The sequence below is a fragment of the Priestia sp. FSL P4-0332 genome, from assembly GCF_038005845.1.
Classification (GTDB): domain Bacteria; phylum Bacillota; class Bacilli; order Bacillales; family Bacillaceae_H; genus Priestia.
In genome coordinates this window covers 1-47,500 of the sequence record NZ_JBBOUA010000005.1, presented here as the reverse complement: position 1 = coordinate 47,500, position 47,500 = coordinate 1, and the positions used below count along the sequence as shown (strand labels likewise).

Genomic DNA, 47,500 nt, shown 5'->3' with positions numbered 1-47,500 from the left:
TGTCCCCCGAAGGGGAACGCTCTATCTCTAGAGTTGTCAGAGGATGTCAAGACCTGGTAAGGTTCTTCGCGTTGCTTCGAATTAAACCACATGCTCCACCGCTTGTGCGGGCCCCCGTCAATTCCTTTGAGTTTCAGTCTTGCGACCGTACTCCCCAGGCGGAGTGCTTAATGCGTTAGCTGCAGCACTAAAGGGCGGAAACCCTCTAACACTTAGCACTCATCGTTTACGGCGTGGACTACCAGGGTATCTAATCCTGTTTGCTCCCCACGCTTTCGCGCCTCAGCGTCAGTTACAGACCAAAAAGCCGCCTTCGCCACTGGTGTTCCTCCACATCTCTACGCATTTCACCGCTACACGTGGAATTCCGCTTTTCTCTTCTGCACTCAAGTTCCCCAGTTTCCAATGACCCTCCACGGTTGAGCCGTGGGCTTTCACATCAGACTTAAGAAACCGCCTGCGCGCGCTTTACGCCCAATAATTCCGGATAACGCTTGCCACCTACGTATTACCGCGGCTGCTGGCACGTAGTTAGCCGTGGCTTTCTGGTTAGGTACCGTCAAGGTACGAGCAGTTACTCTCGTACTTGTTCTTCCCTAACAACAGAGTTTTACGACCCGAAAGCCTTCATCACTCACGCGGCGTTGCTCCGTCAGACTTTCGTCCATTGCGGAAGATTCCCTACTGCTGCCTCCCGTAGGAGTCTGGGCCGTGTCTCAGTCCCAGTGTGGCCGATCACCCTCTCAGGTCGGCTATGCATCGTTGCCTTGGTGAGCCGTTACCTCACCAACTAGCTAATGCACCGCGGGCCCATCTGTAAGTGATAGCCGAAACCATCTTTCAATCATCTCCCATGAAGGAGAAGATCCTATCCGGTATTAGCTTCGGTTTCCCGAAGTTATCCCAGTCTTACAGGCAGGTTGCCCACGTGTTACTCACCCGTCCGCCGCTAACGTCATAGAAGCAAGCTTCTAATCAGTTCGCTCGACTTGCATGTATTAGGCACGCCGCCAGCGTTCATCCTGAGCCAGGATCAAACTCTCCGAAGAAATGTTTGACTTGCTCATTTAAAAAATAAAAATTAACGTTGACGTTTGTCGCTTTGTTCAGTTTTCAAAGTTCAATATTCCGTAAAACAAGTTGTCGTTTCAACGACGCTTTATAATAATAAAACATATCAAATGAAACGTCAATAGTTTTTCTAAAAAACATTATTTTTTATTCTCATTGTATTTTACACATCACCGTAACAAGTATTCTCCAAACATGAATTGCTATACTTTACTATTCATGTTCCACACTATTCATGTTCCACCTGTTTACTCTTATTTTCAACTATGAGATTGATTCTAGTAAAATATGAACGACATAAAAGATATAAAGTATTTATGCTCTCTTTATAAGGCATACTTATAAAGAGAGGAGTAGTGATGAGTATGTATTATAACAAAAGAAATCAAGAACCTCCGGTTCAAGAAGAAACAGAAATTTGGGAATGTACAGTAGAAGAGTGTAAAGGGTGGATGAGGAAAGACTTTTCTTACGATAGTCACCAGAAATGTCCTTTGTGTAAAAGTCAGATGGAGGCTAAAAAACGCCTTATTGATAAAATCCCCCGTAACCCCCATAGAAGATAATATAAACCTATGCTTTTAGAAAGATTAAACACTACCTATACATAAAAAAGTCTTTGTTCATATTTGCTTTCTAATTCTATTGTATGTTATAACTAGTTAACCTTGTATCGATCGTCTTGACTAAACCCCAGGCTTTTTTAAAGCCTGGGGTTTCTATTTAACTGATAGTAGATAAATCACGGTATTCTAACTATAAAACCATAAAAAAAGACTCCTTTACAGGAGTCTTTTTTGTGATTACTTTTAATTATGCTTTGTGAACGTTAGCAGCTTGTGCTCCGCGTTGACCTTGCTCGATATCAAAAGTAACTTTTTGACCTTCTTCTAATGATTTGAAACCTTCACCTTGAATAGCACTGAAATGAACGAATACATCGTCTCCGCCTTCGATTTCAATGAAACCGAAACCTTTGTCTGCATTAAACCATTTTACTGTACCTTGTGTCATAATGTTGCCTCCTGCTGTGGAATACTCCACAAATGTATTACCAATCTTGCCCAAACATACTATTTCAAGATAAAAACTTCTAATTAGGGTTTTTTCTTTTCTCAATATACCGAACAAAAATAAGTTAATTGGAGTATAACACATAGGTATACCGATAGCAAATAACGGAAATAGAACCCTAATACAAAAGGTATGGACTGTTGCAACCACCTTACTCTTCTTAATTTGACTATTATAAGAATAAGAATTCTACTCTTCATTTTATGATAGTAAATAATTGCTTTATCCCATTTAATCGTTATAATCATACTTGTCTACGGACTAAACTAAACAGTAAGAAAGAAGTGCCATTATGAGAAAGTTAAAACCCTCTTTTCAAAAACTAGTCAATGAAAACAGACATGAAATACTAGAAGATAAAAAGGTTATGGAAAAGATTGAAGAAAAAATTGAAGCTCGCCAGGAGCAGGCTATAAAGACGAAAACGAAATAAGAGTAGAATAAAAACATCCTATCTAAACGGATGTTTTTTTGTATTGTACTGCTGTCGCATCTCTAAGTAAATGTCTTTTTACAGGATATTTCATCTGCCATGTCGAATCTAGCAAGTCACAAGGAAGGGGCTGTTAATATGAATTCAAAAGAACAAAAGAAGTTGGCAACTACTAGAGAACTAATGAGGAATGCTAAAGAACAAACTGATTTACCTTCTGAGTTAGAACAAGACTTAGAGAATTTAGAATTACAACGACGAATGAAACAATTAGAGTTAGAAAGTAAGTTCCTAAAAAACCAGAACGATGAACTAGTTTAATTTACAGCACCCGTTCAGAGGTGCTTTTTCAACATTTTAACACTTTTACGTCAGAATCCCCTATCTATGATCAATGCGTATTTGTCTACGTTTCGCACTTTGTTTATGACAAAATCCCCCTACCTTTTTGGAGCAAAACATGTTATAATACGTTTAACCAATACTTTAATTTCGAAAAAGGGTGCGTTTCTTAAAGGAAACGCACCCTTTTTTATTATAATTTACGCAGGCTGAATGTTATTTTCCAAGTCATTATCGTTTTTCTATTAAATAGCTGAGATATGATATAATGAGAATATCTTTCGATTTCAATGCACATGTAATCTTAAGAGGCCAGACTAGTGGTAACTAGCCTGGCTTTTTTATTCACCTATGGTTTTATACTTCTTCATATATGTATAATTCGTATTATGCTTATTTGAAAAAGCATCCTTTTTCATTATGTTCCCTCCCTTTAAAAAAGGCAAATAAAAAAACTGTGGGAGTTTATTTTGTACAAGTGTTATTTTTTTCTTCTATATTTAAATAAACAAGCCCCTCTCTCTTAATTCCACTCACTCTTCATATAGGTTTCCCAGGGCAAAAGCTATAGGGATCCACCTTTCCGTTTCATACGTATGGTATAGATTTTCAGCTACTGGATAGTCTGGCACTTTACCATCAAATATATATAGTGTACTCGGAACATTTTGAGGTATGATTGCTCGATCATCAAACATTAATTCTAAGATAGCCTTACAGAAGTCTTCAGACATCCCTACCCACAGCTTTACATTTTGATTGCTGGGCATATGAATACTGTAATCACCTTTATAACTTATACCTTTTCGTTCCAATGTGCGTTCAATCTCGGCGAATGAGACATTATCCTCTCTCTTCTTAATTAATTCTAAAACAATTTGTTTTATCCTTTCTCTCATTTATAATCCTCCTCATTCTTGACACTGCCATTATAGCAGGTTCTTCACGCAACAAATATCCAAATATAGGTAAATGATATTTTACTTTTAGATTTGAAAAATAAGATAAAGTTATTGACAATGGTAATTATATCCTTTAAACTAAATACAAGTCACTCATTTGAGTGACTTGTATTTGAAGAGTGTGAGGGATTATATGACTAAAACACCGTCTGGATTTAAGCGTTTAAATGCTGATATTCCCGAAGAGTTGTTTAAAGAATTTGCAAAGAGATGTATTGAAGAAGGTGTGAGCAAAAAAGAATTTCTTGTTCAACTTTTGGAAAAAGAACTCTTTAAAGATTCAAAGAAGTAAGGGAAAAAATAAAATAAAAGGGCACTTTCCCTGCCAGGAAAGCACCCCATGTAGAACTCGTAAGGACTTTTATTATAACATGGGTTGCCCTCAAAAAACAGGAGGGTCTTATCATGGATCAAAGTGAAAAACTTTTAATGGAAATTGAACATATTTTGAGTGTGGCATCTGATTTAGTTGATGAAGTTGCTCGACTAAAACGTGTAGAGGAAGAATGCAAAATCCTGAAAGAAAAAGTATTTCTCAATCAATTTACCGTTGCTGAACAACAAGTTTTTGAGCTTGCTTTAGATGGATATTCTGGACGGGAAATGCAGTTAATTCTGTCTAAAGAAGAAGCCACAATCAAATCACAAAGACAAACTATTATACGCAAATTAGGTGTATCCTCTATGAAAGAAGCCGTTAAAAAATTTCAACATTTAGAGTACGAATCACCAAGAAAACTTCTTCAATCTCGATAAACTGACGTGACCTTCAGAGGGACTTCACATCATCAGAATATACACGATAAGTCACCTGTAAAGGGGACTTTATATCCACACTATATACTCAGAAAGGAACCTTAAGACGTCCACCTAAGCAAATTTCGTGGTATCACGGTGAAGCTAGGCTCTGCCTAGCCCCACACACCCTGTGGGGGCAAAAACCCCTTATGCTCTTCAAGATGTTTTTTACGCTTTTTATGTTGATGCAATAAAAACACAGAAAAGGAGAACAAACATGGAGATTAAAGTGAGAAATGTATGTCCGGTTGCTGTGAGTAAAGTAGATCGTTTAGCTAAAGAGAAAGGTCTTTCTAGACAAGCTTTTTTAAAAGAACAAATCGAAACATTATCCATTATGAAAGAAGTAGAAAAACAAGAACAAGCTATTGATGATCTGTATGATCGAACGATAGATATAATGCAAAGATGCTCAGATGCGATGACAAATATGGATCGTACATTCAATAAACTCTTTGGGGAGGATGAAGAAAAATGACAGCAAGTAAACACAGAAGAATGATTTCTTTAAGTGAAGAGGCTGATGAATATCTTCATAAACATATGAAAGAAAGAGGCTATCGTTTTCCAGGGGATGCCATTGCAGATATCATTCGAAAGTATGAACGATTAAAAAATAATGAGCCTGATGAAACATTTTTAGATACTGCTACAATTGACGCAATAGGTCAGGCTTATCTGAAAAGAGCAAATGGATTTTACCAGTACTTAGACGATGAGTTAAGTGAGATAAAAGAAACGACAAAGAATACACAAATAGATACTCGAATATTACTAGAGCTAGTTAATAACTTATACGACCAATTAAATATTCAAAAGTTTAAGTCCACAGAGTTCAATGAAACAGAAGCTACTAAGAAGGCCAAAAGAGTTGCGCTACACAAGATTCAAGAAGAAAAAATGCAGTTCAGGGAAAAAAGAAAACGGGAAGCAGCAGAAGAAATGGACCATTTATTTGAAGATTAACGTTAGAGGTTATAAAAGCAGGCCTTAGCCTGCTTTTTCTGCTTTTATACTATAGTGAGATGAAGAGTTGTAGTAGCTAAGTTCAAAAAGCCATCGTGAGCTTCTGAGAATAAAGAAAGTGTAAAACTATTAAAAAGACATTAAAGAAGCTTATACAAAGCGTAAGAACCTCCTAGAGCCGTCATAAAGAAAAAGATAAAATATACGCTTCCCTCCTCCCTCTCGCAAACAATACAGTAAAAATTAAATGAACTATATAGCGCCGCATTACTTATTACTAACTCCAAGTCGTTTACTTCTCCATTGTTAAATCTAACCATAAGAGTTTAACTTAAGATCAATTTATAACTTATATATAGCTAATAAAGGAGACTCCTGTACGATCTTTTAGTCCAAAACTATCCTTCTTCCTCTATAGTTAAAAGCCACCTATATCATATTATGAGCATATTGAATAGGGTGATTTTTCCTCACCCCATTTACCAAAAAAGGACTAGAAAAAATCACCCTACCAAGAATAGCTATTTACTCTTATCATTAAAAGTGTACAAATTACCAGATCTTTAACGTTATAAAAATGCAGCATTATAACATACTTTTCAATATCTGGGGAGGGGTAAAAAAATACCCCTCCCTAAATTCCACAAATTTAGCTATGATAAAGTCAACTCCTAAAGAAATAACAAACGGATCGTAGCTAAAAATACTTGTTTTGATATATTTTGCTAATTTTTTATTGAATTATGAGACGACTTAACGCTATAATTAAATTAACAAAAATGACCGGAATAGAAAAAAGACTTCAACTGTTTAAGTAGTGTACCACCACTCTTAAACCGTTCCCCCTAGTTACGGTAGGGAAAACACTTGTCGAAGTCTCTTGTTAATAGAGTTAGTTTTTCTATAAAATAAAACTTATGGTTTTATTTTATATGAAATTGACATCTATTTCAAGGGCTTAGTTCATCAAAATCACGGCATTGTTTTCCTTTCTTCAGGGAAACAGTGTCTTTTTTGTGTTCCTTAAAGGAGAAGATGAACAAATGACAAAGATATTGACTTGCTATTTACCAGATGTAAATACCTTCAACGGACGATTCAAATGGTTATGGAAAGAAAAGCCTACCCTTCGTAAAAAGAAAGAGGCGTTTTTAGAAACCCTTCGTACATACTTTAAACAACAACAAGAAGCCCTACATAAAGTATTCCCTAAAAAACGTATGGAAATGTTAGATTACGTGATTTATAACCTTGTTGCCACAGGTATTCAAGCGATTCACTCCAAAACACTTATGGAAAAGTTTGATGTATCCCAAAGTACCGTTTCTCGTTTTGTGAAATCGTTAAAAGCAACACCGTTTATGATCGTGGCCCGTTATATCAAAGAAGATACAACAGGCGCTCATCCTGACAGCTATGTGTTTATCCTTAAAAGCCATAAGAATTTTAATCAGATTTGCAATGAGATCTTTTTTGCACATGATACAACAGGTGTCCAAACGCTTGAAAAAGAAGAAATGACAACTCCTGTGACAAGTCCTGTGACAAGTCCAGAAAGTGCTGAAAACGTTGATGCACCAAGCTTTGAGGGCGAAAAAGCATCGTCCCCCTTTATTAACCTTGATTTACCTGAAAATCATTTAAATAATCATTTAATATCTGCTTCACAGTCATTTGCGTATATCAAAGGTGTTCCTAAAAAAGTAAATCATGTGTACGCAGGGAAATATGGTCATCAACTTAAAGACTTTTATGCTCGTATTCAAAATGCTGCAAAAGCAGTAAAACGAGATACAGAGATTGAGATTGTGAAAGAGCAAGTACATGAAGTCGCTTATACAGCCATTGTAGGCTTAGATAAATATGTCCATGAAGCGAATCATAAGGGTACTCCCCTATCACTGGATGACATGTGTCGTCTTGTTTATCAAATTGCTTATAATCAATTTACAAATCTACTTAAAGGGAATATAGAAGAACCAACATCTGAGTCAGACATACATACTGAAGCTGAAACAGCTCTATTTACGCCTAAACATATCATCCGTAAGGAATTGGTTCCTGCTTGGTTACAAGCTGAACAGGAGCAAAAGAAGTCTACACAAGATACAACTCTTTCTCTAGATGAGCAGCTTGAAATGATCCAATTAAAGCAAGATTTAGGGCAAGAACTAACGCCTGAAGAAGAAAACGTGCTCCAAGAGCACAGTACTACATACAGTTCCTTAGAAATGGCGCAATTGAAACAGGATCTAGGACAAGCTTTAACACCAGAAGAACAAGCTTTATTACAAAAACATGCCCAATTACAGGACACCGTTTCGTAATCAAAAAGTGAAGAAATCCCTTAGAAGCTGATGTTTAGTAAGAGTATTATTATTTAGAACATACTTCTAAATAATCAATATATAATTCTATGTAGGAGGAGATCACGATGCCACATAAAATAACCCTAACAGGATCTGCGACAGGACCATTACGAGAATACGACCGTTACGTTGCCTTTGATATGCGAGAAAAAGGTTCACCTTCTGCGCCTAAAGGGTTAAAGAAGAGTACGTTTATTTCGTATACCGTGTTTGTTGCCAAGAAAGCCTTCAATAAAACCGGACTGACAAAAAAGAGTATTATGCATGAAAAGATCTTAGTTCAAGGGGAACCAACGTTAGATATTCCCATTGACGAGTGCCCTGGGGAAATTGGCATCATCTGCTTCCAGATTACCGTTCTCCCGAGTAAAAACGATAAAGAAGCTAATGAGCCGAAAGATAAAAAAGAAGTAAAACAAGAGGTTTCTGCGCCTTCTGAGGTACAGAAGAACAGTGAATATACCAAGCAGGAAGAAAAACAAGATCCTGTTTCTCAGCCTGTAGCAAAAGAAGAGAAAAAGGAAGCTGAAACAGTACAATCAGAATCGAAAGAAACGCCTATTCAGGAGAAAAAGGCTGCGCCAAAACAGAAGCAGCTACCAACTCAGCCAAAAGGGATACAGGATGTCGTGAGCTTTGATGAGATTATCGTTCCTGAAGCCTTCTTAAAGACACGACCAAATCCTGAAAAAACGCAAAAGGTCATTGATTTTGTGAAGCGCACAGGATACTTAGATGAGCCGTTAACGATTGAGAAAGGCTCTAAGATCCTAAAAGATGGCTATCGTCGTTATATTGTGGCCAAAACCGTTAAAATGGAGAAAGTTCCTGTTATCTATGAATATCAAAAATAAAGCATTTTTAGCTAAGAATTGCTAGTTATTCGTAATGGACAGCAGACAACTATAAGGTGTCCCCTTTCATAGTTGTTTGCTGTCTATTTATCTTGAAAGCCACTTTCTACATATAGCTCATCTACTATATGATTTCATTTTCATTTTTGATTGTATTATTATACGTCCTTAAATTAAAAGAATGCTTTAACTTTCCTTTTGGCTCTGCTAAACTTAATCATTTTATCTTTGATATATCATTAGTTAAATGAAGCTATTTTAGAGCTATTACCCCATCTGCATGTTCTGATATCCGAATCCAAGTTGAACTTAAGGTGAACTTTAAAAAAGAATTCGTGTTTGTGAATAAAAAAGGAATTTATTTTTTAGTTAAAATGCATTTTTTGTTGAACTTAAGATTAACTTAAATGTATTTAAACAATAATTAAATCAATAATGAGTTTTTTCCGTTTCCTTTTAATCAATAATGATAGTTATTGATTAAAAGATAAAACAATAATCTTATTCAGGAATTAGTTATTACATTATTATCGCTTTAAGATTTACATAGAAGAAGTTAGCAGTTAATATAGAATCAATAATGAGATAAGAACAATGTTATTAGAATCTACGTTAATAATCCCATGGTACGTTTCACTTCAAAATCAATTGCATGATTCTTGTATTATATTAATTATTAATTGACATATGGAGGTGTAGTTATGTCTGAAAAATTGTACTTACCAAAAGAAGTGGTAAATATACTGAGTATCTCTGGAGATTTGCTTCGTAAATGGTGCGAAGAATTCAATATTATTACAGAGTGGACAGGCACTGATTATGGAAAAGGTCATAGAAGGTTTACAAAAGAGAATCTAGAGACACTTAACAGTATAAAGAAGAAAATTCATGAGCAAGGTTGGTCCTGGGATCAAGTGAAACAATGGCGTAATGGTGAAGAAATGACTATTAATGACCACGTAGAACGGTCTATATTAGAAAAGAAGATAGATCACCTAATTGAAGGTCAGAACCAACAAATAGAATTTAACAGGATTCTTTCAGAAAAATTGGAGCTTCTAACAAAGGAACTTATTTCTACTCAAAAAGAATTAGCTATTGCAAATAAAGAAATTGCAGCAACAAAGCAGCAAATGATTGAAGTGAAAACAGAAAATAAAGACTTAGAAGCATACATAGAAAACAGCCTAAAAAAACGTGATAAAGTTCTTCTTGAAAACATTAGAAAAACTCAAGAAACGCTAAAAGATAATTCAGCTGAACAGGAGTTAAATCAAAACAAACAGAATTTTGAAGAACTGATAAATACTAATCTAAAAGAGTTATTAAAACAAAGAGATGAAGACCTTTTAAATGCATTTACTCATACTCAAAAAGAGTTGATTAAAGAACAAAATCAAAAGAAGACATTATGGCAAAAGCTATTCTCAAACTAGGAAAAATCATTCCTAGTTTTTTATTTTGTTAACTAATAAATAATAGAAAACAATAATATCTTTATTTAATTATTTATCAATTTCATAAAAATATCTAAATCGGAATTTACTTATGATTGCTTTAATTATCATTTTAAGATTAATTTTATGTTTAACTGAATTTTATTGCTTGATTATAACAAATATTCTGTAAAATTATTGAAAACATCAATGTGCAAAAAATCAATAATTTAAAAGATAATTCATTTATTCTTTTACAAACACAACTCTAAAGTGTTTTAAATTTAATAAAACCGGAAATGAATCATTATTGTTTTATTTCCGAGTTTATAGATTTGTAATTCCCTAAATAAAACAGGAATTCGAAAGTAGATTTTTATTTCACAAAAGATTTAATCCTCTAAAAATAAAACTCTAACATTTATCAATGCCACATTTAGCTCATCTGGCACCATGACAACTTTGTTATATCTAAATTATTGACTCAAATCCAGTAGATATTACACTTTAAAATTAAGATAGCACTATTTAATGATTTATTAGATTAATCTCTTTAGATAGTTTATGTTTATATAGCTAAATGCATCGCTGAATCAGAAAAAACCATCACGATGAGGGGAGAGGGCAAATATTTAATCTATGACGTTAGTAAATAGCTAAACATGATAATATACCCTCAATTGAGAATACCGATTACTATAGTAACAATAGCATTACAAGGTATAATATCTCGTTCTCTTATTAATTGAAGGTTTTAACGTATATACCTAGAATAGTTCTCTTGATAAGAGGAGGTGATCATATGTTGAGAGTCATAACCGCAGAAGCAGCATATACCACCGAAGAATTAGCTGATATACTTGGTTTGCCCATATCGACTATACGAAAATACAACTTCCATTTTTCTAAAATTGGTCTGCAGTTTACAAAAAAACAAGGTAGATTAGCTTATACAAATGACGATGTTACCATCTTTCATGAACTAAAAAAAATGTATGCCAATTCCGAAATGACCCTAGAAAAAGCCGTTATAACCGTTGCAAAAAAATTCAACTTAGTACAAATACTAGACACTCCACCTAACATTTCAACTGAAAAACAAACCCTTATCTTAGAACCACTTGAAGCACAAATAAAAGAGATACAAAGCTATATCGATGCAAAATTCGAGGAACGCGAACGTCAATTAATCTCAATGGCTCGTGAAATTCGAGCGTTAAAAAAAGCACAACAACAAAAGAAGAGTTTTTATAAGTGGTTAAAAACCTTTTTTGAAAAATGATTTGCTAGAATGGTGGTATCTCGTTATCTAATATTCACAAAAAAAAACCTTTTCCCTCTAGGTAAAGGTTTTTTTTGTGAAGTCCAATTTCAAAGAATATCGATAACAAAGACCGCCCATTACTTATCAGTGTATAAGGCGGTCTTAACTGTATTCATGCTATATGATTATGACAAAAATATCGACATTATTCTAACTCTGCATAAGTAATATTTATATATTGTTTATTTTATAGTTTATTATATGTGATAAATAAATTTTATTGCGGAATTTTTTCCCTAAAATGAATATTTTTTTTGAAAGTGTCAATCCTTTATAAAAAGGAGTGTGCTCTTATGCCTAAGATAACCCAAAAGAGTAAATTAGGAAAATACTTAATGAACAAAGGCTATAATCAAACGGAAATAGTTAAAGTAACTAAGATGGATAGAAAAACAGTTAGCAAGATTTACAATGATTCAAATTACATCCCATCAGGTACCACGATTAAGAAAATTATGAATGTCTTAAAAAAAATTGACCCAAAACTGAAAGTAGAGGACTTTTTTAATTTATAAGCCCTATTGTGGGTAAGTAGGGCTTATTTATTGTACTAAAGACAAAGAACTTTATAAAAAGGAGCTTTTATAAAAGTTTACTAGCAAGCTATATACAGAAGAAAATGAGCATACTACTCCAAATTTTGATAAAAACGGTAAATTGGAAATTCCATGATTTCTTCTTTTTCCTTCCCAGTAAGAGTAGCAAATATTCTCTTCGCTTTTACTTTATTTTTCAACAAAACTTCACATGCAAAACATATTGTTTGCTCGTTATTCATTTCTGCTCTTTCTGTTATGTTGTAAAGATCATTTTTTTCCTCTTCTGATAATGCATGGCCTTGCTTGAGTTTAATGATATAAATATTAACCTTTGCAATATCATCTTCTGGATACTTAGCTAAGTATCGTTGGTTTAGATCAAGAGCAAATTCTAAATAGCTTTCATCATGGGATTTATCGTAAAAGTCTATATACTCTAAAGAACTAGTAATTGTTAAGTCAGCTTGTATATCATGATGTTCATCGGCAAAAGATAATTTTACTATGTCAAAATCAAAGTTTGTATCTTTCACCATTTCTTCAATTTTTCGAGAAGCGAAAATGCTTACTTTTTGGTCATGATTTTCCCGATTATCAGATAACATAACAGGTTCAACAGTATCCTGCCCGTGATTACTAGCTACATCTGTTATAGACGAATATCTACTCGTTATTTTTAACGCTTCTTCACTATAAAGGTTAAGGAAACATCCATCTGCATACACTAATGCTAGTTTCACATATTTGGAAAGTTCAATATTGATTATCTCCGTTTTTTCTAGTTTTTCTTGATGAATATTTAGTAAGCTATATTGTTTATTTTTAAAGATATTGATTATAGCATTGAATAGGGAAGGGAAATCTTCCTTATCATCAAATATATAATTTTCACTTATTCCAATTTGAGTACAAATATCTCTCAGTTCTTTGTAGGATTCAATCTCTTCCTCAATTTGTTGGAGATGCCCCTTTAAATTTAATGTTCCACCAGATAACTGTAAAGATTGAAAGGGAAACTTATTGCGCTGTATGTAATAGTTTAGTAATCGTAAACATTTCATATAGGAACCGAGACTTTTTACTCTTTCTAGATGGAATAGACCAGATTTCTTTCTCCTATCAAAATCCAACGTTAAAGTATCTTCTATAACGACCTTGAATCCCTTCTCTGTTTCAATGATTTGGTAAGTAACAAGGGTGGATTCACTGTTCATATAAACGACTTCGTTTTTTCCAATTTTCAACTCATCTATTTTAACTTCCTCCACTGGTAACTTAATCCCGTCGTCTGGGATACCATATACGTGAATCATCCCTTCATATAAATTAAAAGCTTTCTTTTGCATGTTAACAAGATCTACTTTGTAATGCGTAGATTCTTTGTTTTCGGATGTTTCAGTAGAGCGTGTTTGCTGTTTGTCTACCTCTTCTATAAATGTGTGACGTAAAGGATCTAAATCTTCATTTTTTATTTTTTTGAAATCAAAGGAAATAGATTTCTTTTCACTTGAATTAAGATGAGATAAGAGTGATCTAACTTTTAGTGGGGCTAATATCCGATAATACGCTAGCTGTTCAAGAGTTGTTGTATCAGTTTCTAGATCTTTTGCTGCAACCTTTTTTGGGGTTTTTGTTGTAACCATTCAATTCTCTCCTTCTTCATGATGAACATTTAAGTCGTTAAAAACTCATCGAATCCTAGTATAGCAACAACGAAACAGCATTCGTTAGATAAATTAAATCCAACGATTGTATTTCTCAGCTATTTCTTAGTCAATGAAATGGGTTTACTATCAAAATTATAGACAATCCAAGTCCAAACAAAATAACATGAAAAAGGGCACTTTCCCGGCTAGGAAAGCACCCCCATGTCAAAACTTAGTACGTAACGGACTTTTATTATAACATAGGTTGCCCTCAAAAAGTAGGAGGGCCTTATCATGGATAAAAGCGAAAAACTATTGAAAAACTCTTAATGGGTATTGAAAATATCTTGAGTGTGGCGTCTGATTTAGTTGATGAAGTTGCTGGGCTAAAGAGTGCAGAAAAAGAATGTAAAACCCTGGAATAGAAAGTATTTATGAATCAAATAACTCAAGCAGAACAAGAAGTCTTTGCTCTTTCTATTGATGGTCATTCTATCTCAGAAATACAAGATATTCTCCATAAAGAAGAGTGCACAATTAAGAATCAAAGAAGGAGGATCTTGAAAAAGTTGAACACGCAGTCTATGACAGAAGCTGTTAAATAGTTTCAAAATCTACATCAAGAACCCTCACAAAAACTAATATGTCTTTCTTAACTATATATTAGCCTTTAAGGCTATAGGAGCAGACTTAAGCCTGCTTTTGATACATCTCGTATCAAAAATAATACAAGATGTATCATTTTCTATACATAAATGTTTCATAGCTGGTGAAATATTTATGTGAATGATTTATATCCTAATTGAGCAGACTATTGAAAAGATGGAGAGATGTTCATTTTCAATCCTTCATTGTGTGCTATGAATAAGCTAAGAGAAAAACCTACTGAACATGGGATTGACCCCATAGACAGTAGGTTTTTCTCTTCTCTATACATAAGTTCTTACTAACTTGAACAAACTAATCCAGAGGTCAATATATGATTTCAAAAACAACTTCTAATTACTCACTATTCATAGAGAAAACTACTGGAGCATGGTCAGTAGTTTTTCTGTTTTTACGCTGTATATGGTAGACATGTTTAGTTAACATAAGATCAATAAAGTATAGAATCTTCTCAACAGGGCAGACTGCTAAAGTTCGTTGGATCATATACAATACCTGTTGTATATAAAATAGCTTTATTTCTTGTTGCAGTTGCAGACTTCCTAACAAGTCTGTTTCTTTTTATTTAATAATTATAAAAATGAATAATAAATAACATCTTGAGCAAACTACTCAAGATGGATGAATCATCACTTAGCTAACTCCTAAAAACAGAAAAACTCCCTTAACGCATTGGGGGAGTTTTTCTGTTTTTAGGCTGTATAAAGTATACAACTTTAGTTAACATAATCACTCTTCAAGGAAGCAAGAAAGCAAAAGAACCCTTACAGGAAAAGGGTTCTTTTGTGGGCGCCTTTAATCGGATATGCAGCTTTTTATACACCTTTGATATGACGGTGATCTCTCCAGGTGTGTGTGAAGAAAAGGCGTATAAAAAGACTACCCTTTATACATATGTCGATTCATCCAAAAATAGCCATTATGGCAAAAATGTGCTATTGTTTACTTGCGGTTATATTTTGGTACTTTATAATTAGCAATCCTAGTAAAAAGCTATCCCGGCATTATCTGCCGAGATAGCTTTTTGTATTCTTTATCATTAAGTGAGGTTAATTTTAATCCCACCGGAAGAAGCTGATTCCCTTGGCTTTCCATCTCTTTGCTGTTTCGCAGAACCCTTGTATTTCTCCATGAGTTCATGAATACTTGCTACTTGTATAATGCGAATATGTTCAGAATGAACAGCATACCGAACAGGTGTAATCAAAATGACAGAAGGGAAAATCGCTGATCGGTCCTCAGGCTGCCAATGCAATGCCTTCCATTCATCCGAAAAGAAAAACTCCTCATAGAGATTGATCTTCGCTTGCATTTTCTGTTCGGAATACTGATTTCTCTGAATTTCAATCCAAAACGGAGATCCTTTAAAAATACAAAAGAGATCCGGTTCAATACCTCCTTTTCGTCCAGTAGGCTTATCTTCGACAATGAGCTGTTTTGGTGGGGTATACGTACACATTTGTTTATAGACATCCAAGATAGAAAGGAAATGTAATATTTTTTGAGAGTTCTTTTTAATCTTTGCATCCACGGGCAAATAGACGGTCGGAGAATACTGCTGTGTGCGTTCAATTACCCCTAATCGATATAAACGTACCATCACACTATTACATGCATTTACGGGCGATTTCAGTTGTTTAAAGAAGAGGTCAACTAATGAGTCTCGATCCACGGCTCTAAATTGATTAATAAACGCTATGATGTCTTTATCACGTTGAGATAAACGGAAACTCATCGCTGCTCCTCCTTCTCTAACAACCCAAAAATAGACTGTGACACGACTTCGAGTTGCGGCTCAGGGTCTTTCACACGTGTTTTATAAGGCGAAAGTATTTCCTTACAAGCTCCTTCATCTAAGAAAAAGGCTTGAAACTCTTTCACCTCGTCAATTTTAATTTTCATGCGCCCCCTGGCTGCGGCATCGATTTCTTCCGCACCGATTACCCCGGCTACTTTCGCATTTATGGCATCGGCCTGCCTTCCAGAGATCCGAACCCGTAAGTTTGCTTTGAGTGCGGAATTCAACAAATCGGCATCAGGACGCTGCATGGCAATAATCGTATGAACACCTAGTGCTCGACCTTGGCTGGCAAACTGTTGGATCATCTCTACAAGATCCGTTTCTCTCTTGATGATGCTCATCTCATCTACAACCACGACAATCCGAGGCAGCTTAAAAGGAAGCCTGCTTATGTGTGTGAACCCATGCTCTAACAGTAAATCGCCTCTTCGATACATTTCAGCTCGTAATAAAGAAAAAGGTTTTCTCATATCCTTTGCCTCGAAGCAAAGCGCATCTACATGCTCAATCCCATGAAACAGCCCCAAATCAGCTCGTTTGAGATCGACTAATACTAAGCGCAAGTCTTCAGGGGAGGCATATTTCACCCATGTTGTGAGGATCACACGCATGAGACTGCTTTTTCCGGCTCCAATTTCGCCAGAAATGAGTAACGTTTCTAAATCCGCAAAATCCCATAAAACGGGGTTTCCATAGATTTCTTGACCAATGCATACAGGAAGCTCCATTTTCTCAATATGAGGATGAATGACTTCATAATCATAATTGAGCATCTTAGGTAGGCTTTTGTGATGAACAGTAATACTAAAGTTCTTTAAGCTGCCATTCACTTCAATATTGCTGCCTAATACTTGTCGTAATGCCCATCTTTTTTTCGTTAAAAGTTCAGGATCAATGCCATTCAGTAAGGAAAAAGCATACCGAGTGTAGGTGTTCTGATGATCGATCTGATGGATCTTCGGAAATTGATAGGAGGTACGATCCCCACGCTTTATGACTCGATAAATCTCTGCTGTACGAAACGCTTGAATAAGCTTTCCACGCAATTTTAGTTTCTCAAACATCTAAAACCCTCCTCAAAACATAAATGTCGCAAAGAAGTAAAATAAGGCCCCATAAAAAGTGACAGGCAAGATAAACCGCATCACTTTTTCAAACTGATCAACAAGATCAATGACACCCCATCGCTCTAATATTCGTTCGATGATAGCAATCCCTAAGACAATGCCTCCTAGGGTCAAAATAGTGGGATCAAGCATAGCAACTGGACTAAAAGGAACAAACGAATAAGTCTTAAAAGGACGAGGTTTTATGGAGGAAGTTAAAGAAGATTTATGACAGAAGTTTCGAAAGTCAAACCATTGTGTTTTTCTCATGTTGGTACCTACTTTCATTCTTTTTATTTTTTCGCCTTTCATGTCTCAGTTATTTCAGCTCAACACATCCGGTCGCCCCCTTCGCCTCTTCGGCTCAGCTCCCTTACAGGTTCTACGAAAGGCTTCACAAGGCGTATACAGCTTGTATTAACGCGGTAGCGATACTGAACTAACTACTGGTTAAGTAAGGAAGTAACAATTCTTTAGATACTATGTAGCTACTTCAGTAAGCTTGCCTGTCCAATCAAAAAATAATAAAGAACCCTTACCGCAGTAGGTAAGGGGTAGATGGTGATGTAAGAAGTGCTGGGTTTTTATATGCTGGGGGTTGTCCTATTTGCTTATCTTTTTCATGAAATGGACGAGAAATCGAAGGTGTCCAAACGACTAAAGAAGACTGCAAAAAGAAGCAAGGGGAGTCTGATGAACCTACGAGTGAATAAAAAAGAGAAGGGAAGTCCTTCTCTTTTCATTATCTAAACTCAAATAAGTGTCGTTTAGCAATCATTTTTAATTGCTGCAGAAGAACTTGTACGAATAGAAAAGTATTACTTCTTTCCAGCACACTTAAATTAATAAGCTAAGCTAAATAACCCTTTAATATGTGATAAATACCGAACATCACTTGCTTGTTTCATAAGTGCTGCGGGTACCCCTTTTAGTTCTGTTTTATTTTCACCAACTGTGCCAACTGCATCTTTACGTCCAAGGCTGGCTAGCGTACCGGAGAAAATAGGCACAAACGGCTTCAGTACACCTCCACGTATGGAGATAGCCAAGTTTACACCTATATTTTCTCCCATCTGCCAAGCTAATTGAGCAGTAGGAGGATAGGTAGTCCCATCGGGTCCCATGACCACTGCGCTGTCACCAGCAACGAATATATCATCTTGAGATGGAGGTTGGAGAAATTCATTTACTAGTACACGACCGCGACTTACTTCCATATTGGAGTTAGCAACTACGGAATTTCCTTGAACTCCTCCAGCCCAAACTAGTGTTTCTGTTTCAATTTTACGACCGTCTTTAAGTTCGACAATTTTCCCGTCCACTCTTGTTACTGGAGTACCAGTAATAAATGTAACTCCTCGTTTAGTTAAACTTGTATAAGCTCGCTCAACAAGCTTCGGAGGAAATCCTGCAAGAACAGTAGGAGAGGCTTCCACACAGTACAGTGAAATTCCCTTTGGATCAACACCATATTTTAGGCTTAGACTTGGCATTAGATCAGCGTATTCACCAACGAGTTCAGTACCCGTTAAGCCTGCGCCTCCTACCACAATTGTACCCGCAGCTTTATTATTGGTTTTACTGTATTCAGCAATACGCTCTTCTACATGAGTACGCAGACGATTTGCATCCTCTACAGACTTAAGAACAAAGCTATTTTCTTTTAAACCAGGAATATCAAAGTAGGCTGTTTCACTGCCAAGAGCTACCACTAAATAATCATAAGTTAACGTTGTGCCATCTTCCAGAGATACTTCATGCTTGTTTGGCGAAATACCATTAACCGTTGAGATTTTCAAATCTACATGATAGTTTTTTAGAAGCTTATCAAGAGGTAAAGATACTGCCTTTTCAGAAATACTTCCTGCAGCTAAACGATGTAATTCCGTAATAATTTGGTGCGTAGAGAAGCGATTCACCATCGTAATTTTTGCATCATTTTCATTTAGATGTTCACGTGCTTTCATGGCAGCTAATAAACCGCCATAACCGCCTCCCAAAATTAAAATATGTTTCGACATCGTTCATCCTCCATTATAAGTTATTTCTGTTTCTCGTTTGTAATATCTAAGTATGCTTGTATAAATCTAAATAACTTTTGAGCTTGCGGGTCTTTGAGCATATGCAGTAACCCAAATAAACCTATAGTAGAAGAATTAGCTTCAGCTCGGTCTTTCGCCTCGATTGCATTTGCTGCAAGGTTTTTTACATTTTCTTCTAATGGTTCAATGAATTGTTGCATTGCCCCCACGGTGTCTTTTTTTAATACATCATCTGTTACTAATGAATGTGCCGTATCGTAAGTTCTTATCAACACAATTAACATTTCAGATAACTTTGGCAAGTTATCTATAAGTACATTAAGAGATTGTTGTATTTCAGGCTTTAATAATCGATTTAATACATCTATTTGTTCTTCTGTTGTGACTGCAGCATGACTGTCGAGGTTACTCTCTGATTTTGAAGCCTGATCAACAACTGATTTGGACATAATTATAAGCCTCCTTTGTATTATTTTTTCCTAGTGATTATAATCCCCGACTTGTTTGTCAACGATACAGAAATCTCTTGTTGTCATGTATAAATAAATGTAAAGAACAAAAAAAGCTCTAGCTAAATCGTCAAAGCAATTTAGCTAGAGCTTTTTTTTGAGAAGTATTGTCGAGTATCTGTTCTTTGTTTCTCAGGTAAAACATGGTTAAGTTCCTTATCTAACCATGCAAGAGTTTTATAACGAAGAAATTCACGCATCTGTTCTTCTGCCTCAAGCATGACCAAATTAATTGTACAAGTAGAATTGCTGGATTCACAGGAACTACAGTTCTTGTCTCGATATAATATACCGTTTTGTACAATATTTTTACATTGGAAAATAGGTTTGGGTCCTTCGACAGCTTGTATTACATCCCAAAAGGAAATCTCTTCTGGAGACTTAGCTAATCTATATCCTCCCTTTACACCAGGAACGGAACTGACAATACCAGCTTTAGATAATTTACCGAAAACTTTCGAAAGAAATGTCTCCGAAAGTCCTTGAAATTCTGCTAAATCTTTTATTCCAACACTTTCTTTTGAAGGCGTATCAATTAAATAAACAAGACAATGTAATGCATATTCAACCCCGACGCTATACTGCATATAAACTCACCTGCTTTTGGTTTTAAGGGTTATCAAATTGTATCTTAGGAGTATTTTGGGTGTTTGTCAAATAGAAGAAATCTGGTTCAGTATATTATTTTTTTCATTTGACAAAAATAATCATAAGGTTTATATTAAAGACCGTATTAATCGACGATTAAATCAGTCTTTAATTAAAATGCAGATTAAAGGAGAAATACAAATGAATAAAACACTTATTATTAACGCACATCCAAAAGTAGACGATACTTCTTCATATAGCTTGAAGGTTTTTCATCACTTTTTGAAAAGGTATAAAGAATTGATTCCTAGTAGCGAGACAATTGAACAAATTAATCTATACAGTGATGTAGTACCCATGGTAGATAACACGGTTTTAAGTGCATGGGAAAAACAACGAAATGGACAAGAACTAACGAGCCAAGAAAAAGAAGTAACGGATCGTATGTCTGAGGTTTTACACCAATTTAAAAGTGCAGATACGTATGTCATTGTTTTACCTTTGCATAATTTTAATATTCCATCGAAGTTAAAAGATTATATGGATAATATTATGATCGCACGTGAGACGTTTAAATATACAGAAACTGGATCAGTGGGTTTACTTAAGGACGGACGAAGAATGCTTGTTATCCAAGCAAGTGGCGGAATCTATACAAATAATGATTGGTATACAGATGTTGAATACTCTCACAAATACCTGAAATCAATGTTTAATTTCCTTGGGATTGAAGATTATCAAATCGTTCGTGCACAAGGAACGAATGTATTAGATCCAAATGAGGTAATAGAAAAAGCGTATGAAGAAGTGGAAGAAGCTGCTAAGAGATTAGCAACCAAGTAGAATTTATTTAATAAAGGAGACGAAAGTTTATGAGAATTATTGTCGCAGGTGGAACAGGTGTCATTGGGCGTTTTATGTTACCTAAATTAGTAAAAGATGGACATGAAGTATTCGCTATGACAAAGGATAGTAAAGCTAACAAGTTTCTTAAAGAAGTAGGTGTAACTCCTGTACAAGCAGATGCATTAAATAGTGAGGCTGTGCTTGCTGCCTTTCAAAAGGTTCAGCCTGAGGTTGTAATCCACCAGCTTACTTCACTAGGAAGTGTCAACCTGGAAGATAACGCTAAAATTAGAGTTGTTGGAACCAGAAACTTAGTAGATGCTAGTAAAGCTGTAGGTGTAAAAAAAATAATTGCCCAAAGTCTTGCTTTTACGTATGAACCAGGAGAAACTCCTGCAACGGAAGATGTACCTTTAGATTTTGAAGCACCAACTCCTAGAAAAATAAATGTCGATGGGGTAGCATCTCTCGAGTCAGCTGCTGCTGAATTACCGGAATACGTTATTCTTCGGTATGGACTGCTTTATGGGCCAGGTACATGGTATGACAAAGACGGAATGATTGGTCAACAGGTATTAAAAGGTCAAGTGAAAGCAACAGATAGTGTAATCTCATTCTTACATGTAGAAGATGCAGCGCAAGCTGCAGTTGAGGCTTTAAAATGGCCAAGTGGTCCAATTAATGTTGTAGATAACGAACCGGCTTCAGGAAAAGAATGGCTTCCTGTCTTCGCTTCTGCGATTGGCGCACCAGAACCTCAAAAAGAAGATGGAAGTGAACGAGGAGAGCGTGGAGCTTCAAACAAAAAAGCTAAAACAGAATATGGTTGGAAACCTCTCTATCGAACTTGGCGCACTGGTTTCGAACAATCATTAAAAAACTGATAATATCTGTGTGAGTAAAAACTCTTTATTTTAAATTAATTATTTTTATACCTGTGGTTATTATTCTTAAGATAAAAAGCAACCCTTTGGAGTTGCTTTTTTTATTGACTTATATGCTGCAAAATTTTATGAAGGACTTCTTGTATTATATACAAGCTATTTGGAATTGCATGATAATCTGCAATTGAAAAGGTCATATAGGTTCTACATCTCGATCAAATAGTTTTGTACCAGAGCCGAAGACTTAACGATAGTAACGGAATTTTTGAAATCAGGAATATCAAGATCTATTTCTTGCTCCTTTATTTCTTCCAGGTTAATCACTCTTTTCTATTTGACTTTTCTTAGACTAACACAATTACAGCCATATAAAATGGGCATGTTAAAATCACTCTGGTTTTTCCACTAGTTGCATCTGGAAAATTTGAGTTTCCTGAATACCTGCTCTTTGGAGTTCCTCTTTAAATGCTTCTCCTTCTTTTAGTTTAATGATTCTCTTTGAACCGTCCTGTAACGTGTATACTCTAAAATTGTATATGAATGTACCTCCACCAAAATAAATGCTTCTTGTAGACGATTTCTTCAGGAACTAAGCCAAACGAACATCGATGAGCTCGCTTAACCTCATTTTATTCTTTAACTCAAATACGTCATCGATGAAAATAAATAAATCCCCGAGAGAATCAACAAACTGAATGAATCCTGTCTCTGTTATGCATTGGCCTCTCTTATAATATGTAAGATACACTTGTTTATTTGTATGTAAGGCTTCAATCAAGATGAAATTAATCTGTTCCATTTGCTCGTCTGTTAAAACAGGTTGAGCTACTTCTGCTTGCTTATTTATCATTTCTTTTAACCCTATGTATTGCTCTGGCATAGTGGCGAATGGACGCCATTTTTTCATTCCTCTAGATTCCATATCTTTTTCCTCCTTAAGCTTTATGACCACCCATAAGGCTATTTCGATAACGAGCTGTTGAATGAGGAAGGTGACTAGACGCACGTAGTACACTATTCTTGCCATAACGCAGTCGAATATCATCAATCGTTTTGGCAAGAGCATAGGCTCTTTCACGCTGATCGATGTCCTCAAATAAGCTCATTTGCTCCTCTTCTTGAATGCTCGTATTCGATAATGAAATGCCAATGGAGCGAATTGGCATCCCACTATCAAATGTATGTAGAATGGTTAAACAATACGGAAAGATATCTTGGCTTAAATTCGAAGCTCGCCCCATTTTCTTTTGTCTGGAGAATCCTCTACCTGTTTGTTTGCTGTAGCCAATTGATAAATGGATCGTTTGAGCCACCACTTGATGCATGCGTAAACGGAAACACACATCATCCAAGAGCTCCAATAGCAATAACTCCACTTCTTTTCGGTTTGTATAATCACGGAATAGAATTTGACTCTTTCCAAAGGAACGAGAGCTAGGAATATATACATCAGAAATGCGACTGTAATCAATCCCGTTCGAATGTTGGTGTAACTCTTCGCCTAGTATGCCAAATTCTTTTTGTAACATCTCTTTTGAAGAAAGAGCGAGTTCTTTGATAGAGTGAATGCCCAAACGATTTAAGCGTCTTTCCGTAGCAGACGAGATCCCCCAGAAATCCTTCATCGGATGAATGGACCATAACTTAAAGGGAATATCCTCATATCGCCAATATGCAACCCCTGTGGGGCTATTCTTGGCCTCATGATCCAAGCTCACCTTAGCCAGTAAGAGATTTGGACCAATTCCTGCGGTAGCTGTCAGCCGTGTCTTGCGATAAATCTCATGGATGATTTTATGAGCTAATTCTTCTGGTGTTTTAGCGAATAAATGCAAAGAAGCTGTCGCATCAATAAACAACTCATCAATGCTATACGCGTGAAAGTCCTCAGGAGCCACATACTGTAACACCAAACTAGAAATATAGTTCGAAGCCTTGATATATCTCTCCATGGAGGGATTCACCACATGGATATCTTTCCTTTTAGGAATATCGAAAAGACGACTTCCTGTTTTGATCCCTTCTTTCTTTAATAGGGGTGTGGCAGCTAACACAACCGATCCTGATCGTTTGATATCTCCTACCACCGCAAGCCTTGTTTTCAAAGGATCTAAGTCCTGTATGACAGAAGAAACCGAAGCAAAGAACGCCTTCATGTCGATACATATAATGACTCTGTTTGGTAGCTGCCCATAATCCATTAAAAGAACTCCTTAAATAAAAGAACGTACGTTCTCTATATTATATACGAACAAACGTTCTTTATTCAATAAAAACTCTAAAGTTTTCCCGATTATTGTTACAATCAGAAGAACAAATACTCTATATGAATAAGGATGAAGGGGAATCTATGATTAAAGCTTTCAGCGCATTTTTACTGACTACTATTATTTCTTTTGTTGTAATGGTTGGTGCGTTACTAATTTGGGTTGCTATACAAGCAAATCACATAACTGATGATCCATCACTTGCAGACGGATTAGGGTTTGCAGTTGCTTATGGGGAAATAGCTGCTGTTCCCATTTCGCTTGCAATAGAAATCTTTGGTGGTATTATTGGTTACTTGAGAAATTGAATCTAAAAATCCTATTTATTATTTAGGGAGAAGTTACAAAATGTATCAAATGAGGATCTTTACATTAAGAGATGGTACCAAAAGGAAAATAAAGATCGAAGAGGGAATGACCCTACAAGATGAATTGAAAGAAGCAGGAATTACAGAATCAGATATATTTCAAATGCAATTAGTAATCCAAGATGATAAAACGTAATTCTAGTTGTTCAAATTGCTAAAAAGGCAACCACTTAATATTTAGTGGTTGCCTTTTCTTATTAAAATGGTAATGAAGTTGAACCCTTTTCAACTTTTAAATGTACAATTTCACTTATCTTAATTGAGTCACCATTCTTAAATAGAACAAAATTATCCATATTTTCCTGACCTTCAAAGTATGCTGTTAGTTGAGTTTGAATTTGGCTTTCATACCCATAACCAGACATTTCAATCGAACCATACACATCAAAATTCTGTTTTGTTTTGACACTGATTAAATACTGAATTTCAGGTTTGTCTGACGGTTGTTCAATGTTTATAATTTCTTGTAATGTAATCATTGTATCCCTCATCTCAAGGTATGTTTTAGCTTCAACCTACAATTCTATTTGTCTACTTATATTCTTTTTCTAGTTCATCTCTGCAATTATATATTTTACCAGAAAATTGAGCATACTAATATAACTAAGAACGTGTAGGAAGTGAGATGAACTAAAGAATGGGCATTTCTAAATTTGATAAGTGTGTTGTAATCGAGGAAAAAGCTATCATTAGTAGAAGAGAACAATTTTATAAAATCATTAATGAAACAATAGATGAACCACAAGAGGAAAGATTAATTTTTACAACGCTTCATCACATTGCTTTTTGTGACTACTTGCTAGGAACAGAAGTAAAAGAAAATCATCGACTGAAATCCATACTAACTATTGTTAATAGAAAGAAGAGTACGGATTACACGTTATCTGATTTTCATATTAGTTTTTAGCTCTCTTATGTAAAAAAAGTGTCCATAAAAGCATATAAAAAACAACGAACGTTCATAAAGTCTTCTTCAAATTTTAAGAACGCGAAAGAAAGTAAAATATAATACTTTTTTATGTTCATAAACGTATACGTTTACGGAAGTCGTATTTGATTCTATTTTAAAATGTACATTTAAACAACAATTTAAAATACATTTCCTTTATATATATACATATTTTTAATGCTTTGAGCACAATACCCAAGGTAGATAAATCATCACTTTACGACTAACTTTCAATAAACAGAAAATCCACTGATTAGGCCCAGTGGATTTTCTGTTTTTAAGCTATATAGGTATCCCCTATTGATAGTTAAAATCACAGCTATCTAAGTATGAGCCTTTTCTAGAGCGAGTTTTATACCAAATCCTATCAATATAGTACCTGTTATTCCCTCGATAACCTTTTGTGTCTTAGGCTTCTTCATAAAAGCACTAATCTGGTTAAGCAAATAAATATAAAATAAATACCACACGACAGTTAATACAATATAAGTTATCCCAAGTATAAGAAACGACATAAACGTACGGCTTCCAGGATTCACAAACTGAGGTAGGAAGGTTAAGAAAAAAACAGCTATTTTTGGGTTTAGTAAATTGGTAAGGAAACCTTGTTTAAAAGAAGACTTATTCTTATGTTTATTTTTAGCAACCGTTTCAGTTATTTCTGCTTTTTCTTTATTTCTCAATGTCCATAATGACTTAACACCTAAATAAATTAAGTACACCGCACCAACATATTTAAAGATAGAAAATAACAAAGCTGATTTTGCAATAATCGCCGAAAGCCCTACAATAGCAGTTAATGTATGAATAGATAACGCACAACAAATTCCGAGCATCGTTTTAAAACCTCCCTGTTTCCCCACAGTAAGAGTGTTTTTGGTCATGATAGCAGTATCTGGACCAGGTAAAATAACTAAAAAGACGCATGTAATTACAAACAAATAAAAGTTTTCCATTTTGTTATCACCTTCTGTTCTGATTAAGGATATCCTCTTACAAATTTCTATGTAGATCAAATAAGTGGGCAGCCATAATTATCATTTTTACTATTTGTTTTACTTAGTTAAGCTTTTAATTTATCTGGAATTTAGATATTAAATAACTTTTCTGGGACTGCTATTTCTTCCATGCTAGTTGATTCTCTAAATAAACATTCTGTGGAAGTAGTTTGGGATAAATCCTTCCACAGAAGTTCGCCTCCCTTTTAAATATTCCTTCTTAAAATAACAGATATCTCCGAATATATTTTAGATTTGTAGAATAAAAACATAAATTAAAGCGCTATCATTTGTGGCGCACATATTTAACAAGAGTTCAATTTGAATTGATCAACTTGTTTTACTAATCCCGTTTTCACTCTGCCTGTTAGTATTGATTTTTCTGTTGACTTTTGCGTAATAGAAAACATAACAACCAATAATTAATGGTACCCCGCAGTAGATCCCTAATCTCTGTTCTGGAATAAAGAAGAGACTTATGATAATGATGCCGTATATAACAAATCCAGCAATTGGAACGAATGGATAAAGAGGAGTTCTAAACTTTAAGTCCTCCAACTTTCCGCCGTTATTAAGATACTCTTTACGGAAAAAAAACTGAGAAGCACAAATTGACATCCACACAATAATTGTAATAAACCCGGAAATTGAAATTAACCAAAGGTAAACAGTTTCAGCTGCAAAAACACTTGTTAAAAGCGAAAGAGCAGAAACAGATATTGTCATAATTAATGCATATAGAGGAATTCCACGTGATGATAATTTTTTTAGAAAAGCTGGAGCCATGTCATTTTTAGACAAAGACCAAAGCATTCTAGTTCCAGCGTATAACCCTGAGTTAGCTACGGAAAGAAGAGCTGTAAGAATAACAAAATTCATAATGTCGGCTGCATAAGGAATACCTATGTTATCTAGCACTACAACGAATGGACTCTTACCTAATCCTGCCTGTTCCCAAGGGATTAAGGCTGAAAGAACAAATATGGCTAAAACAAAGAAAACCATCGTTCTCCAAATAATATTTCTAATTGAACCTGGTAAAGTTTTGGCTGGATCTTCACTTTCTCCAGAAGCAATCCCAACCAGCTCTGTGCCTTGAAATGAATAATTAACTGTGACTAGAGTTAACAGTACTGCACCAAGACCGTTGGGAAATAGCCCCCCGTTATTTGTAAAGTTAGATAAAAGTGGAGCAGATTCTTCTCCTTTTAGGTCAATTAATCCAAACATAGCTGCGCCTCCAAGAATGATAAAAGCAACAATAGCTGATACCTTTATACTTGAAAACCAAAATTCTGTTTCTGCATAACTTCTTGCGGATAGTGCATTAATGACAAAGATGGTAACTCCAAAAGTTAAACACCAAACCCAGACAGGGACTCCAGGAAGCCAACGTTGCATGGTCATACCTGCAGTGGTAAATTCAAGTCCTACACTGTTAGCCCAACTAAACCAATACAACCATCCAATCGTAAAGCCAGTAGCAGGATTAATAAACTTTGTAGCATAATCCTGAAATGATCCTGAACTAGGCATTGCTACAGCAAGCTCACCAAGACATAACATAACAAAGTACATTAATAACCCGCCTATCATAAAAGCAAGTACAGATCCACTTGGTCCAGCTTGGCCAATAATGAATCCGGAGCCATTAAATAGTCCTGTTCCTATTACACCGCCAAGTGCAATCATAAACAAATGTCTACTTTTCATAGTCCGCCTTAACTCAGTATTTTTATCATCAAAATTTGTCATCGTGCTCCTCACTTTCGTACATAATGTTTTCCGCATAGTGGAATTAGTTCCACAATACGGAATTATATATAATTTTCAGATAACTAAACAAAAAAGTCAATATCTTGTTTTATTTATTTTTTTATTCTGAAAATTTAGTTGATTTGAATGAAAAACTTTGTTAAATTCATATTTAATCAAATATTTAAAAACTAAAATTAAAGTTGAGGTAAGTTATGGTACAATCCATCGATCGAGCTGTAGATATCATTCAAATACTAGACTCTTGTGATAAAAAAGATTATTGGTCCATCTCCGAGATAACAGAACGAACTTCTCTCCCTATTAGTACAGTTCATCGGCTACTTAATTCTTTAATGAAGAATGGGCTTGTCTCGCAAATTCCAGAAACAAAACACTATACATTAGGTCCAATATGGATGGAAATAGGCTTGAGACAATTAGAAAGAGTAGACTTTAGAATCGTTGCAAAAGAAAGCATGGAACGATTAGCTTATGAAGTTGAAGAGAGCGTTTACTTAAGTGTGTTAAATGGTACGTATTCTACCATTATCGAAAGAATTGATAGTCCATTAAAAGTCCGGGTCATTGATAATCTAGGCGAACGAATTCCTCTTCATATAGGAGCTCCTAATAAAATTATGTTAGCTCAGATGAAAGCAGATGAAAGCCATCAACTTATTAACGGATATCCTTTTTTAACGCCAGAGCAAAAGCAAACTTTTTCAGAACAACTAGTAACCATTAGAAATCAAGGATATGCGGTGAGTTATGGAGAGAAAACAGAGGGAACTGCATCCATTGCTGCACCTATTATAGGCTTTAACGATAAGGTAGTAGGAGCATTAAGTGTAGGTGTAACTAGCAATAGTATTAATCAAGATAGATTAGATACTCTTATTGATAGTGTGAAAGATGCAGCGAGCGAAATATCTACTAAAATTGGCAGAACGTCGACAGTTTAAAATCGACAATCTGCTTTAATTTTTATTCATATAGTGGAAAGTGTTTTCATAATACGGAAAAACAAGGGGGATATTTATGGGAAAGTGGCAAACTAAAGAACAATTAACTAAATTATTATGTAATCTCGTTCGAATTCCGAGTATTACGGGTTCACAAGCTGAAGAGATCTTTCCAGACTTTGTAGTGCAACAACTATCAGATTTTTCTTATTTTCAACAATATCCAAATCATCTACAGAAAAATCCAACAGGAGATGATCGATTTTTTATCACCGCACTAGTAAAAAAAGCACCTGACGTGAAAAACACAGTTATTCTTGTTAGTCACTTTGATGTTGTAGATATAAAAGATTATGGAAGATGGAAAGAAGATGCCTTTAACCCAGAAAAATTAACATCTATGTTTTACTCACATATAGATGAGTTACCAGTTCCAGTTCGTCAAGACATGGAACAAGGCAATTGGTTGTTTGGAAGAGGAACAATGGATATGAAATGCGGACTTGCTTTACATATGTCTATGATTGAGCAAGCATGCGAAGGAAAATTTGATGGAAATATCCTTCTATTGGCAGTTCCAGATGAAGAAGTGAATTCTGTTGGAATGCGGGCTGCTGTTCCTAAGTTATTGAATATAGCAAAACAATTCGACCTTGAATATACAACCGTTTTGAACTCAGAACCTATGTTTACGCGCTATCCTGGAGATGAAAGTAAGTATATCTATACAGGCTCCGTTGGAAAGGTGTTACCTGGATTCCTTTGCTATGGGAAGGAATCCCATGTGGGAGAACCATTTGCGGGTTTAAATGCAAATTATATGGCTTCATTATTAACTGCAGAAATAGAATTAAACACAGAGTTTTGCGAAGTTATCGAAGGGGAAGCAACTCCTCCTCCCACAAATTTAATTCAAAGAGATTTAAAAGACGAATACTCTACTCAAATTCCGCATCGTGCAGTAACGTTATTTAATCTATTTTTGTTAGAGAAGCAAATGGGAGATGTAGTTTTATCATTACGTGAAAAAGCAATAAAAGTGGCAGCTCAAATAGAGGATAACTATATGAAACAAGCGAATCATTTCTCTACCTATAATTCATTTACACCCAAGAACCTCAAAGTTAACATACTAACTTACGAAGAACTTATAGAATACTGCGTCCAGAACTATGGTCAAGAACAGATTAATGCTCTTCAAACTTCTGTTTTAAAGAATAGAAATGGTAACGATGATCGTGACTTAACAATTGAGTTTGTTGACCAATTATCTATTATGTGCAAAGAGTTAGCTCCAATGATTGTCATCTTTTTTGCTCCTCCCTATTATCCAGCTGTTAGCTCGCGTCACAATCTTTTCATTCAAGACGTAGTTTATAATATGGAGAAATATGCTTATGACAACCATAATGTTACTTTTAAGAAACAGAACTATTTTGGGGGAATTTCCGATCTTAGCTACGTAGGCTTACAATATCCAGCAGAATCTATGAAGCCACTTACTACCAATATGCCATTATGGAATAACGGTTACTCTGTACCACTTGACGATTTGGAAAAATTTAATGTACCAGTTCTAAATGTGGGGCCTGTAGGAAGGGATGCTCATCAATGGACAGAACGTTTGGATATAGATTATGCGTTTGAAATGCTATTAGATATGCTTCCTGTATGTATTCATAAATTATTAAATCCCGTATTAGAGCGAAAATAATTTATGTAAAGCTATACGCCCTATTTATTCAATAAAATGTTAGTCGATATAAGATATAGGAATGTTTATAAAGAATGGTTCCCCTATAAGTGGGGAATTGTTCTTCAATAGATTACCTACTGAATTCTTACTTAACATAATAGATTTTATCACCAGAAGTAAAAAAGAAAGCTACCCCATCGTTGCAGGACGGATAGCTTTTAGGGAATTTGTATGCTTCAATTCATAAAAAAGTCTGAATAATTGTACAACAAATTTATAAATAAGGCAATATAGGACAACCTTGAGCATATGTATAAAAGATGCATAAAGCAGAAATCGTAACCTCATCGAAGCCCTTGTCCTGCAAGGGTTCTTTTTGTCGTGTGTAACGGAAAGAGTGTTTATGTAAACTAGCAATGTATATGGTATACAGTCCAAAAGCAGAAAAAACTCCCCCAGAGCGTTAAGGGAGTTTTCCTGCTACATTTATTTATCCAAAGGGTTGAAACCTTATCAGTTTCTTGAGTAGTTTGCTCAATTTGCTATTTATTATCCGTTTATATTGGGGAAGAATATAAATTAATTTCTTTTACTGGTTATTCGTACCAAAAGGTCGTTAAGAAAGATAATAACTGTTTATTCCTTAATAACGACGAGCTCAATACTATTTTCTTTAGCGTAATCTTGATAACTGTCATCTAGGCAATCATCCGTTATTAAGTAATCAATCTCTTCCAATCCGCAATAAGTGACCATAGCATACTTATCAAGTTTAGTATGATCTACCAATAAAAAAACGTCTGCATTTCCCTTTACTATTGTTTCTTTAATTCCACTTTCAATGGGCGATGAATTTGTGACTCCATTTACTATTGAAACACCTGTTGAAGCCATAAATACCTTATCAAAATTATATTTCTTAAAAGAATCTGCATGGCTATAACTAGAAAATGATTTAGTGTCACGTTCGAGAAAACCGCCAGTTGAAATCACATTCAAATTTTCGAAAGCTAAGGCTTCAATTATAATATCCAGGTTATTAGTAATGATAGTTATTTGTTTGTTTTTTAGAAATGTAATCATTTCTAATGTGGTTGTACCTGAATCTATAAATATTACGTCTCCATTTTCTACATAATCGGCTGCAGTTTTAGCAATTAACCTTTTTTGAAGCTGATTCCGTGCCTTTCTCTCGTTAAATGATTCAAGTTTTGCATGGCTTATAGCTACTCCACCATATATTTTTTGAATCATCCCTTCTTTAATTAACTTTCGAATATCACGTCTAATCGTGGTCTTAGAGACACCAAAAACAGTACCTAGATCATCTAACGAGACGGATTGGTGTTTTAAAACATATTCCTGAATTTGTTGAATTCGCTTTGTTTTTAACATTCCCATTCCCATCCTCATCCTCATCCTTAACTTGTAAATCCAAAACCTTTTCTGGAATGAATCTCTAGTTAAATTTGCTAAAGGTTTCTAAACTTTTATTAATTAACACTGTATTTTATCGATCCAGGAAAATGAGTTGTGAAGATAATACTCGATTTTTCCAGAGAATAATAGATTAAAAAAGTACTTTACCCCTTAATTGAAGTAAAGCAGAGTTAGATGTTGTTTCTTCTGATTTGTTTAACTTCCGTAAGAAATTTAAGATTTTCACAATGTATATAACCCGTTATATCTAATAATTTTTTGTCAGATGGTTGCATTGCCGCCGGACGTAAAGCTATTTAAATTTTAATTGAGCTCTCTATAAATCAGGTATATATAGAATTAATTAAATTACTTTTAAAAGTTATTGATACTTTACCCAAACAGCACCATTATCAGCAGTACGTACACATTTTTCTACCCAGTGAACCCTTTCAATCACTGCTTTAGTATTGAGATGCCACATATTCCTAATATTTCCCCGCATTCTGCAGCATCCATTGCAAATGCAGAATGCGCATATAGATTTAGCTTTCATTTTCTCTCCGTACATTATTTTTTTATATCACTTTTTCTTTAAATCCGTTTCCGATCAATAACCAACACTTTTTAAGTAATCGACGCTTTGTTTAACATCAGATAAACTTGTGTCAGAGTTTCTAGGATCTCGCTCCTGCTCAATTGTGATGTACCCATGGTAATCGATTTCTTTTAATAATTTATGAATCGAATTATAGTCAATAATACCTTGTCCAATTGGGCACATAACCCCTTTACCACAAGCATCGAAAAAGCGAATACGTTCTTCCATTACTTGTTTATATACATCAAGATCAATATCTTTAAAGTGAATGTAATCTAGTCGATTTGCACACTTTTGAAGCCACTTTATTGGATCCATTTTTGAATAGTACAAATGCCCTGTATCTAAGCAAAGGCCAGCTATTTCGTAAGGTATATCTTCTAAAAGTTTTTCAATTTCATCTTCAAATTCAATGTATCCTCCTGCATGGGGATGAATAACAGAGCGTACTCCATATTTATCCCATGCCCTTACTGCTAGTGCACGAATATGAACCATCATATTATCCCAGTCTCTTTCAGACAATCGTACTGCTTTTTCTGGATGCCCTGCATCATAATCTCTCTCATCGTGCCCCCAATCAATAATGACTAAATAAGGAGTGGGAAACTTTTGTCCTTTTTCTTGGAGAGTTGAAGGCAGCTTTGTTATTAATGAACAAATATCATCTACATGATGTAGTAAATTTTCTAAATTAGACTCTGTTACTAAATCATCAAAAATCGTTCCTGCTATTATAGTTAAATCATTCTTAGAAAGCTCTGCTTGTACTCTTTCAATGTTCATTGGCATATATCCATAAGGGCCTAACTCAATCCCCTTATAACCGGCTTGTGAAGCTTCATTTAAAACCCTTTCCCAAGGCGGTAGGTAAGGATTTTGAGGATTATCAACACCCCAGCAACAGGGCGCTCCTGAAATTTTAATACTCATCTATAACACTCCTAGTTCCCATAAAATAAACATTCTTAAATGAAATTAAAAAATTGTACTCTAAATAAATTCATGTCTTATTTCCTATAATTCTTCTGCTCTTTTATAAACTAAAATTTAAAATGTGTAGAGCTTTGATCACAATATAGATAAAATAGCCATCTATTAATCCTCGTATTTTATTTAGACTAACTGCGTATTGTCCTTAATTTTTACCGGTGTATTTGTCTTGACTGATTCAATGCAAGCAAGTGCAATTGAAAGAGCTCTACGAGCAGCTCTCCCTGTCACATATGGTATAGTTCCAGTGCGTATACATTCTACAAAGGAAATTAATTCAGCGACGTAAGCATCATGGAATAATTTCGTATCTTGTCGGCATGTATCGCTACTTATTCCCTCTGCTGTGTAACGGATCATATTTGTTTGCTGTGCACTTCCAGCTGTCACCATTCCAGCTGAACCAAATACTTCACTACGCACATCATAGCCATAAACTGCTTGGAAATTTGCTTCAGCTGTTGCAATGGCTCCATTGTCAAAACGGATATTTACAACTGCCGTGTCAAGAAGGCCATTATCCTTAAAATCTGGTCGTACAAGCGCATCTGCAACGGCATACACCTCAGTTGGTTCCGCACCTGGGTTTAAATAAAGTAACGCATCAAAATCATGAATGAGAGTTTCGAGGAAAATTGCCCACTCTGGAATTGGAGTTGGGTCACCTAATCCTGGATCACGAGTTAGCGATCTTAATAACTGGGGAGTTCCAATTCGTCCTTCGACAATATCATTATGAGCAGCCCTAAAACCTGCAGCAAAACGGCGGTTAAAACCAATTTGTAAGGGAACGTTTGCTTTTTGTGTTGCTAAAATAGCTTTATCTGCTTCTTCTAAAGTTATTGCCATTGGCTTTTCACAAAAAACGGCTTTTCCTTCATTCGCTGCAGCAATAATAAGTTCTGCATGTGAACGGGGGGGAGTTGCAATAATTACTGCATCAACAGATGGATCCTGAAACATTTCCCTTGGGTCTGTATATGTTTTGGACGCTCCAAGCTCTGAAGCAAGTCTCTCTGCTGGTCCAGTTCTAGGGGCAGTAATTGCAGTAAGTTTAGCTCCGTGAATTTTATGAGCAATAGACTTACCATGAAAACTTCCCATACGTCCTGCACCAACAAGACCTATTCTAATTTCTCCCATCTTTCTTCCTCCTTAAAATCCGGTATTAATTCTTTCCTGCTTATAATTCAACTATAAGGAAAGTACTTCCTTATGTGAATTTTCATCTAAAAAGCATAAGATTTAGAAATTACACTATAAAATATTTGCATTTTCTTCAATTCGTTGTTTAATTAGAAACCTTCAAATCCTCTGGCGAAACATTTATAAAAGCTCCCTTTTCAACAGATTTAAAGCATGCATCAATAGCTTTCATATTATTGATTGTATTTTCCGTAAAATAGGATGGTATTTCTCCCTCTAATATACAGTTAGAGAAATATTCAATTTGAAGTTTATACTGATCTCCAAGAGCTTCTTCTGTTCTATAATGTCCGTCCTCTGTATATATCAGGATGGGAGCTTTACCCTTAAATACTTGAGGTGCGAAGGCTCTTGGTAGTTGAATGCTTCCCTCTGTTCCAATAATTTCATAATAATCTGTACGTGTTCGATCCATAGCAGCATCAAATATAGCTGTCATTCCATTATTAAGCTCCAACAAGCCTGTTACAGAAATATCTACTTGTCTATCATGGTCTTTTTGCATAGAGGTAAAAACTCTTTTAGGCTCCGAATTTAAAATATTTCGAATGGCATGGATACAGTAACAACCCATATCATATAAGCTACCTCCCCCTAATTCGCCATTCATACGAATGTTTCCGTTCTGATTTTTAAGGTAGGATGAAAGAGTTGCCTTCATTGTTTTTACATTTCCAATTTCACCAGAAGCTATAATCTCTTTTACTCTTTGATGTTGGGGGTGAAACTGATACATAAATCCTTCCATAAACATCACGCCATTTTCCCCACACGTCTCAATCATCTCTTTAGTTTCTTTAAAGGTTAATGCTGCTGGCTTTTCACATAATACATGTTTCCCTTTTTTTGCAGCCTCCTTTACCCAATGTGAATGAAGTGCGTTGGGCAATGGAATATACACAGCATCAATGTCTGGATCTTCCAATAATTTGTCATAGGAATCATAAATTTTCGGAATCTCAAATTTTGAAGCAATTTCCTTAACCTTTATATTCGAACTAGCAATGGCAGTGACTGCCGCATTTATCGCCTTCATATAAGCAGGCAGTAATTCATCTTGCACAACTTGTGCAGTACTTAAGACTCCCCAACGTACGTGAGTTTTCACTTATTCCAACCCCTTCAGCTATTATTTTTTTACCTATCTATTAAAAAAGCAAAACTCCACGGTAAGGTGAAGTTTTCTCAAGATTGATTGGTATATATGTAACGTTTTTTGATCTCTTTTATCAGCTTTCTTTTTTAAAGTTAGCCTCAATTTGTTCTAATGAAAGCCCTCTTGTCTCTGGTAAGAATTTCGCTACATATATTATTCCCACAATACCAAATGCGGCGAATAGGAAAAATGTTGATGACAAACCTATTACATCTAGTAGAAGAGGGAAGAATAATCCTACTAAAAAATTGCAAAGCCATAAACATAATACAGCCAACCCCATACCAATACCACGTAAGCGAACAGGGAATATTTCGGCTAGTATGAGCCATGACATCGGGCCAATTGCTCCCTGGAAAAAGGCTAAGTATACCACCGTCATAGACAATACTACATATGGCAACATTGGAGATCCGGTAAGCATGAGAGCAGAAATACCAATCGTAATAAGTGCAATCGTTACCCCTGTTAAACCTGTAAGTAACATGGGCCTTCTGTTCACTTTATTTAGTAGCGACATCCCAACAATAACTGCTACAACAGCAATTAATCCATTTGCTACGTTTGCAATTAATGCTGTTTTTGTACCGAAACCAGAATTTTCAAGAATTTTTGTTCCATAATACATAATAGAATTGATACCTACTAATTGGGATATAGACCCAATAGCAATACCAAGCATAACAATACGACGAATCCAAGGCGTTCCTAAATCTTTGAAACTCATTTTTTCTGTTTTTTGCTCTTCTGAAATATATGCTTTTATATCCTTCAATTCTTGTTGAGCGATACTTTCACTACGAATCTTCTGAAGTATTTTCAATGCATCAGCCATCTTTCCTTTTGATGCTAACCATCGAGGACTTTCAGGCAAAATAAGTACTCCAATCCAAAGCGCTAAGGCTGGCAATGTGGCAATTACCAACATATAACGCCAAGCATGTCCTGCATCTCCAAAGACATTCCCGATAACTGCATTAAATATATAGGCAAGAAACTGACCAGTAACAATCATCAATTCATTTTGCGTAACCAATATACCGCGCCTGTCTGCAGGTGCTATTTCAGCAAGGTAGGATGGAATGACTACAGAAGCTCCACCCACAGCAAGTCCCAATAGAAAACGAAAAGCAACCATTATAGTTGTATTTGGTGCTATGACACAACCAGCTGCAGAAAAGAAAAATAATATTGCAAGATATAAAATAACCTTCCTACGTCCTTTATTATCAGATAAGCGTCCGCCAAATATCGAACCAAAAGCCGCACCTAATACGAGAGAACTTGCTACTAAACCTTCAGTGAAAGGGTTTAAGTTTAATTGGTCAGGCCGGGCCATAAATGGAAGCGCTCCATTAATAACCCCCGTATCATATCCAAATAATAGTCCTCCAAACGTTGATACAATGGTGACCAATTTTAAAAACTTTTTTGAGTCCTTTTCCTTGACCTGTTCCGTTTGTGCTGAGTAATCATTAGGCAATTTGAGATTTTCCACATTAAATTCCCCCTTTATTGATTGTATTTGTTATAATATAATGCTTATCCATCAAGCTTTTTGCTAAATATGATTGCAAAGGAAATGCCCCCCTTTTAATGAAAATAGGTAACCTAAGTCCTCATATCTTCATAAAGATTATCAATTGAGGTTTATTGTAAATAAGAATTTATGCGTCGAGTGACCGATTTAAAAGCGCTTTCATTTATCCTCTCTTGACTATGTCCCCCACTATCCTTTTAAAGATCGTGAAATTCTGGATAAAAGATCGGAACAACATAGTTTTGGATTAAATTTCAATATAGAAGATAATATATAATTTTATTTCTGTTTATCCTTATTAAAGTCATTTGGTTAAGTTACCTTAATTAATGCCTGCAAAGTTAAATCTGTTTTTTATTCTCATAATTGAGTAGGCATATTTAGAAGGAACGGATATCTTTTACTATATTTTTAATATTCTGAATTTTAAATTCCAACTGTTGGTTGATTTTTAGCACATCTGGATCAGAGAAACCTTTATTCTTTGCTAATTCATACTTATCTAAACGGTAGTTTGCTATACTTTTACTTAAATCTAGTACCTCCCTCAAAATCATCAGGACTCTTTCCTTTCTACTATTTTAAATTTTTCAATTCACTATTTCCTTTAAAACACTAAACAATTAATGAAATTGGTGACCTTTATTTTTCAATAATTTAATAATCAAAATTTACATAATTCATTAATATACTTTTTTATTTAAAAGCCGTGACATTAGCTTTCACAACCAACCCCACGGCTTTTATTCACTATTTTGTTACTTTTAATTGTTATCGATTCTACCTAAATTTAAAGAGTTTCTCCTACCAATGCAGCTTCTTTGTTGCTCTCAAAATCTACCCATACGGATCCTTGATCTGCTGAACGTACACAATTTTCGATCCAGCGAACGCCTTCCAGTCCTGCATTAATATCTGGGTAAACAAGTGTATCTAACGTTTCTTGATCACCGCGCATTTTCGCATCAATTGCAATCGCAAACTTCAGGTAAATATTTGACCATGACTCTGAAAGTCCTTCCTGATGTAAAGCGCCTAAACGCTCATCCGCATTACAGCTTTCATCTAAGTAAGGCATTGATCGAATCAACGTTTGAATTGGCTGTCCTTGCACTTCATATCGTAATTCATTTGGTTTGCTGTCCCACCATTCTAAGCTTGCCTTAGAACCAACAATACGAATTCGATGACCGTCCATACAACCGGCATCAATAGAAGATGTCCACAGTCTGCCCACAGCTCCATTTTCATAGTGCATTAAAACGTAAGCATTGTCTTCAAGTGGAGCACGACTGCCAATAAAGCTCTGACGATCACATAATAACTTTTTAATTTTCATTTGTGGCATGATTAACTGTGACATATAGTACGTGTGTGTAGAAAGATCGCCTAACACGTAACTTGGTCCTGCAATCTTAGGATCCACGCGCCATTTTTGTGCAGCATTCACTTTGTCTCCGTCATCAGTAGCATTAAATCCATGCGTATACTGTAGTTCAACTACTCGTATATCGCCGATTTCTCCTTTTTCAACCATTGCTCTCATTTGAAGTAACAACTGATTACCAGAGAATCCATACGTTACCCCAACAATTTTCCCTTTTTCTTCAGCTAGTGCTTTGATCTCTAGTACCTCATCACTTGTAAAAAACAAAGGCTTTTCACAAATCACATGTAGACCTGCATGTAATGCCGCCTTACAAATTTCATAATGAGTACCATTAGGCGTAGCAATTGATACAACCTCAAGTCCGTCTTTTCGCTTCGCTTCTTCTGCAAACATCGTTTCATAATTTGGATAACAACGGTCCTCAGAGACCCCAATGTTGACACCAAAGTCTTTTCCTCTAGCAGGATCAATATCGAATGCCCCAGCTACCAGTTGAAAAGCTGTGTTATCTCTAAGTGCCCCAATTCGATGCTTATAGCCAACCTGCCCTAGTCTTCCTCCACCAACCATACCCCATCGTAACGGTCTTGCAATTTTTTTCTCTCCATTTAACATAGTAGAATTCCTCTCTTTCATGTAATATTTATGTGGGATGTTCCCAATTTGAATAAAAAAGAACGAAAATTCAGAAATATATAAACCTCAAGTATCTGAAGCAATTCATTTAATCAAATTAAAAGCTAAGTGTTTGTTTTAATGCATCAATTGAAGTTCGAACCCCTGCTTCAACTGACATTGTTAAATCTTCCATTTCTAGAGAAACTTCTTCATCATAGCCCATCATCTTAACAACAGAGAAAAATTCTTTCCACCACTGTAAATCTTGCCCACAACCTACGGCTACGTAATTCCAAGCTCTATTTGCTACATCCGTCACTTCTTTTGTTTCCATTACCCCGTTAATCCCTGATAAATGGCGTTCAAGGCGCACATCTTTTCCATGAACATGGTGGATAGCTGCTCCTAATTCTCTAGCTGACAAAATTGGGTCTGCGCCCATCCAGATTAAGTGGCTTGGATCTAAATTTAGTCCTACAGTAGGTCCTACCGCATTACGCAGTTTAAATAATGTTTCAGGGTTATAGACTAATTGTGAACTGAAGTTTTCAAGAGCAATTTTTTCAATACCGCAGGATTCAGCTTTCTTAACTAGTTCTTTCCAGTAGGGTATGGCTACTTCATTCCATTGATAATCTAAAATATCTTTTAACACTGGAGGCCAGCTTACAGTATAGGTAATCCAGTTTGGAATTTTATCTTCAGGACTTCCAGCTGGTAATCCACTCATCATGATTACTTTCTTTATACCTAATAATTTGGCTAGTTCGAATGTTTTATCTGTCACTTCTCGATGCTCTTTACCCAACTCACCTGGATCCAATGGATTTCCAGAACAATTTAATGCACAAAGTTTAATATTGCGTTTTTCCAATTCATTTAAGAATTCAGCTCTTTTGTAATCGCTTTCTAAAAGTTCATTTAATTTCAAGTGAGGCGCTGGTGACCAACCCCCTGTGGTCATTTCGATTGTATCAATTCCCATTTCTGTTATCACATCTAACATTTCTTCAAAAGGTAAATGTCCTAAACTGTCTGTTACATAAGATAATTTCATGTTTTTCTCCTCCTAAAAAATCTGTGTACAATCACTCATTAAGATTATAATTATAGGACAAATCTATCCAACAATTTTCATTACTTTACAACCTTGTTTATAACTTAGTAATATCGTTATTTGTTAACACTTCGCTTTTAAACTTATCCATTTTTACGAAATAATCTTAATATGTGGAAAAACAAGCAATTGGAAACGCTTTTATTTAATTGAGTATTCAATAAATTTTGTTTCTATAGTGATTAGTATAAAATATGAAATCTTAATCGTCTTTGTTTTAAGAGGACTACTTTTTATCTTTTAAGGACAATTTTATCGAACATTACTAATTTTTTTTAATAAAAATAACCCTTCTCTACTTTTTCATAAATGACATTAAGTAGAGAAAGGTTGACTAATCTTTATATATAACTGTTTTTAACTTTGTATATAGAGCACGAAAACGTCCTGGTGAACTATGCATCGAAGTAGTAAAAACGCGTGTAAAGTAGTGAACGTCTGGAAAACCTGTTTCTTGAGCAATATCTCTAATAGATAAATCGGTGGTTTTGAGCAATGTAGCAGCTCGTTGAATTCTTTCATTTTGTACATACTCAGAGTAGTTGATACCTAATTCAGCTTTAAATAGCCGAGAGAGGTGTCGACTAGATAGGTGTAAATAAGTGGCTGTATCCGTAAGTTTAATAGAATTTGATAGATTATCTTTAATATATAATTTCGCAAGGGTAAGGATCAAAGAAGACTTTTTTGGAACAGTCTTCTGACTATGGTAATTCGAAGACACAACAAAGGTTTGTATTAATGAAAGAATAAGGGAATGAGCTAAATTGGATAGTATCTCTTCAAAAAGAGCGCTTTCACTGTTTGCTGCTTGAATTAAAAGAGACTTCCACATTAACGGTGCAGCTGTATCGTCTTTTACATCTATCACTACTTCAGAACATTGTTTTGCCTCTTCAATTATTGTTATCCACTTTTCAGTTGATTCTGATTCAACTAGTTCAAACCCCACATATAAGAGAAAAAGTCCGGTGTCGCTTTTTATTTGGTGTAAAACATCGGGTCTTGAAAGAAACATTGTATTTTCTTTTATTTGATATGTACATTCCTGTTCTATATAAGTTCCTTCTCCTTCGACTACGTAACACACCTCAAAGAAGGAATGTTTATGAGGTAAATTATTATAATGTTCTGGCATAACTCCCCAGTAGTGAACATAAAAAGACACTCCATTACTTCCTGTACACTGAATATATTCATTTAAAGTGATTTTCCCCGAGACAAAATTATCCAACAAAACGCCCCTCCTATTTATAAAACTGGAAAATTTATTTCATTAATTATTAATACAAACTATAATTTAAATGAAAAAATTTGTCTATAAAGACTCTAAATGAAAGTAAGGAACGATATGATAATAAGTTGAAGGAGGATTAAATAAAAAGATCCTTCTGAAGGTGAGAATCTAAAGTACTCTTTACTTGTTTCATCCCTCTGTCCCAGTCCGGCAATCGGATCTAGGCAGAAACCTTCTAATTTGTGTAAGTGACTATATAAGCTACTAGTTCCATATGGAAAATCAATTTTTTATAACTCCAGAGAAATCTCCTTTTAGAACTTCTTTCTCATTTTGATTTTGACATATAAAAGAAGCAGTAATAAGAGTTCTTTCGCCTTGCTCTTCGAATTGCTCGATTTTGACTTCACAACGAATGGTATCGGTCGTAAAGACCGGTCTTAAAAATTCAAAAGTCATTTTACGAGCGAGTACGCTGTAATCGCCTCCTATTTTTGTCGGTAACGTAGCTGTTAGTAATCCCTGTATGACAAGTCTCCCCTGTTCATCAGGCGTAACATGGTGAGATCCTTCGTCACCTGAAACCTTAGTAAACAATTCAACATCTTCTGCTGTGAAAGTCCGTTCAAATCTAATAATATCGCCTACTCTTAAAGACAATTTTATTCCTCCTTTGTTTTAAACCCATTTATCTTTTCTAAGTATAACTACACACTTAATATCAAAAATTCCTACTCAATTTAAATGTGACATATATTCAAAGGCTGTGGTTCCATATACACTTTTAAAGTGTTTATTTAAATGGGTTAAATCAACAAAACCACATTCAGCTACTGCTACATAAATATCTCTATTTTTTTCTATTAACTGCTTTGCACGTTCTATTTTGCAGTTCAGAAAGTATTGGTATGGCGAAATTCCAGTATGTGCCTTGAATAATCGGATAAACTGGAATTTTGATAAATCAAGCTCTTTACATATCTCATCAAGTTTAAGTACATTTTCTAAGTTGGTATGAAGTATATCCTTTGCTTTTCTAATCAGAGCGTTATCTTTCTTAAAATCTGTAGAAAAATCAGTTTGTACAAGACTATCTGTCAGGGATAACAGTAATTCACTACACAAAATCTCATCTTTTTCGCTTAATATTGCATTAGCAAGGCTCAATATTCTTTTTTCAAGTCTATAATCATACACAATAGGGTTTGAAAAACGTACGATATCCTTTTTCTCAATAACCTCTAATAGCAATTGCGGCTCAATATATAACATTACATAATCAAGGCCTGTCTCATCATGTGCCATTCCATCATGTGCCTGTTCTGGATTAAAAAGCATAACTCCATTTTGATAGGATAAGTGTAAGCTACCATCCAAGTGATAGTGTTGAATACCACGCAATGTGACACCTATTGCATACTCTTGGTGAGCATGCTTTTTATACGTAAAATCAGTCATACTTGCGGATAAAGCTGTAATACCTGCCGATTTTTTATAGATAAATTTGTCCATTTTATTCACCTCTTAAGTAGCTACCTACACCCATACCATGATTGCAGCATAAACTAAAAACAATGCCATTAACACATTCACAATCTTTTTATGCTTCTGTAAAAACTCCTTGAAGATTGCACCGAAAAGTACCCATGTAATAAATGCTAAAAATCCAATAACAGTTATAGTGATAACACCTATTGTAACCGCAGGCATTGAAACATAATAAGGCATAATGTAGGTAGGAATGACGGTCATTGCAAATATTACTACCTTTGGATTTAAAAACTGTGTAAGGAGCCCAGACATAAAGGTGCCTGTTTGGTTTATAGTTGGCTTTGATGAATCCATTTTATAAACTTGATAAGCAAGATACAACATATAAAAGCTTCCAAGTATCTGCATAACAATTAAAATTTTTGGTATTACCGTGGCAAGTATCGTATTCAACATAGCAGAAATAGCAAGTAAGAACCCAAAAGCAATTGTTGCTCCATACGTATATTCCATTGCCTTTTTTGTCCCAGAATTATGCACGGTGGATAATATGACGATATTAGTAGGTCCTGGTGTAAACGTAACAATAAAACAGTAAAATACAAAAGATGTAATATTCATGAGGTAAACTCCTTTCAAAATATCCTCATATAATCGTACATCTTAAAATTCAATCGTATATAGTATATTATTGCAGAGGTATATAAAACTGTTATTTCCCACATTATGCAAATGTAAATTAGAAATAACTTTATTTCATACTATTTGATATAGGTTATAGCATATGAATAAAAGGTGCACTTTTTATACATCTTTAGGTCATTCATAATCCTAAGAAAAGCTGTCATATCAACGATGTATAAAAAGCTGCATAATTCATAAGAGAGACCCTTTTAGAACCCTTACTCCCATAAGGGTTCCCTTTTTTGGTGTGTTCCTAAAAGAGTGTTTATGTTAACTAAATCTGAATGCGATATACATACAACTTTAATATCAAAAGGATATGCCCCCTTCAGAACAATTCTAAAGGGGGCGTACCTGAAATATAAATATAATTGAAAGGAGTGAGATAATAATGCAAGCAAGTACCTTTTTAGGACTATTTTGGGGATGGACGACCGTTATCGTATCAGGAATACTTTTTATACGTCCATCGGTACTACGTGAGCTGAAAAAATTAGTGGTTGAAGACCGAGGGTTTGGGATTATATATGGCTTCCTATCTATTTTCTTAGGGTTAGGAACTGTTATCCTGCATAATGTATGGGCACTCAATTGGCAGGGATTCATTACACTTATTGGATGGCTCGCACTACTAAAGGGAATTTACGTGATTGCATATCCTGAACCATCCAAGAAAACCGGTTTTGAAGTACGGATACTATCTACGCGTATAGCACTTGCTATCCTTGGTGTTTTGGCTTTATGGATGCTTATAGTAATCTATATTAAATAATCTGTAATTCGAAATAGTGACAAACATGTCTCTAGCAACAAATAGATGGGGTTATCCATTCATTTCTCTTCCACTGGAGGACGTGAGATCGTAATACCTTCTAAACAATGAATTTAGCTCATACTAAACAACTTCTGATAAAGTACATTATGTAAACTAAATCTGTATACGGCCTACAGCTGTAAAACAGAAAAAACACTGGGTGGTCTACTCAGTGTTTTTTCTGTTTTTGGATGTTATGCAATTGGTCTCTATAGGCTGATGCCCCAGGGCGTACAAAGCATCATGAGTAGTTTGTTACGAATGTGAAAACTTATTCGTTGTTGGCTAATTTACAATTTAATTTTATAAATAGACATACTAATTATATCCAATTTATTTAGTAATCAAAGGTGGAAGTCTAATCATGATGTATGTCTTTCTGTGCTTTTTAGTTTTTAATTTAGGCTCTTTTCGTAAAGTTTGTGGCTTTTACAAAGTAAAATCCTAAAAAGGAAAAATATTTGTATTTGTAGAATAATTATCATAGAGCTTATTCAACTAAATGGCAGTTTAGTTAAATAAGTAGAAGTTGAATTCTGGATTAGCATATGCAAAAGGTGTAACAAAAAAAAGAATTGTACATGAGACAGTTCTTTTAAAGAGGGATTATTTCACTTTTTTGAGAGGTGAAATGACTTTGTTATAAAAATATCTTTCCCATTTAGCTAATAAACTGTTCCCATTTTCACCTTGCTGTATTTCAATTTCGTGTTTTTTATGAAATTCACTTACTCGCTTATTATGTTCTTTATGCCAGTGATGGAGAGCTTTTTGGTTCATTTTTATTCCTCCTTCAAAATATCATCATAATTATAGCTTTATAATTGTTAATTATAAAGCTATTTTAGCCCACAAATTTTGACATAAAAGATGAAAATTGATGTCAAAACCTTCTTTAATTACAAGGTACTTGGTTACAATTACTTATTATCAATTAAGGAGATTAATTTCTGGAAATTAAATGGAAGTTCAATGTTTAAAAAGAGCATCTTATTAAATAATTAGATGCTCTTTTTGGTGCCTAGAACGTTGATTATGTAAACTGATTTTGTATATGGTATATAGTTGTTAATCTCGATAAAGGTATAATTAAAGAGTAACACTTTTCTTATGAGGAGGAATGGCTTAATGATTGATAATAGATTATCTAAGATTAAGAATCATGAAGTGGATGATTCTTTGAGTGAACTTACTGACACAGACATTTTGTTGAATTTCCAACAAGCAATTACGAGCTTATACCCTCATCTAATTCCCATACATGCTCATGCTTATGATGCTTGGGACGATATTGTCATTCCATTGTTTTATGAAATGGTTTATAAGACGTTTACTTATAAATACGGTATTGAGATTGAGCCAAATGAAACACACGCTTATATGTTTAGCTTAAGACGTTATGAAGGTATTCATCATATTGAATGCTTTCCCAAAATGGCACCTTTTAAAGGCATACTGAATAACGATTATTTTGAGGTTAACGATGAGGAACTAAAAGGAAAAAGGCTTGTTTTCAAGTCTTTTGGAGATAGTGTTCACTATTTAACAACTGGTTTGGATACTGAAAATACTGATGCTGTTAATTTTGAATTAGTTGAGGTAGACGTTATATGTTCTCAATCAAACAGGATCACAGATATTGATGGATGTACTACATTTTTTATCCATAAAGACGATGTAGAATTTATGTTTATTGCTGAGACTTTTAATCAACATTTACATAGGGAGTAGGAATATGATGAATCTAAAAGAAAAGCAAAGTTCAAAATTTAGCGATATGTTTAAGTCCTACGAACAATTTTTGAAAAAGATTTTAAATATGTTCTTCACTAGATGATAGTTCATGCCAAAAAAGCTTTTAAGAAACATAACACTTAAAAGCTTTTTTTGGTACCTAGAATTCACATTATGGTAACTAACTTTTCGTGAAGTATATATAAGGTAATTGAAGAGTATTAAAGTATATGGGAAATTGAGGAA

General features: G+C 34.9%; 49 protein-coding genes and 1 rRNA gene (1 of these 50 cut by a window edge). 22 read left to right on the top strand and 28 right to left on the bottom strand.

Features of this window, described 5'->3' with window-relative positions; all coding sequences use genetic code 11:
* A 16S ribosomal RNA gene (locus MKY06_RS29710) occupies positions 1-1,049 on the bottom strand; it reaches 503 nt to the left of the window's first position.
* A gap of 387 nt (positions 1,050-1,436) precedes the next feature.
* Between MKY06_RS29710 and MKY06_RS29705 the strand changes: the two genes are divergently transcribed.
* Positions 1,437-1,637: a cold-inducible protein YdjO-related protein gene (locus tag MKY06_RS29705; RefSeq protein ID WP_053488574.1), complete on the top strand. Its 201-nt coding sequence runs from the start codon at positions 1,437-1,439 to the stop codon at positions 1,635-1,637.
* 247 nt (positions 1,638-1,884) lie between these two features.
* Here MKY06_RS29705 and MKY06_RS29700 read toward each other — a convergent pair whose 3' ends face one another.
* Complete coding sequence (locus tag MKY06_RS29700) at positions 1,885-2,085, bottom strand: cold-shock protein (protein WP_013056497.1); 201 nt, start codon at positions 2,083-2,085, stop codon at positions 1,885-1,887.
* Between the two features lie 352 nt (positions 2,086-2,437).
* Between MKY06_RS29700 and MKY06_RS29695 the strand changes: the two genes are divergently transcribed.
* Together MKY06_RS29695 and MKY06_RS29690 are read left to right on the top strand one after the other, a co-directional pair.
* Positions 2,438-2,578 carry an FbpB family small basic protein gene (locus MKY06_RS29695; RefSeq protein ID WP_081113382.1) on the top strand — a complete coding sequence of 47 codons (141 nt, stop codon included), beginning with the start codon at positions 2,438-2,440 and terminating at the stop codon, positions 2,576-2,578.
* A gap of 138 nt (positions 2,579-2,716) precedes the next feature.
* Positions 2,717-2,899 carry a hypothetical protein gene (locus tag MKY06_RS29690; protein ID WP_053487948.1) on the top strand — a complete coding sequence of 61 codons (183 nt, stop codon included), beginning with the start codon at positions 2,717-2,719 and terminating at the stop codon, positions 2,897-2,899.
* A 554-nt stretch (positions 2,900-3,453) separates the two neighbouring features.
* Here the strand turns inward: MKY06_RS29690 and MKY06_RS29685 are convergent.
* Positions 3,454-3,819: a hypothetical protein gene (locus tag MKY06_RS29685; RefSeq protein ID WP_055990988.1), complete on the bottom strand. Its 366-nt coding sequence runs from the start codon at positions 3,817-3,819 to the stop codon at positions 3,454-3,456.
* Positions 3,820-4,015: 196 nt separating this feature from the next.
* On the opposite strand from MKY06_RS29685, the gene MKY06_RS29680 reads away from it, so the two are divergent.
* From MKY06_RS29680 to MKY06_RS29640, 9 genes are all read left to right on the top strand, one after another.
* Positions 4,016-4,174 (top strand): hypothetical protein, encoded by a 159-nt coding sequence (locus MKY06_RS29680; RefSeq protein ID WP_155404447.1) that lies wholly within the window; start codon positions 4,016-4,018, stop codon positions 4,172-4,174.
* Positions 4,175-4,287: 113 nt separating this feature from the next.
* Positions 4,288-4,638, top strand: a complete 351-nt coding sequence (locus MKY06_RS29675; RefSeq protein WP_098278996.1) for a LuxR family transcriptional regulator — start codon at positions 4,288-4,290, stop codon at positions 4,636-4,638.
* A gap of 259 nt (positions 4,639-4,897) precedes the next feature.
* Complete coding sequence (locus MKY06_RS29670) at positions 4,898-5,158, top strand: hypothetical protein (protein ID WP_098278997.1); 261 nt, start codon at positions 4,898-4,900, stop codon at positions 5,156-5,158.
* Entirely contained in the window at positions 5,155-5,646 is a 492-nt protein-coding gene (locus MKY06_RS29665; RefSeq protein WP_055991816.1) for a hypothetical protein, read from the top strand. The genes MKY06_RS29670 and MKY06_RS29665 overlap by 4 nt, the downstream gene beginning before the upstream one ends.
* 1,043 nt (positions 5,647-6,689) lie before the next feature.
* A complete protein-coding gene (locus MKY06_RS29660; protein WP_258304299.1) occupies positions 6,690-7,973 on the top strand; it encodes a replication protein in 1,284 nt (427 codons plus the stop codon).
* A 107-nt stretch (positions 7,974-8,080) separates the two neighbouring features.
* On the top strand, positions 8,081-8,869 hold the full coding sequence (locus tag MKY06_RS29655; protein WP_098526786.1) for a plasmid stabilization protein: 789 nt from the start codon (positions 8,081-8,083) through the stop codon (positions 8,867-8,869).
* Positions 8,870-9,570: 701 nt separating this feature from the next.
* The gene (locus MKY06_RS29650) at positions 9,571-10,305 is read left to right on the top strand and encodes a MerR family transcriptional regulator (RefSeq protein ID WP_116299409.1); all 735 of its coding nucleotides are present in this window, start codon (positions 9,571-9,573) and stop codon (positions 10,303-10,305) included.
* Positions 10,306-11,107: 802 nt separating this feature from the next.
* Positions 11,108-11,587 (top strand): MerR family transcriptional regulator, encoded by a 480-nt coding sequence (locus tag MKY06_RS29645; protein ID WP_340962226.1) that lies wholly within the window; start codon positions 11,108-11,110, stop codon positions 11,585-11,587.
* Positions 11,588-11,922: 335 nt separating this feature from the next.
* Complete coding sequence (locus tag MKY06_RS29640) at positions 11,923-12,144, top strand: helix-turn-helix domain-containing protein (RefSeq protein WP_053487940.1); 222 nt, start codon at positions 11,923-11,925, stop codon at positions 12,142-12,144.
* Between the two features lie 113 nt (positions 12,145-12,257).
* Here the strand turns inward: MKY06_RS29640 and MKY06_RS29635 are convergent, their stop codons facing one another.
* Positions 12,258-13,811 (bottom strand): hypothetical protein, encoded by a 1,554-nt coding sequence (locus MKY06_RS29635; protein ID WP_055991830.1) that lies wholly within the window; start codon positions 13,809-13,811, stop codon positions 12,258-12,260.
* A 437-nt stretch (positions 13,812-14,248) separates the two neighbouring features.
* Between MKY06_RS29635 and MKY06_RS29630 the strand changes: the two genes are divergently transcribed.
* On the top strand, positions 14,249-14,419 hold the full coding sequence (locus MKY06_RS29630) for a LuxR C-terminal-related transcriptional regulator (RefSeq protein WP_098278409.1): 171 nt from the start codon (positions 14,249-14,251) through the stop codon (positions 14,417-14,419).
* Between the two features lie 1,100 nt (positions 14,420-15,519).
* On the opposite strand, the gene MKY06_RS29625 is transcribed toward MKY06_RS29630, so the two are convergent.
* From MKY06_RS29625 to MKY06_RS29600, 6 genes are all read right to left on the bottom strand, one after another.
* On the bottom strand, positions 15,520-16,215 hold the full coding sequence (locus MKY06_RS29625) for a hypothetical protein (RefSeq protein WP_116299410.1): 696 nt from the start codon (positions 16,213-16,215) through the stop codon (positions 15,520-15,522).
* A complete protein-coding gene (locus MKY06_RS29620) occupies positions 16,212-17,327 on the bottom strand; it encodes an FtsK/SpoIIIE domain-containing protein (RefSeq protein WP_340962223.1) in 1,116 nt (371 codons plus the stop codon). The genes MKY06_RS29625 and MKY06_RS29620 overlap by 4 nt, the downstream gene beginning before the upstream one ends.
* Positions 17,328-17,357: 30 nt before the next feature.
* Positions 17,358-17,657, bottom strand: a complete 300-nt coding sequence (locus tag MKY06_RS29615) for a hypothetical protein (protein ID WP_098980004.1) — start codon at positions 17,655-17,657, stop codon at positions 17,358-17,360.
* A gap of 572 nt (positions 17,658-18,229) precedes the next feature.
* Positions 18,230-19,408 (bottom strand): NAD(P)/FAD-dependent oxidoreductase, encoded by a 1,179-nt coding sequence (locus tag MKY06_RS29610; protein ID WP_078082388.1) that lies wholly within the window; start codon positions 19,406-19,408, stop codon positions 18,230-18,232.
* A 20-nt stretch (positions 19,409-19,428) separates the two neighbouring features.
* Entirely contained in the window at positions 19,429-19,878 is a 450-nt protein-coding gene (locus MKY06_RS29605) for a DUF1641 domain-containing protein (protein WP_078082387.1), read from the bottom strand.
* 140 nt (positions 19,879-20,018) lie between these two features.
* Positions 20,019-20,525: an RrF2 family transcriptional regulator gene (locus MKY06_RS29600; RefSeq protein WP_078082386.1), complete on the bottom strand. Its 507-nt coding sequence runs from the start codon at positions 20,523-20,525 to the stop codon at positions 20,019-20,021.
* 202 nt (positions 20,526-20,727) lie between these two features.
* Between MKY06_RS29600 and MKY06_RS29595 the strand changes: the two genes are divergently transcribed.
* Both MKY06_RS29595 and MKY06_RS29590 read left to right on the top strand, forming a co-directional pair.
* On the top strand, positions 20,728-21,369 hold the full coding sequence (locus MKY06_RS29595) for an FMN-dependent NADH-azoreductase (RefSeq protein WP_116299432.1): 642 nt from the start codon (positions 20,728-20,730) through the stop codon (positions 21,367-21,369).
* Between the two features lie 29 nt (positions 21,370-21,398).
* On the top strand, positions 21,399-22,256 hold the full coding sequence (locus MKY06_RS29590) for an NAD-dependent epimerase/dehydratase family protein (RefSeq protein ID WP_116299412.1): 858 nt from the start codon (positions 21,399-21,401) through the stop codon (positions 22,254-22,256).
* A 589-nt stretch (positions 22,257-22,845) separates the two neighbouring features.
* Here MKY06_RS29590 and MKY06_RS29585 read toward each other — a convergent pair.
* Both MKY06_RS29585 and MKY06_RS29580 read right to left on the bottom strand, forming a co-directional pair.
* Entirely contained in the window at positions 22,846-23,178 is a 333-nt protein-coding gene (locus MKY06_RS29585; RefSeq protein WP_116299413.1) for a YolD-like family protein, read from the bottom strand.
* Between the two features lie 13 nt (positions 23,179-23,191).
* Entirely contained in the window at positions 23,192-24,457 is a 1,266-nt protein-coding gene (locus MKY06_RS29580) for a Y-family DNA polymerase (protein ID WP_116299414.1), read from the bottom strand.
* Between the two features lie 149 nt (positions 24,458-24,606).
* Between MKY06_RS29580 and MKY06_RS29575 the strand changes: the two genes are divergently transcribed.
* Complete coding sequence (locus MKY06_RS29575) at positions 24,607-24,831, top strand: hypothetical protein (RefSeq protein ID WP_116299415.1); 225 nt, start codon at positions 24,607-24,609, stop codon at positions 24,829-24,831.
* 40 nt (positions 24,832-24,871) lie between these two features.
* Positions 24,872-25,027: a hypothetical protein gene (locus MKY06_RS29570; RefSeq protein ID WP_172738016.1), complete on the top strand. Its 156-nt coding sequence runs from the start codon at positions 24,872-24,874 to the stop codon at positions 25,025-25,027.
* Positions 25,028-25,088: 61 nt separating this feature from the next.
* Here the strand turns inward: MKY06_RS29570 and MKY06_RS29565 are convergent, their stop codons facing one another.
* Entirely contained in the window at positions 25,089-25,370 is a 282-nt protein-coding gene (locus tag MKY06_RS29565; RefSeq protein WP_116299416.1) for a hypothetical protein, read from the bottom strand.
* 158 nt (positions 25,371-25,528) lie between these two features.
* Here MKY06_RS29565 and MKY06_RS29560 point away from each other — a divergent pair, with 158 nt between their 5' ends.
* Positions 25,529-25,798 (top strand): hypothetical protein, encoded by a 270-nt coding sequence (locus MKY06_RS29560; RefSeq protein WP_116299417.1) that lies wholly within the window; start codon positions 25,529-25,531, stop codon positions 25,796-25,798.
* A 365-nt stretch (positions 25,799-26,163) separates the two neighbouring features.
* Here MKY06_RS29560 and MKY06_RS29555 read toward each other — a convergent pair whose 3' ends face one another.
* Positions 26,164-26,796 (bottom strand): LysE family translocator, encoded by a 633-nt coding sequence (locus tag MKY06_RS29555; protein WP_116299418.1) that lies wholly within the window; start codon positions 26,794-26,796, stop codon positions 26,164-26,166.
* A 372-nt stretch (positions 26,797-27,168) separates the two neighbouring features.
* The gene (locus MKY06_RS29550) at positions 27,169-28,593 is read right to left on the bottom strand and encodes an amino acid permease (RefSeq protein WP_116299419.1); all 1,425 of its coding nucleotides are present in this window, start codon (positions 28,591-28,593) and stop codon (positions 27,169-27,171) included.
* Positions 28,594-28,808: 215 nt separating this feature from the next.
* On the opposite strand from MKY06_RS29550, the gene MKY06_RS29545 reads away from it, so the two are divergent.
* Together MKY06_RS29545 and MKY06_RS29540 are read left to right on the top strand one after the other, a co-directional pair.
* Positions 28,809-29,558, top strand: coding sequence for an IclR family transcriptional regulator (locus MKY06_RS29545; protein ID WP_116299420.1), 750 nt, complete (start codon positions 28,809-28,811; stop codon positions 29,556-29,558).
* A gap of 76 nt (positions 29,559-29,634) precedes the next feature.
* Positions 29,635-31,272 carry a M20/M25/M40 family metallo-hydrolase gene (locus MKY06_RS29540; protein ID WP_340962218.1) on the top strand — a complete coding sequence of 546 codons (1,638 nt, stop codon included), beginning with the start codon at positions 29,635-29,637 and terminating at the stop codon, positions 31,270-31,272.
* Between the two features lie 618 nt (positions 31,273-31,890).
* Here the strand turns inward: MKY06_RS29540 and MKY06_RS29535 are convergent.
* The 12 genes from MKY06_RS29535 to MKY06_RS29480 form a co-directional block, all read right to left on the bottom strand.
* Entirely contained in the window at positions 31,891-32,649 is a 759-nt protein-coding gene (locus MKY06_RS29535; RefSeq protein ID WP_098590917.1) for a DeoR/GlpR family DNA-binding transcription regulator, read from the bottom strand.
* A 634-nt stretch (positions 32,650-33,283) separates the two neighbouring features.
* Positions 33,284-34,207 (bottom strand): sugar phosphate isomerase/epimerase family protein, encoded by a 924-nt coding sequence (locus MKY06_RS29530; protein ID WP_116299422.1) that lies wholly within the window; start codon positions 34,205-34,207, stop codon positions 33,284-33,286.
* Positions 34,208-34,390: 183 nt separating this feature from the next.
* Complete coding sequence (locus tag MKY06_RS29525) at positions 34,391-35,410, bottom strand: Gfo/Idh/MocA family oxidoreductase (protein ID WP_116299423.1); 1,020 nt, start codon at positions 35,408-35,410, stop codon at positions 34,391-34,393.
* A 148-nt stretch (positions 35,411-35,558) separates the two neighbouring features.
* Entirely contained in the window at positions 35,559-36,581 is a 1,023-nt protein-coding gene (locus MKY06_RS29520; protein ID WP_116299424.1) for a Gfo/Idh/MocA family protein, read from the bottom strand.
* A 121-nt stretch (positions 36,582-36,702) separates the two neighbouring features.
* Positions 36,703-38,127, bottom strand: a complete 1,425-nt coding sequence (locus tag MKY06_RS29515) for a sugar porter family MFS transporter (RefSeq protein WP_372585899.1) — start codon at positions 38,125-38,127, stop codon at positions 36,703-36,705.
* A 422-nt stretch (positions 38,128-38,549) separates the two neighbouring features.
* On the bottom strand, positions 38,550-38,726 hold the full coding sequence (locus MKY06_RS29510; protein ID WP_180228469.1) for a hypothetical protein: 177 nt from the start codon (positions 38,724-38,726) through the stop codon (positions 38,550-38,552).
* Positions 38,727-38,959: 233 nt separating this feature from the next.
* Complete coding sequence (locus MKY06_RS29505) at positions 38,960-40,174, bottom strand: Gfo/Idh/MocA family protein (RefSeq protein WP_098590909.1); 1,215 nt, start codon at positions 40,172-40,174, stop codon at positions 38,960-38,962.
* A gap of 118 nt (positions 40,175-40,292) precedes the next feature.
* Positions 40,293-41,234, bottom strand: a complete 942-nt coding sequence (locus MKY06_RS29500; protein WP_098590910.1) for a sugar phosphate isomerase/epimerase family protein — start codon at positions 41,232-41,234, stop codon at positions 40,293-40,295.
* 394 nt (positions 41,235-41,628) lie between these two features.
* Positions 41,629-42,528 (bottom strand): AraC family transcriptional regulator, encoded by a 900-nt coding sequence (locus tag MKY06_RS29495; RefSeq protein WP_098660601.1) that lies wholly within the window; start codon positions 42,526-42,528, stop codon positions 41,629-41,631.
* A gap of 285 nt (positions 42,529-42,813) precedes the next feature.
* Positions 42,814-43,191 carry an enoyl-CoA hydratase gene (locus MKY06_RS29490; protein ID WP_116299426.1) on the bottom strand — a complete coding sequence of 126 codons (378 nt, stop codon included), beginning with the start codon at positions 43,189-43,191 and terminating at the stop codon, positions 42,814-42,816.
* Between the two features lie 75 nt (positions 43,192-43,266).
* The gene (locus MKY06_RS29485; RefSeq protein ID WP_116299427.1) at positions 43,267-44,043 is read right to left on the bottom strand and encodes an AraC family transcriptional regulator; all 777 of its coding nucleotides are present in this window, start codon (positions 44,041-44,043) and stop codon (positions 43,267-43,269) included.
* Between the two features lie 24 nt (positions 44,044-44,067).
* Entirely contained in the window at positions 44,068-44,643 is a 576-nt protein-coding gene (locus tag MKY06_RS29480) for a LysE family translocator (protein ID WP_116299428.1), read from the bottom strand.
* 454 nt (positions 44,644-45,097) lie between these two features.
* On the opposite strand from MKY06_RS29480, the gene MKY06_RS29475 reads away from it, so the two are divergent.
* Positions 45,098-45,478, top strand: coding sequence for a hypothetical protein (locus MKY06_RS29475; protein ID WP_098278884.1), 381 nt, complete (start codon positions 45,098-45,100; stop codon positions 45,476-45,478).
* 648 nt (positions 45,479-46,126) lie between these two features.
* Here the strand turns inward: MKY06_RS29475 and MKY06_RS29470 are convergent.
* Positions 46,127-46,300, bottom strand: coding sequence for a hypothetical protein (locus tag MKY06_RS29470; RefSeq protein ID WP_172738031.1), 174 nt, complete (start codon positions 46,298-46,300; stop codon positions 46,127-46,129).
* Positions 46,301-46,648: 348 nt separating this feature from the next.
* On the opposite strand from MKY06_RS29470, the gene MKY06_RS29465 reads away from it, so the two are divergent.
* Complete coding sequence (locus MKY06_RS29465; protein ID WP_053488582.1) at positions 46,649-47,251, top strand: hypothetical protein; 603 nt, start codon at positions 46,649-46,651, stop codon at positions 47,249-47,251.
* Positions 47,252-47,500 lie beyond the last annotated feature (249 nt).

Coding starts and splice junctions, on each gene's coding strand:
- MKY06_RS29705 (WP_053488574.1), top strand. CDS start 1,437: ATGTATTATAACAAAAGAAATCAAGAACCTCCGGTTCAAGAAGAAACA.
- MKY06_RS29700 (WP_013056497.1), bottom strand. CDS start 2,085: ATGACACAAGGTACAGTAAAATGGTTTAATGCAGACAAAGGTTTCGGT.
- MKY06_RS29695 (WP_081113382.1), top strand. CDS start 2,438: ATGAGAAAGTTAAAACCCTCTTTTCAAAAACTAGTCAATGAAAACAGA.
- MKY06_RS29690 (WP_053487948.1), top strand. CDS start 2,717: ATGAATTCAAAAGAACAAAAGAAGTTGGCAACTACTAGAGAACTAATG.
- MKY06_RS29685 (WP_055990988.1), bottom strand. CDS start 3,819: ATGAGAGAAAGGATAAAACAAATTGTTTTAGAATTAATTAAGAAGAGA.
- MKY06_RS29680 (WP_155404447.1), top strand. CDS start 4,016: ATGACTAAAACACCGTCTGGATTTAAGCGTTTAAATGCTGATATTCCC.
- MKY06_RS29675 (WP_098278996.1), top strand. CDS start 4,288: ATGGATCAAAGTGAAAAACTTTTAATGGAAATTGAACATATTTTGAGT.
- MKY06_RS29670 (WP_098278997.1), top strand. CDS start 4,898: ATGGAGATTAAAGTGAGAAATGTATGTCCGGTTGCTGTGAGTAAAGTA.
- MKY06_RS29665 (WP_055991816.1), top strand. CDS start 5,155: ATGACAGCAAGTAAACACAGAAGAATGATTTCTTTAAGTGAAGAGGCT.
- MKY06_RS29660 (WP_258304299.1), top strand. CDS start 6,690: ATGACAAAGATATTGACTTGCTATTTACCAGATGTAAATACCTTCAAC.
- MKY06_RS29655 (WP_098526786.1), top strand. CDS start 8,081: ATGCCACATAAAATAACCCTAACAGGATCTGCGACAGGACCATTACGA.
- MKY06_RS29650 (WP_116299409.1), top strand. CDS start 9,571: ATGTCTGAAAAATTGTACTTACCAAAAGAAGTGGTAAATATACTGAGT.
- MKY06_RS29645 (WP_340962226.1), top strand. CDS start 11,108: ATGTTGAGAGTCATAACCGCAGAAGCAGCATATACCACCGAAGAATTA.
- MKY06_RS29640 (WP_053487940.1), top strand. CDS start 11,923: ATGCCTAAGATAACCCAAAAGAGTAAATTAGGAAAATACTTAATGAAC.
- MKY06_RS29635 (WP_055991830.1), bottom strand. CDS start 13,811: ATGGTTACAACAAAAACCCCAAAAAAGGTTGCAGCAAAAGATCTAGAA.
- MKY06_RS29630 (WP_098278409.1), top strand. CDS start 14,249: ATGAATCAAATAACTCAAGCAGAACAAGAAGTCTTTGCTCTTTCTATT.
- MKY06_RS29625 (WP_116299410.1), bottom strand. CDS start 16,215: ATGAGTTTCCGTTTATCTCAACGTGATAAAGACATCATAGCGTTTATT.
- MKY06_RS29615 (WP_098980004.1), bottom strand. CDS start 17,657: ATGAGAAAAACACAATGGTTTGACTTTCGAAACTTCTGTCATAAATCT.
- MKY06_RS29610 (WP_078082388.1), bottom strand. CDS start 19,408: ATGTCGAAACATATTTTAATTTTGGGAGGCGGTTATGGCGGTTTATTA.
- MKY06_RS29605 (WP_078082387.1), bottom strand. CDS start 19,878: ATGTCCAAATCAGTTGTTGATCAGGCTTCAAAATCAGAGAGTAACCTC.
- MKY06_RS29600 (WP_078082386.1), bottom strand. CDS start 20,525: ATGCAGTATAGCGTCGGGGTTGAATATGCATTACATTGTCTTGTTTAT.
- MKY06_RS29595 (WP_116299432.1), top strand. CDS start 20,728: ATGAATAAAACACTTATTATTAACGCACATCCAAAAGTAGACGATACT.
- MKY06_RS29590 (WP_116299412.1), top strand. CDS start 21,399: ATGAGAATTATTGTCGCAGGTGGAACAGGTGTCATTGGGCGTTTTATG.
- MKY06_RS29585 (WP_116299413.1), bottom strand. CDS start 23,178: ATGGAATCTAGAGGAATGAAAAAATGGCGTCCATTCGCCACTATGCCA.
- MKY06_RS29580 (WP_116299414.1), bottom strand. CDS start 24,457: ATGGATTATGGGCAGCTACCAAACAGAGTCATTATATGTATCGACATG.
- MKY06_RS29575 (WP_116299415.1), top strand. CDS start 24,607: ATGATTAAAGCTTTCAGCGCATTTTTACTGACTACTATTATTTCTTTT.
- MKY06_RS29570 (WP_172738016.1), top strand. CDS start 24,872: ATGTATCAAATGAGGATCTTTACATTAAGAGATGGTACCAAAAGGAAA.
- MKY06_RS29565 (WP_116299416.1), bottom strand. CDS start 25,370: ATGATTACATTACAAGAAATTATAAACATTGAACAACCGTCAGACAAA.
- MKY06_RS29560 (WP_116299417.1), top strand. CDS start 25,529: ATGGGCATTTCTAAATTTGATAAGTGTGTTGTAATCGAGGAAAAAGCT.
- MKY06_RS29555 (WP_116299418.1), bottom strand. CDS start 26,796: ATGGAAAACTTTTATTTGTTTGTAATTACATGCGTCTTTTTAGTTATT.
- MKY06_RS29550 (WP_116299419.1), bottom strand. CDS start 28,593: ATGACAAATTTTGATGATAAAAATACTGAGTTAAGGCGGACTATGAAA.
- MKY06_RS29545 (WP_116299420.1), top strand. CDS start 28,809: ATGGTACAATCCATCGATCGAGCTGTAGATATCATTCAAATACTAGAC.
- MKY06_RS29540 (WP_340962218.1), top strand. CDS start 29,635: ATGGGAAAGTGGCAAACTAAAGAACAATTAACTAAATTATTATGTAAT.
- MKY06_RS29535 (WP_098590917.1), bottom strand. CDS start 32,649: ATGTTAAAAACAAAGCGAATTCAACAAATTCAGGAATATGTTTTAAAA.
- MKY06_RS29530 (WP_116299422.1), bottom strand. CDS start 34,207: ATGAGTATTAAAATTTCAGGAGCGCCCTGTTGCTGGGGTGTTGATAAT.
- MKY06_RS29525 (WP_116299423.1), bottom strand. CDS start 35,410: ATGGGAGAAATTAGAATAGGTCTTGTTGGTGCAGGACGTATGGGAAGT.
- MKY06_RS29510 (WP_180228469.1), bottom strand. CDS start 38,726: ATGATTTTGAGGGAGGTACTAGATTTAAGTAAAAGTATAGCAAACTAC.
- MKY06_RS29505 (WP_098590909.1), bottom strand. CDS start 40,174: ATGTTAAATGGAGAGAAAAAAATTGCAAGACCGTTACGATGGGGTATG.
- MKY06_RS29500 (WP_098590910.1), bottom strand. CDS start 41,234: ATGAAATTATCTTATGTAACAGACAGTTTAGGACATTTACCTTTTGAA.
- MKY06_RS29485 (WP_116299427.1), bottom strand. CDS start 44,043: ATGGACAAATTTATCTATAAAAAATCGGCAGGTATTACAGCTTTATCC.
- MKY06_RS29480 (WP_116299428.1), bottom strand. CDS start 44,643: ATGAATATTACATCTTTTGTATTTTACTGTTTTATTGTTACGTTTACA.
- MKY06_RS29475 (WP_098278884.1), top strand. CDS start 45,098: ATGCAAGCAAGTACCTTTTTAGGACTATTTTGGGGATGGACGACCGTT.
- MKY06_RS29470 (WP_172738031.1), bottom strand. CDS start 46,300: ATGAACCAAAAAGCTCTCCATCACTGGCATAAAGAACATAATAAGCGA.
- MKY06_RS29465 (WP_053488582.1), top strand. CDS start 46,649: ATGATTGATAATAGATTATCTAAGATTAAGAATCATGAAGTGGATGAT.